We start from the raw sequence: 55163 nt of genomic DNA on the forward strand, positions 1-55163 counted from the left end.
TCTGGTCGATGACCCCCTGGTCGGCCAGTGCCACCTTCAACGCCTCGGACAGCTTCTGCACGATCACCTGAGCCGAACCGGCGACGGGGACAATGATCACGTGTCGCGCCGTAGTCTCGTCCTCGCCGCATTGGTACTCGTCGTCGTCGGCGGGATCGGCTACGCCGGTCTGCGGATCGAGTACCACCACGCCAAGGACCAGCGGGACCTCGCCGACCTGACGCGGTCGTCACCGTGGTCTCGAGATCAGCTGCTGATCCCCGACGACGTGACCCGCTCCGGCGCCGTCGGCTGGCTGGAGCGTGGCGGTCTCGATATCGCCTACCCGCTGCGCACCACCGACGGCCGGGCTGTGCCCGTGCTCTGGCGGTTGCGCGTGCCGCAGGCCGCGAGCGGGCTACCCGACGGCGTCGACTGCGGCTCGCCGCGGCTGCGCACCTGCACCGACCTGGGCGGCGGGAGCACACTGATCGTGACTCACGAGACCGACAACAGCGACCCGTCCATCGCCCTCTACCGCACCGACGGCGCCACGGTACGGGCGATCGAGGTGCAGGGGCCGGACCCGGTCGGCGTCGAGGAGTTGACCGCCGCGCTCACCCACGCCCACCGACCCAGCGACGCCGAACTGCTGGACCTGTTGCGCCACGACGGCTACCAGACCGACTGGAGCTGACCGCACCCGTCCCACCCTCTCGCGATCTTGCACATGCTGTCCCGACATAAGGAACGTTCCACGCGTATCCACGACCGAAACCGCACGATCGGCGCGGTGGGGGTGGCACCCGGTGCCACGGGCCTGATTTTCGCCGGCAGGCCATCCGCGCTCCACCAACCGAGGGCATACTGCGTCGCGTGTTGACCCGATTCGGCTACCTCGACGCGCCCGCGCCGCTGGCGTTCGCCCACCGTGGCGGCGCCGCCGAGGGCGACGAGAACACCACCGAGGCGTTCGCCCGGGCCGTCGGGCTGGGCTACCGGTACGTGGAGACCGACGTGCACGCCACAGCGGACGGCGTAGCGGTGATCTTCCACGACCCGACGCTGCGCAGGGTCACCGGCGAGGCGGGACGCATCGCCGACATGAGCTGGGCCGACCTCGCCTCGGTACGCGTGGGCGGCGCTGCCGTCGTACCCCGGCTCGACGAGGTGTTGGGGGCGTGGCCGCAGGTCCGCTTCAACATCGACGTGAAGGCCGACGGCGGCGTCGAGCCGACGGTCGCGACAGTGACCCGGGCCGGCGCCGGCGACCGGGTGCTGCTCGCCTCGTTCAGCGACGCCCGGCTGACCCGGCTGCGCGCGCTCACCGAAGGCCGGGTCGCCACCAGCCTGGGCATGCGCGGTGTCGCCCGGCTGCGACTGGCCTCCCTGCACGGGCGGCCGCTGCGGCTGCCGCCGTCGGTGGTCGCCGCGCAGGTGCCGCCGCGCTACGGGCGGGTGCCGGTGGTCGACCGCCGGTTCCTCGACTACTGCCACCGCATCGGCCTTCAGGTGCACGTCTGGACGATCGACCAACCCGACCAGATGCACGACTTACTGGATCTCGGTGTGGATGGCATCATGACCGATCACGTCGGCGTGCTGCGCGACGTCTACCGCAGCCGCGGCCACTGGGCCGCCTGAACCGTCGAAGGACCCCCGGATGGCCGAGACCGTGACCCCCACGGTGGACGACACCCCGCCCCCGGCGAGCACCCGCCGCGAGCGCAGGGGCTGGTACATCTACGACTGGGCCAACTCCGCTTTCCAGACCACTGTGATCACCGTGTTCCTCGGTCCGTTCCTGACCACCGTCGCCGAGCTGGCCGCCGGCTGCGAGTTGGGCGCGGACACCTGCGACGGGTACGTGCACCCGCTGGGTATCCGTGTCGCGGCCGGGTCCTACTACCCGTACCTGATCTCGCTGTCGGTGTTCCTCACCGTGTTCGTGCTGCCGGTCATCGGGGCGATCGCCGACCGGTCGGCGCACAAGAAGCGGCTACTCGGTGGGGCCGCGTTCACCGGTGCCGGCGCGACGATCCTGATGGCCTTCGTCACCGGCGACCGCTACCTGCTCGGTGGGGCGTTGTTCCTGGTCGCGAACATCTCCTTCGGCGCGGCGGTCGTGGTGTACCACTCGTTCCTGCCGCAGCTCGGCGGCCCCGACGAACGCGACGGCATCTCCAGCCGCGGCTGGGCGATCGGCTATCTCGGCGGCGGTCTGCTGCTGGCGCTCAACCTCGTCGCGATCACCCTGCTCGACGAGGGGGACAACCCGCAACGCACCCTGGACCTGGCCCGCTGGTCGATCGTGTCGGCCGGGGTGTGGTGGGCGGTGTTCACGCTGGTGCCGCTGCGCTGGATGCGTGAGCACCCCAGCGCGGCGGCCCTGGCCGGCGGCAATGGCAACGTGGTCACCGACGGGTTCCGGCAGCTCGGCCGCACCATGCGCGAGATCAAGGCGTACCCGTTGACGTTGTTCTTCCTGCTCGCGTTCCTGGTCTACAACGACGGCATCCAGACGGTCATCACCCTGGCCAGCCAGTACGGCACCGAGGAGTTGCGCCTGGAGCAGAGCACCCTGATCATCACGATCCTGCTGGTGCAGTTCCTGGCCTTCGGCGGCGCGCTGAGCCTGGGCGCGCTGGCCCGGCGCATCGGCGCGTGGAAGACCGTGCTGCTCAGCCTGGTGCTCTGGACCGGTGTGATCATCGCCGCGTTCCGGCTGCCCGCCGAGGCGCCGGTGCCGTTCATGATCCTCGGCGCGGGCATCGGCCTGGTCCTCGGCGGCAGCCAGGCGTTGAGCCGGTCGCTGTTCAGCCAGCTCATCCCGGTCGGCAAGGAAGGCGAGTACTACGGCTTCTACGAGATCAGCGACAAGGGCACCAGCTGGCTCGGCCCGCTCGCCTTCGGTCTGGTGTTCCAACTCACCTCCTCCTACCGGGTGGGCCTGGTCTCACTGCTGATCTTCTTCGTGGTCGGCTTCCTACTCCTGGCCGCCGTGCCGATCCGCCGTGCCATCGTCGCCGCCGGCAACACCCCACCCCGGGTGCTCTGAGCACGCGTCCCGCGCGCGACAGATCAGCCTCGGCCGATCGGCTAGGCTGCCCGACCGTGACCGACGACGCCGCCACCGCTCCGACCTGCCTGGCTCACCCGTTCCCCGGCCAGCCGCACGCACCGGCCGGGTGCGCGGCCGCGCGCGGGCTCGACGGGCGTCCGGTGCACGCGGCGGCGTTGAAGTTCTTCTGGGGGCCGATGGACTGCGGCAAGTCGACGATGGCGTTGCAGATGAACTACAACCACGCCCGGCAGGGCCGTCGCGGGCTGGTCACCACCCGCATCGACAGGTCGCTCGGACCGCAGGTCACCACCCGCATCGGCCTGGCCCACGAGGCCATCGAGGTCACCGACGACCTGGACCTGCGGGCCCTGGTGCGCGGCCGGTGGGCCGACGGGGTACGCGTCGACTACCTGATCTGCGACGAGGCGTGCTTCTACACAGTCGAGCACGTCGAGCAGATGGCCGAGCTGGTCGACAGCTACGACGTCGACGTGTTCGCGTTCGGCCTGGCCACCGACTTCCGCTCACGGATGTTCCCCGCCGCGCAGCGCCTGTTCGAGCTGGCCGACGAGGTGGCCCGCATCCAGGTCGAGGTGCTCTGCTGGTGCGGCCGCGAAGGGCTGCTCAACGCCCGAGTCGTCGACGGGCGGGTCGTCCGTGAGGGCGCCCAGGTCGTCATCGGCGACACCGTCGACACCGCCGAGGTGCGCTACCAGGTGCTCTGCCGCCGGCACTACCGCAGCGGCGACCTCGGCCCCCGCGACTGAGCAGCCCGCCGCGCCGACATACGGTCGGCCACGATCACCCCGACAGTGATCAGCAGCGCAGCCCCGGCGGCCACCGCGATCGGCGCCCGCAACGCCACCGCCGCCGGGGACAGCGTGAGCAGCAGCAGCGTCGCCGCGACCCGGGCGACCACCCCGGCCTCGCCGAGTGCCATCTCGTACGCGGCGTGCCCGGCCAGAAACAACGCGGGACCGCCAAGGACGACCAGCGCGCTCGCCCAGCCGACAGGTTCCCCGGGATCGTGCAGCAGCCGCTCGTCACCGACTGCCGTGACGACGATGCCGCCCACCATCACCGGGTGCAGATAGTTGAACACCAGCCGGGAGAGCCGCCCGGCCCGTTCACCCGCGGCCGCCAACGCCGCCATGCTGGCCTGCGCCCGGTCGAAGTACACCCACCACAGGGCCACCGAACCCGCGAACGCGAGGAGGAACGCGGCGATGGTCACCCGGTCCAACCGCTGCGTCAGCGTCCCACCGGTGATCAGGAGCGACTCCCCCAGCGCGATGAGGATGAACGCCTGACAGCGTTCGGCCAGGTGCCCGCCCTCCACCCGCCAGTGCTCCGGCCTGCTGCGCCCCATCCCGGGCACCGGAAACCCGGTCGCCAGCCCGATCGAGTCGACGACGATCACCGCGATCCAGATCAGCTCCCGGGCCGGGGCGTCCACCAGCCCGCCGACGACCGCCAGCGCCCCGGTACCGGCGATCCAGACGAAACACTGCCGGAAGCTGTCGCCGAGCCAGGGCTCGCCCCGGATCGCCCACAGGGAGAAGGCCGTGCGACCCACCTGCACCGCCGCGTACGCCAAAGCGAAGAGCAGGCCGTTGTCGCCGAAGGCGGTGGGCAGCGCGGCGGCGAGCAGAAGGCTGCCCAGCGTCACCACCAGCAGCGTGGCCCGCACGGGTGTCCGGTCCGGGTGCAGCCAGTTACCCGCCCACACCGTGTAGATCCAGACCAGCCAGACCAGGCTCAGCAGCACCGCTGTCCGTCCGACGCCCTGCCAGCTGAGGTTCTCGGCCAGGTAGTGCGACAGCTGGATGATCGTGAAGACGTAGACCAGGTCGAAGAAGAGCTCGGTGGAGGTGGTCCGCTCCACGCCACGGCGCGGGCGCAGTAACTGCGGATGACGTGGACCGCGTCCTGGCGACGCGCCGGTCACCGCGCGGCCGCCAGTGACCGGAACCGGTCGGTCAGGATCACGGCGACAGTCACCGCCAACGCCACAGCGGCGCACACCGCGACGGGTGCCTCCAGCAGCACACCGATCGGCATCAGCGCCAGCAGGACCACCACCGCAGTGACCCGGCTGATCGGCAGGGTCCGCCACAACAGCGCCTTGTAGGCGGCGTGCCCGGCCAGGAACAGCGCGGGACCGCCCAGGGTGAGCAGCACGTCGACAGTGGTGGCCGGGGCGCCGGGCTCCCGCAGCAACCGCTCGTCGGCCGCCGACGTGACGACGACACCGGCGACGATCACCGGGTGCAGGAAGTTGAACGCGACCCGGCTCAACGCCCCGGTGCGCGCCCCGGCGTGGGCGATGAACTCCGTGGCGGCCGGGGCCGATCGGGCGAAGTACACCCACCACAGCGCCACCGAACCACCGAACGCCAGCAGGAACGCCCCGGACGTCACCAGGTCCACGTGCGACGTGAGGGTGCTGCCGGTGACCAGGATCGACTCCCCCAGTGCGATCAGGACGAACGCCGCGCACCGTTCGGCCAGGTGCCCACCCTCCACCATCCACCGCTCGGGTCGGCTGCGTCCCCGTCGTGGCAGCGGATAGCCGATCGAGAGGCCGACCACCTCGATCACGATCACCGCCGTCCACACCGCGTCCCGGGCGGCACCGCCGACCAGGCCACCGATGACCACGAGCACCGACGTGCCGGTGATCCACGGCAGCGACTGCTGAAATCCGGCCACCAACCACGGGCTGCCCTGCACCGCCCACAACGCGAACACTGTGCGGCCCACCTGCACGGTGACGTAGACCAGCGCGAAGAGCAGGCCGGTGGAGCCGAACGCCTCCGGGATCGTCGCCGACAGCAGCAGGCTGCCCAGCCCCACCCCGATCAGCATCGTGCGCACCGGCCCCTGGTCCGGTTGCAGCCAGTTGGTCAGCCAGGTGGTGTAGACCCAGACGAGCCACACCAGCGCCAGCAACAGGCCGGTACGCCCCGCGCCCCGCCAGTCCAGGTGCGCGAGCAGGTAGTGCGACAACTGGGTGATGCTGAAGATGAAGACGAGATCGAAGAAGAGTTCCGTCGAGGTGGTCGGCTGCACTCCCTCGCGTGGTCGCAGCAGCTGTGGGCGGACCGGCGGGGCGACCGGGGGCCTAGAAGGGGTCACCGCACACCCGCCAGTTCCCGTCCTCACGGACCACTGGCAGGCGACGTTCCTCGCTGAGCCCGCCGTCGCGGGTCACCTTCACCGTCACCGTGCCGTGCGGTCGTCCGCTGCGGGTGGCGACCGACACGTCGGTGATCTCGTAGTCGGTGACCATCGGTGGTGTCCGCACCCAACTGGTGAAGCCGATCGCGCTCCACCGGCTGCGCGCGTCCTCGCACAGCCGCTCGTACGCCCGGTCGCTGTCGCCGAGGGCCACCTCGCTGAGGAAACCGTCGGCGGTCTCCCGGATCGGGCCGGCGGCCTGCCGGACGGTCTGGAGGTTCCAGGCGCCCAACCCGGCCACCCCCACGCAGCACAGCGCCACACCGAACCCGGCGAACGCCAACCCGGTGCGCATCGGGCGGTGACGCCGGGCCGGTCGGCTCCACGACTGGCCCGCACCCACGACTACCGACCGTAGAGAAGACGGTCACGCTGACGGGCGACAAGCCGGAAACTGGGTGCGCCCGATGGGCGGGTGTGCCCTGTTCGCGGCGGCCCCGCATCGTCTACCGTCGGCGCACACCCCCGAGCAGTGCCAGGAGCCGATCGATGAGCCGCTTCGTGCAGCCGGTACCACCCCCCGTCGACCCGTACGCCGGCGATGGCCTGCTGCGGTCCTGGCTGGAGCGTCACCTCGGCTCGGGCGGGCATGCCGCGGCGAAGGGCCGTCTCGCGGACCTGGCCGCCGACGTCACCGGGCCGCTGCGTGCGGCGCACGCCGACGCGGAGGCGCACCCGCCGACGCTGGTCCGCTACGACCCGTGGGGTGCCCGGATCGACCGGATCGACACCTCCGCCGGTTGGCAGGCGCAACGCGCCGCAGCCGCCCGACACGCCGTGGTGGCGCTGCCCTACCTGCCGGACGCCCGGGGCACCTGGGGTGCCGCCGCGCGGGTCGTGCAGCACGCCCTGCTGCACCTGTACGGGCCGGAGTCGGCGACGTTCTCCTGCCCGGTGGCGATGGCCGACGGGGCGGCGGCGCTGCTCAGCATGCCCGACGTCGACGCCACGGTCCGCGACGCGTGGCTGCCCCGGCTGATCTCCACGGACCCGGCCACGGCGATCACCAGCGGGCAGTGGATGACCGAGTCGCAGGGCGGCTCCGATCTGGGCCGCTCCAGCACACTCGGACGACCCGCAGCGGACGGTTCGTGGCGGCTGACCGGGGAAAAGTGGTTCTGCTCCGCCGCCGACGCGGCGATGGCGGTGGCGCTGGCCCGGCCGGAGGGCGCCGGGCGGGGCAGCCGGGTTCTCGCCCCGTTCCTCGTTCCCCGGTACGCGGTCGACTCACCGCTGGCCGACGGCGCGGCGCCGGGCGCACCCGCACCGGGTGTCACTGTGCACCGGCTCAAGGACAAGCTCGGCACCCGGGCGCTTCCCACCGCCGAGATCGGCCTGCGCGACGCGTACGCCCTCCCGTTGGGTGATCCGGCGGTGCCCGGTCTGGTCCGGGCGATGACACTGGTCGTGGTGACCCGGGTGCACAACGCCGCGGCGGCGGCCGGCGGGATGCGACGGGGCCTCGCCTACGCCCGCGCGTACGCCGAGGTGCGGCACGTCGCCGGCGGCCCGCTGGTGTCCTCGCCCCTGCACCGGGCCACCCTGGGCACCCTCGCTGTCGACGCGGCGGGCGCGTTCGCCCTCGCCGGGCACGCCTTCGCCCTGCTCGGCCGGGTCGAGGTCGGCGCCGACCCGGAGGCCGCCGCCGAGCTGCGCATCGTGGCGCCGTTGGCGAAGCTGGCCACCGGCCGGCTCGCCGTCAGCTCCGCCAGTGAGTACGTGGAGAGCTTCGGCGGTGCCGGCTACGTGGAGGACACCGGCGTGCCCCGGCTGCTGCGCGACGCCCAGGTGCTGCCGATCTGGGAGGGCACCACCAATGTGCTGGCAGTGGACGTGCTGCGCGCGCTGGCCCGGGAGGACGCCGGTGCGCCGCTGCTGAGCCGGCTGACCGCCGCCGTCGACCTGGCTCGGCCGCTGTCGCCGGTGCTCGCCGACACCCTGGCCGCCGCCGCTGCGCAGTTGCAGGAGACCATCACAGCGGTGACTTTCGACCCGAACGCGTCGGCGGTGCTCGCGGGCGCCCGTGGTCTGGCGTTGCGCCTGGCGTACGCGCTGACCACCGCGTTGCTCGTCGAGCACGCCGCGTGGGGCGACGAGCAGGCGGAGTTGGCCGCCCGGCTGTGGGCGCGCCGCTGGCTGCGGCACGAGGAGATCGCCGAGGACGCCCACCGCCACCTCGACCTGCTCTGCTGACCGGCCGGCGCGAGCGGACGGGTGGGCGCTCATGTCGGTGCTGATCGAGCTGGGTGACGACCGGGGCGCGCCACTGGAGGAGCCTCGGCCACCGCCGCAGGTGTCCCGCCGGTGGCGGGTGGCGGTGCTGGTGGCGGTCTGTGTCCTACTCGGTGGTGCCGCCCCGGCCGCGCGCCTGACGACTCAGGTCGGGCCGGCGGTGCCCGCTCGGGCGACAGTGTTCGGCGCGGGGTCGCTGCTGCTGGTCGTCGACCCCGAGCCGAACCCGCCGACGCTGAGCGCCTACGACTCGGCCGCCCCGGACGGCCCGCCGCGGTGGCGGGTCACAGTGCCGCCCGCCGCCGGGTGGTCCGCCGAGGTCGCCGGTGACCTGTTGCTGCTTGTCGAGCGCGACCAGGCGCTCGGGGCGCGGGTGACCACCGCGCGGTCGTTGCGTACCGGCCAGCCGGTGTGGCGGCGGCCCGAGCGGGTGTACGCGGCCGGAAACGAGGCGGTCGCGGTGCGCGAGGTGCGCAGCGCCGCCGAACCGGGTCGGCGGGTCGAGGGCACTGTGCACGGCGTCGACCCGGTCACCGGCGCGAACCGGTGGTCGGTCCCGCTGCCCTCCACTGCGGTGCTGCGGGCGCTGCCCGGCCTACCCGGGCGGGTGCTGCTGGTGCAGGACGACGGGTTGGTCCGGCTGCTCGACGCCCGTGACGGCACCGAACGCGGGCGGGGACAGCTTCCGCCGGCCGACTACGGCCCGGACAATCCCCAGGTCGTCGGCGCGCACCTGGTGCTGCGCCACCCCAGCGGCGGCGCGGTGGTGTTGACCGGCTACGACCTACCCGGGCTGGTACGACGCTGGCAGGTGCCGGTGCAGCCGGGTGAGCTGATCCTGCGGCCCTGCCAGGGTCTGCTCTGTGGGCAGGACGAGCAGGGACGCTGGGCGATCGACGCGGGCAGCGGGGCGCGGGTGTGGACGTGGCCGGCCGGGGCGCGCTGGCGCACCGTGGGGGGCCCACGGGGCACCACGGAATCCCTGGTGGTGTTGGGAATGGCGGCGGACGGCAGGCGCTCCCTGGTCGCGACGGTGGGGCGCGACGGTCATCGGGTGTCAGCGGTGCTCCCGGCGGGTGTGACCGACTGCCGCCGGGTCGGCGCCGGGCTGATCTGCCGCGACGGCACGGCCCGCGTGACGTTCTGGCCCCTCGACGCCCCCTGACCTTTACTCGCGGGCCGGTGTCGCGGGCCGGAGTTGTCGGGCCCGGGCGGCATACTGCCGGCGTGACAGCTTCTGCCGACCTCGCGATGGTCAACCTCGACAGTTCCGATCCCCCCGGCCACGCCGCGTTCTACCGCGAGGCGCTGGGCTGGGAGGTCACCCACAGCCAACCGGAGTACGCGATGATCAGCTCCGGTGGTGTCTCCATCGGCTTCGGGCTGGTCGAGGGTTACCGACCGCCCTCCTGGCCCGACCAGACCGGCGACAAGCGCTACCACCTGGATCTTTACGTCGACGACCTGGCGGCGGCGGAGGAGAAGTTCGTCGCCGCGGGCGCGTCGAAGCCGGCATTCCAGCCCGGCGGCGAGCGGTGGGTGGTGCTTCTCGACCCGATCGGGCAGCCGTTCTGCATCTGCCCCCGCCCGCAGAGCTGAGACGGCCCGGCGCAACGACAGAAGGAGTCAGCATGGCGATCACTCTCGTCAATCCGGACGGGTTACCGAAGCCTGACGTCTACCGCCAGTTGTCGATCGCAACCGGGTCCAAGCTGGTCTTCCTCGCCGGTCAGGTGGCTCGCGACGCCGAAGGGCGCAAAGTCGGCGAGGGGGACCTCGCCGCGCAGGTCGAGCAGTGCTATCTCAACATCGGCACCGCCCTGGCCGAGATCGGTGGGTCGTTCGGTGACGTGGCGAAACTGACCATCTACGTCGTCGACTGGTCGCCCGACAAGATGCCCCTGTTGGGCGAAGGCGTCGCTCGGGCGGGTGCGAAGCTGGGAGTTGACCTGGTCAAGCCCATCACGCTGCTGGGTGTCAGCGCGTTGGGCGAGCCTGATCTCCTCGTCGAGGTCGAAGCCACTGCGGTTCTCGACTGACCGACGACCCGACGTCGGGCGTGTAGCACTCAGCCGCGACGACGTGACCGCGCCGCCCACACCGCGTAGGCCGGGTCGCGGTCGAGGTTGTGCCGGTCCCGGTCGTAGCGGCGGGTGGTGCGCGGGTCGGCGTGCCCCATGGCGTCCTGGACGTCCTCCAACGGCACGCCTTCGGAGCGGGCAGTGGTGGCGAAGGCGTGCCGCAGCGAGTGTGGGGACAGTTTCGCCCAGGCCGGGATGCCGGCGGCGCGGGCGAGCCGACGGACCATCCGGAACACCGAGTGCCGGTCCAGTCGGGCGCCGCTGGCGGTGACCAGCAGCGGGCCGGTGAGCTGCGGCACCGGCACGCCGGTGGCGGCGGCCCGCTGGGCCAGGTAGGCGTCCAGGGCGTGCCCGGTGCCGGGGGTGAGGGCGCGGCGACGTTGTTTGCCGCCCTTGCCGATGAAACGCACGCTGCGGTGGCCGCGTTCGGTGCCGAGGTCGGTCAGGTCCAGCGAGATCAGCTCCCCGACCCGCAGACCCAGGTCGGCGAGGAGCGCGAGCGCCGCCCGGTTGCGTACGGCGGTCGCGCCGGTGTCCGCGTCGGCGGCGCTGAGCAGGGCGTCCACCTCTTCGGGGGTGAGCCCGACGGTGGCGGAGTGGTCCCGGTCGACGCGGGGGCGGTCGGCGCCGGAGACCGGGTTGGCCGGCACGGCGCTCAGTTTGACCAGGAAGTCGTACCAACTGGACAGTGCCGAGAGTCGACGCGCGACGGTCGCCGGGGTCAGTGGGCGGCCGCTGCGGGCGCCGACGCTGCTCTCCAGCGCGCGGGCGTACTCGTTGACGTGCAGGAACGTGGCCCGCAGCGGGTCGAGGTCGTGATCGGCGCACCAGCGGAGCCAGCCGGTGACGTCGCGTCGGTAGGCGTCGCGGGTGTGCTCGGACAGCCGCCGGTTGCGCAGCCACGCCTCGGTGACCTCGACCGGCCCGCTCGGCAGCGCCGGTGGCGCGGATGGGCGGGCGAGCACCGGAGCGTCGGAGAACACCATGTGAAAAAGGCTCTCAGCCTTGGGTGGGATCGGCGTGCAGGCGCGCCGGTCCCACCCGTCAGCGTGTCGGATCAGGCGTTGATCTCTCGGCGGGCGCTGCCGTTGGCTTGGATGGTGACCCGGCGGGGCTTGGCACGCTCGGCGACCGGGATGCGCAGCGTCAGCACCCCGTGCTCGTAGCCGGCCTCCAGCTTGTCGGTGTCGAGCGTGTCGCCGAGGAGCAGCTGCCGGGTGAAGGTGCCCATCGGGCGTTCGGCGGCGACCAGCTCGACGCCATCGCCGGCGGGCCGGCGACGCTCGGCGCGGACGGTGAGCACGTTGCGCTCGACTGTGCAGTCGATGCTGTCCGGATCGACGCCGGGCAGGTCGAACGCCGCGTAGAAGTGGTCGCCGTCGCGGTAGGCGTCCAGCTGCATCGTCGCGGGACGTGCCGCCGTACCGAAGAACTGCTCGGCGAGCCGGTCGATCTCGCGGAACGGGTCGGTACGCATCAACATGGTCATGCCTCCTCGGTTCTCCTGGCCGAAGGTGATGAGTTGAGCCGGGTCGACTCAACTTCCTCTTCTTATTTAGCGCGTCCGCGCGCCGACGTCAACTGCTCAGCGCAGCCGCTTCTCAAACCAGTGTTCGGCGTAGGGGCCCCGCGAGTACGCCGGGATCTCGGTGTAGCCGTGCCGGGCGTACAGGGCGCGGGCCTCGACCAGGTCGTGCCGGGTGTCGAGCCGGATCCGGTCCGCCCCTGCCGTGCTGGCCTGCTCCTCGACGGCGGCCAGCAGCGCCGCGCCACCACCGGCGCCGCGGTGCTCGGAGCGGATGAACACCCGGGTCAGCTCGGCCCAGCCGGGATGCCAGCGCAGCCCTGCGCAGCCGGCCAGGTCGGGGCCGTGGTGGGCGAGCAGGAGCAGCCCGCTCGGGGCGGTCAGGTCGTCGCTGGGCAGCTCGGCCAGCGCCGCGTCGACCTCGCCGGGCAGGGCCGGGCGGCGGTGATAGCGAACCACCATCTCGGTCATGTACGCGCGCAGCAGCAGCACTGCGTCGGGGTGGTCGGGCCGGCTGGTGCTGGTCGTCCAGGCAGACCGGGCGGTGATGGTCACCTGTTGATCATCACCGCCCGGTCAACGGCTTTATCCGGTCGCCCGGATCGGCGGCTCACCGACCCGTAGCAGCGGCCAGTCGGCCAGGTCCCGCAGCAACTGCCGGTCGTGGGTGGCGACGACGACGGCGGCGCTCGTCGCGCGGATCGCGGCGGTCAGCTCGTCGGCAAGCGTCGACGACAGGTGGTTGGTCGGTTCGTCGAGCAGGATCAGCGTGGGCCGCCCGGCCAGCACCAGTGCCAGGTCGAGGCGGCGCTGCTGCCCCTGCGACATCCGCCCGACGGGCGTACGCGTCGCGGCGGAGTCCAGCAGCCCGAGCGATCCGAGCGACACGGCCTCGGCGGCGGGCAGCACCCCACGCGACACCAGCCGTCCCACCTGGCCGGCGTACACCTCGTCGGCGGTGAGGTCGGGGGCCTGCCCGGCGGTCTCCTGGGTGAGCCGGGCGACCCGGGCCTCCCTCGCCGTCCAGGCGTACCCGTCGGTGGGTGCGAGCGCTCCGGCGAGCACCGCGAGCAGTGTGGACTTCCCGGCGCCGTTGGGCCCGGTGACGAGCAGCCGGTCGCCGCCGTCGATGGTGAGGTCGACCGGGCCGGCGAGCCGCCCGTCGACGGCGACGCCCTGCGCGCGTACCTGCGGCGTGCCCTGCCGTACACCGAGGTCCGGCACCCGCAGCGTCGGCGGTGGTTTCGGTACGTCGATCCGGTGTGCCTGGAGCGCGTCCTGCTGTCGGTTCAGAGCCTGCACGACGCCCGGCGCGCGGGACTGGCGCTGGTGCTTGCCGGTCCCTTTGTCCGGCCGCCAGCCGGTGGAGAGCCGGTCGCGGGCCTTCGACACCGCGTCCTGGAGTCGTCGACGCTCGGCCTGCTGCTGCTCGTACTCCTGCTCCCAGTGCTCCCGCTCGCGCCGTCGCGCGTCCTGCCAGGCGTCGTAACCGCCGGCGTAGATGCGTGCCTTCGCGTCGTGGGTCGGATCGAGGTCGAGGAACCGGTCCGCGACGTCGCGCAGCAGCGCCCGGTCGTGGCTGACGATCGCGAGACCGCCGTCGTGCTCGCGGAGCCGGCGGGTCAGGAAGTCCAGGCCGTCGGCGTCGAGGTGGTTGGTCGGCTCGTCGAGCAGCAGCACGTCGTGGCGCGCGCCGAGCAGGCACGCCAGCCGCACCCGGTAGCGCTGCCCCACCGACAACGTCGCCAGGGGACGGTCGCGGTCGGTGCAGGCGTCGAGGGCCTCCAGTGCCACGTCGACGCGACGTTCGGCGTCCCACGCGTCGAGGCGGGTGGCCGCGTCGAGCGCGGCGGCGTAGCGGTCCTCGGCGCTCGGATCGCCAGCGGTCAGGGCGAGGGTCGCCTCGTCCAGCGCGGCGAGGGCGGTGAGCGACGTGGCAAGCGCCTCGGACGTGAGGGTGCCGACCGTCTCGCCGTCGCGGGCGGGCAGCTCCTGGCGGGCCAGGCCGATCGTGCCGGCCCGCTGCACGGTGCCGTCGTCCGGCGTGATCAGCCCGGCGAGGACGTGCAGCAGTGTCGTCTTGCCGCGACCGTTCTCGCCGACGACCGCCACCCTCGACCGGGCGGAGACGGTGACCGAGACGTCGGTGAGGACGCGCCGGGACCCGCGGGTCACCGTGACGTCGGTGGCGCGCACGTGCGCGCTGCCGGCCTCGACGGGCCGGGACATGGTTTCGGGGTTCGGGGTGAGGTTCAACGGTGCTCCGCAGCTCGCGATGGAGCCGGGCAGCAGCTAACGGCCGCCCGGCGGGAACCGGGACGGCGAGCGCGAACTCAGCAGAACAAAGGGCGCCGCCGTCAGCGGGCGGAGCGGACCTTCTGCGACCAGATACCTCGTGCCATGACGGCGATGCTAGCAACCTTGGCGCGTCAACTCCCGAGGATTTCGCCCACCCCGTGGTCAGCGCGACACGAGGTGGGCGGGGGGAATAGCAGCGGGCCGCCTACCGGCGCGGGCGGGGCAGCAGGGCGATCAGCGCGACAGCCACTGCCACGTGCGTCGCGCCGAGGGCGAGCTTGGCGCCGCAGGTGGCCTCGACGGCGAGCACCGGGGCGAAGGACAGCGCCGTCACGACGATGGCCAGCGAGATCCAGACCGGTCGGGCGACCCGGGTGGCGAACCGCTCCAGCAGCGCCAGCACCGCCCAGCCGAGCAGTGCGGCTCCCAGGGAGATCATGACGACCGCGCCGGCCCCGATGACAGTGGCGGGCTGGCCCGGGCTCTCGACTGTGTAGTCGACTCCGGCCAGCGCGCCGATCACCCAGACGGCCAGGGGTGCCACGACGGCGGCGGCGACGCCGAGGACGCGGCGGCGCAGTGGTGAGGGGGCGGGGGTCGTGACGGTGACAGCACTCATGACGGCTCCTCGTTCAGGGGACACGAACGAGTACGACCGTAACAGATAGTCTTGTTCGGAACTATCTTTCTCGGAACTAACAGCCGGAGCGGGCTCCCGGCGCGTACGGGGAGGTGTTGGCCAGTGGTCCGCTCACCAGCCCCAGGAGAGCCCGCAGGAACACCTCCCGGTCCTGCTCGGGCAGGGTTGCCAGCAGGTCGTCCTGGATGCGCCGGACCACCTGTTGCGCCTGCAGCAGCACCTGCTCCCCCGCCGGTGTCACAGCCACCATCCGGGCCCGTCGGTCCGTTGGCACCGGACGGCGCTCGGCCAGCCCGGCCCGCTCCAACTGGTCGAGCGTCACGACCATCGTGGTCTTGTCCACACCGCACCGCTCGCCGATCTCCCGCTGGGTCAGCTCACCGGTGTGGGCCTGCGCCAGCACGTAGTGCGCCCGCGGCGAGATGCCAAGCTCGGCCAGCCCGGCGGCGTGCTCGGTCTGCAACGCGTGACTCGCCCAGGAGAGCAGGAACAACAGGTCCGGCGGGCCATCGGAGGGCGTGCAGGAGGTCATGCGCCGAGGCTAGCAAGATCCTCCGCAACCAGACCGTTCGCGCGGCGGACGGTCAGAGCCGCTGGTAGATGCCGTGCTCGCGGATGAGCAACTGCTCGTCGATCAGATACCGGCGCAGCGTCGCGTGATCCGACCCTCCTGCGGCGCACCACGGCTTGAGCGCGTCGTCGACGGCCCGCTCGGGATAGCGGGTGCCCGGCTCGAACGACTGCTCGGCGATGTGCGCGAGCACTACCCGCCGTCGACCCCGCTGCGCCGGCAGACCCACCAGGACGCCCGCCCGCAGGAAGGTCCGCAGCACCGGGGCGACGCCGGGTTCGGCGTCGTCGGCCGGACGACTGTCACGCGCGCTGGCCCGCAGCGACGCCTCGTCGGGCGCGAGCGCTCCGTCCGCGCCGGTGACGAGGCCCGCGTCGCTGAGCCGGCGGACCCCGGTGAGCACCACCCGCGCCGGGAGGCCGGTCCGCTCGGCGACCTCGGTCGCGCTTGTCGCACCCAGCACGATCGCCGCGAAGATTCGTCGCCGTCCGTCGTCGGCCAGGGCCCCGGCCAGCACATGCGCAGTCACGCCGGTCACCCTCGCATCAGCGGTACGCGGACCGCCAGGCGATTTTCGGCCCCGCTCAGTCGATAGGCGGTCCGTTCAGTCGGTCTGCGGCGTGCTCGGTGGCTGTTCGGCGACGAGCAGCACCCGGCGCAGCAGGTCGGAGAGGTGTCGCCGCTCGGTCGCGGTGAGCGCGCCGAGCAGGCGATGCTCCTCGGCACCCTGGACCTCCATCGCCCCGCGCCACGCGGCCTTACCCGCCTCGGTGAGCTCCACGTCGACGCGGCGACGGTCGACTGTCGACGGAATCCGTTGCACGAAGCCCCGCCGCAGCAGCGCGTCCACCCGCGCGGTGATCGAGGCGGGGGCCATCGTGAGGTCCGCAGCGAGGTCCGAGGGTGCGGCCCGGCCACCGCGGCCGGCCAGGGCGTGCAGGGTGTCGTACTCGTGGGCCGGCAGGTCGAGGTCGACCAGGACCCGCTCCTTGACGGCCCGCAGATGCCGGGTCAGTCGGATCATCCTGGTCACCGCCCCCTCGACGTCCGCGTCGAGGTCGGGCACCACTGGCAGCCAGCGTTCGATGTGCCGGTCGACGGCGTCCGGAGTCGTGGTCACCGCGTCAGCTTACCTCAGCACCGAAGTATTCGTTGCCGAAATATTCGACGTCGAAGTATGTTGTGGGCATGGCTCACCCACTGCGCAACCACTCCTTCCGGCTGCTGTTCCTGGGTCGCACCATCTCCGCCCTCGGCGACGCGGTGGTGCCCGCCGCGCTGGCGCTGGCCGTGCTGCGGGCCACCGGCTCCACCGGCGCGCTGGCCGTCGTCCTCGCCGCGGCGGTCGTCCCCCGGCTGGTCCTGCTGCCGTTAGGCGGCGTGGTGGCCGACCGGTTCGACGCCCGCCGGGTCGCCCTCCTGGCCGACCTGGTCCGCTGCGCCACGCAGCTCGCAGTCGGCGTGGAGCTGCTCGGCGGCGAGCCGTCGCTGACCACAGTGGTGGTGGCGTCCGCGCTCGGCGGCACCGCCTCGGCGTTCGCCATTCCGACAGCGTCCCCGCTGGTCGCCGGCACCGTCGAACCGGCCGACCGGCAGCGTGCCAACGCCCTCATGGGGATCACCGCCAACACCAGCCGCCTCGCCGGACCGGCCCTGGCCGGTGCGCTGGTCTGGGCAGCCGGACCCGGCTGGGCGTTCATCCTGGACGGCGCGTCGTTCGCGCTCAGCGCCGCGCTACTCGCGCTGGTGCGGGTCCGCCACGTGCCGGTGCCCCGCCGTTCCGTCCTCGCCGACCTGCGCCACGGCTTCGGCGAGGTACGCGCCCGCGACTGGTTCTGGACCAGCCTGCTCGGGCACGGCGTGTGGAACGGCGCTGCCGCCGTGCTGATGACCCTCGGACCGGCAGTCGCCATCGACCGCCTGGGCGGCGAGACGACCTGGGTGCTGCTGTTGCAGGCCGGCGCGATCGGGATGCTCAGCGGATCGCTGCTGGCCGGGCGGGTCCGGCTGCACCGGCCGGTGCTGCTGGCCAACCTCGGGCTGGCCTGCTACGCCGCGCCGCTGTTCCTACTCGCCGTCACCGCGCCGGCCCCCGCGGTGATCGTCGCCTACGCGGTGGCGCTGACCGCCCTCGGCTACCTCAACCCGGTGTGGGAGACCGTCGTGCAGCACCACTTCCCGCCGGAGGTCCTGGCCCGCGTCACCTCGTACGACTGGCTGGTGTCGCTGGGCGCCATGCCGCTGGGCTACGCCCTGGCGCCGTTGGCCGCCGACGCGTTCGGCGCACCCGTCCCGCTGGCCGTCGCGGGCCTGCTGGTCCTCGCCTCCTGCGCGGGCACCGCCCTCGTGCCCGGCGTACGCCGACTCACCTGGCCGGCGACCCCGCAACCGCAACCGGCCGACCCCGCCGCCGTGCGATGATCAGATCGATCGTCGATGCGCGGTGAGCGACGGCCGGGCCCACCCACGACGAAGGCTCCCGGCCAGCGCCGGGAGCCAACGTCCGATGTGGTTTGTCAGCCGGCGTCGCGGGCCATCGCGACGAAGTCACGCCACCTGGCGAAGGTCCAGGAGGAAGCCACTGCCGACTTCACCAAGCTCAACCCGGACGTCGCGCTGCCCGATCTGACCCCGCGCTTTGTCGGCTGGGCGGAGACCCGCTGAGGCGGTCGTCAACCACCTCCCGGGGTCTGTACGAGTCAGCGCGATGCGGGAGACTGACGGCGTGACGACCCGCACCGGGATGAGGTCGGCAAGATGAGCCGACCATTCAGGATTTTCGTCGCCGTGTTCTCGACGGCGGGCCCCATCTCCCTGTATGTGGTGGTCGCCGCCAAGGCCCGCGCCATGACGGGCCCGTTCACCGTCGCCCGGACCGCTGTCGACCTTCCGACGTTCCTCGGGAAGGGAATGGCCTTCTTCGCCCCTCTCGACGCCACGGCCGCTCCCATGATGGACGCGGTGACGCCACTGATCCGCTGGGTCGTGATCCTGCTGATAGCAGTGTCGACGTACCTGGCCTGCGGCCTCGTCACCCAGCGGACGCACCCGTTCGTCGCGGCGATGACCGGCGCGGCCGCCGCCCTCACCGCTACGGCGATCGGGGACCTGCTCTGGTGGGCCACCCTCGTGGTCCGTGTCCACACCGCCCCCGCCGGCTGGTACGCCAACGAGGCACTGGACCATTCCACGCTCCTCGCCAGCGCGCACCTGACGCTGACCGGCTGGACGTCCGACGCCCTCTTTCTCGGCTGCCTGCTGGCGTTCACGAACGCATCCCTGGTCGGTGGCACCAGCCTGGCGATACTGCTGCTGGACCGGCTCAGCAGAGACAAAGGCGCTGACGAGGGCGACGACGAGACCCAGGTCGCGGTTGTCGATGCCGCGCCCCGCGTTCCGCTGATCGGCGACGTACGGGGGCGCAGCGCGAACCTTGCCCTGGCCGGCGTCCTTCCGGTGCTGGTCCTCATGCTGGTCAACGGCACCCAGGCGGTGTGGGACAGCTATTCGGGGAGGGGTTTCCTGGCGCTGCTCAGGGTGTTTTTGTCCCGCCCCGCCCTGTCCCCGCCGCCACGCGCACCCGATGACGTGGAATACCGGCTGACCCACGAGGTCGATCCGAATCCCCTGTCGATGGACGTGTGGGTGTACAGGTCGGTGCTCGCCCTCGCCCTGTTGTTGGTGCTGTGGCTCCTGCTCTGGGCGCTGCTCCCCGGCCTGCCAAACTCCGGGCACCGCCTCGGGCTCGTCGTCGTCTGTTGGGGTGCCACGATCGCGGCGTCCGCGCTGACCGCGACGTCCGATGTCCTCGTCGGCTGCGCCATCTCGGACTCCCCCACCGGTTGCGCCCCGTGGGAGTCCCTGGGCGCGCAATTGACCTCCTCGCTGCGGTTCGGCGCGGCCTGGGGTTGGCTCGTCGCGCTGCCCGTGCTGCTGGCCCGTCGGCTCTTCGACACCGACACGTCCACGGACACGTCCACTGACACGCAGGAGACTCCGGTCCATGAGTCCACGTAACAAGCGTCCGCGTCGCCGCAAGGCCCCGGTGCCGGCACCTGTCGCCTGGTGGAAACGTCCCGTCACCTGGCTGCTGACGATCGTGGTCGGTGCCGTCGCCGCCTGGCTCGGCGCCGTCGTTCTCGGCGCGATCAACCAGTGGAAGCCCGCGAACGAGCTGGCCGAGCAGTTGGCCGGGCGGGGGCCTGTCGTCGTCCTGGACCTGAAGCACGTTCCGTACCCGCAGGAGGGTGCGCTCGACTACGTCTACCCCGCCAGCTCCGACCTGACTCGCCTGGACGCCAAACGGCCGGACGACCCGACCATCGAGGCCGGCGCTGTCGACATCGAACGGAGCACCTGGGAGATCACCCTCGTCGGCACCCGGGACGAGGCCGCCGAGGCCGTCGACCTCCGGCCCGTCCTCGTCGAGCCCTGCCGCCCCCCACTCACCGGGATTCAGGAACCCAACGAATCCCAGGGCGACTCCCAGAAGATCGTCCTCGTGACGCACGTGGATCGACCGAATCCCCGCATGCTCGTCGACGACCCGGACGGCGAGGATGCCGGCGCCCCGTTCTTCTCCACCCACAAGATCACCCTGCCCAAGGGTGAGAAGAACGTCATCCAGGTACGAGCGCTCAGCGCGAAGCAGCACTGCCGATGGCGACTGGAGTTGGACTACCTCGCCGACGGACGACGCCAGACAATGGTGATCTCGGCACCCGGCGACAAGCCGTTCGAGGTGACCGGACGCGCTGACGACTCGGCCTACGCCTGGATCTACCTCAGTCCGTTCGACGGTTGTCGGGCCAAGGACGGCACCAAGACCGATCGGCTGCGCATCACCGGCGCCGAGTACGCGCAGATGGTGCGCGACGGGCGGTCCTGCCCCTACTGACCGCTGGCCGTCCACCACCCGCGCCACCCGGATCACCGGGTCCGACCCGCGCGAAGTTGCCGGACCGGTAAACCCCGCGACCCCACCTGGTGTCTTGCTGGTTGACGAGGCCGGGAGGTCAGATGAGAAATTTGCGTGGGGCGGAGTTCGACGACTTCGTCCGCTCACGGTCGGGGGTGCTGTTGCGGGTTGCCTTCCTGCTGACCGGGGACCGGCACGCGGCGGAGGACCTGCTTCAGGAGGTGCTGGAGCAGATGTACGTGCGCTGGCGTCGGGTGCAGAGCAGCCCGGAGGCGTACGCGCGACGTGCCCTGGTCAATCGGTCGATCAACCGGTGGCGGCGGCGTGCCCGCCGTCCGGAACAGTCGCTGGGCGACCACGACGGGGTTGCCCGGGACCACGCCGAAGTGGTGGCGGTTCGCGAGCTGGTCGTCGGGGCGCTGCGGGCGTTGCCACCTCGGCAGCGGGCCGCTGTCGTGCTCCGTTACCTCGAAGACCTGCCGGTCGTCGACGTCGCGGCGGCGATGGGCTGCTCCGAGGGCGCGGTGAAGAGTCACGCCTCCCGTGGGGTCGCTCGGCTGCGAGAGGCGCTGGCCGGATCGAACCTCGTCATGCCCATCACTGGAACCGGGAGCTCGCGATGACCATGAACGACAGTGACGTACGCGGCATCCTGCATCGCGCGACGAATGACCTGGTCAGCCCGCCGGACCTGCTCGCTGAGGTGCGTCGGGGCGGGCGGCGGCGGGTGGTGCGCCGGCGAGCCGTGTTGGCGGCGGTCTGCGCGGCCGTGGTGGCCGTTCCCGTGGCCGGCGTCCTCGACCTGCCCGGCAACGCCGGCGATCCACAAGTCGCTTCGCCGCTGTTGGACGAGCCCACTCGCGGCGATCTGGCCGCCGACGAAGGGTACCTGCGGCAGGTCCGCGAGGCGTGGCAGCGCGGCACCGAGCAGGCCGATGATCGGCCGCGCGGCGAACCGAACGTCGTGTGGGCAGGACGAACGCCCGCTGGTTCGGCCGCCTACGTCGCCCAACGTAGCGCGCACGGCATGACGATGGGGTTCGTCAAACCCACCGCCGACGGGCCGCGCGTCGGCACCCTGACGCAGGCCACCGACACCGGAACGGACGGCCTCGAGCAGGCGATACTGCTCGGACCGCAGCGCGACGTGCTGCTCGTGCTCGACTTCGGGCAACCGGTGGAGTTCTCTGCGCAACTGCGGTATGCGCCCGATGGCAAGATCGAGCGGACCTTCGAGCCGGTGGCGTTCCAAGACGGTGCGGCGGTGTTGTCGGTGCCGCCACAGCGCACGAAGCTCACCGTCGCGCTCTCCCGGACTCCTGTTGAACGGCGCAACGCGATGCCTATCGAGGGCACGAGCGAGGTCTTGTTCCCCGGCAACAAGGATCGGCCGGCGCCGCCGTTGATTCGCCACACGTTGCCCGGCGCGGAACAGGTCTGGGGGATGGACCCGGCTGTCAAAGAGGTGAACGCGCCGACCGAAGCCCTCGCCGAATACCTCGACACTGCCGGAGCGCACACGCACAACGGCTCTCCCCTCCTGTGGGTCTACGGGGCAACCCCCGACGGCCGGCGGCTCCTCGTGGAAACCGTCCAGTACGACGACGGCCCGTCCCACGTCATCGCGCTGCTCGCCGGAAAATATCTTCCATTCGAAGCGGTGGCCAGCACGACAGCGGACTGGTCGGCGCCCCTACCTGTGCGGCTACGACTGCCCGACGACCAGGGCGTTCTCGTCGCCGCCGAAGGGGCGGCGCTGAGCTACCGAGCCGGCGACGGCCAGTGGCAGGACGCCGGCCGCACCGCGGCACTCCTGCCCGCGAATGCGACCGAGGTCAGGGTCACCGACGCCAACGGGACCACCACCGACGTCCCGGTCGGTTCCTGAATCAGCTCCCCGGCAACGGTAAATACCGCGCTCACCGGCGCTGTGATGGCTACCTTCACCCACAGGCTGGTTCACCAGTCCCGGGTATCGGCAGCACCACGCCTCACCGCAACCCTCGGCGACAGGGGAAGTTCGAGATGTCCGGCGCAGCGTCCGCCACGGCAGACGCTGCGCCGTTGCGTCCCACCCAGCTGCTTCGCCGCAACAGGCCATTCCGAACGCTCTTCTCGGCACGGCTCGTCTCGTACGCGGGCGATTCACTCAGCCTTGTCGCGCTGATCTTCCACGTCGCCGAGACGACGGGTAAGGGGCTGGCAGTCGCGCTTCTGCTCCTTGTCGGAGACTTCGCGCCATCCCTGCTGGGCCCCTTCACCGGCGCCCTCGCCGATCGGCTCAATCTCCGACGATTGATGGTCGTCTGCGAACTCATCCAAGCTGTGGTCCTGCTGGTCATCGTGCTGACAATGCCCTCGCTGCCGATGCTGCTGGCTCTCGTCGCGATTCGCGCCACCGCCTCGCAGCTCTTCCAACCAGCGTCTCGGGCGGCGGTGCCCGCACTGGTCGGTGACAGTGACCTGGAGACCGCCAACTCCACCCTCGGGTTCGGCTCCAACGCGGCGGAGGCGGTCGGCCCCCTACTCGCAGCGGCCCTGTTCCCGCTGGTCGGACTGCGTGGTGTGCTGCTCGTCGACGCCGTGTCGTTCCTGGTCTCGGCCGTACTGCTCGCGACGCTCCCCTCACTTCCGCCGGCGACCGGCGACGGGCACCAGCCGTCCCTGCTGCGACAGGCCAGAGCGGGCATCGGCTATCTGTTGAGTGTTCCGACGGTACGGGTGATCTTCCTTGGCTTCACCGCTGTGGTCGCCTTCAACGGGGTCGACGACGTGGCCCTGGTGCTGCTGGCCCAGAAGACCTTCCACGTCGGTGAATCAGCTGTCGGGCTGCTGCTGGGCGCGGTCGGTGTCGGACTGGTGGCCGGATACGCCATGTTGTCCAGATGGGGCACCCGGGCGTCGATGCCGTTGCTGCTGATCGCGGGCTTCGCCGTCAGTAGTGTCGGCAACCTGCTGACCGGGCTGGCCTGGGCCGTCGCCGCCGCGATCGCCCTGCAGGCCGTCCGTGGGTTCGGGTTGGCGGCCATGGACGTCGCCTCCAGCACGCTGCTGCAACGTACGGTGCCAGCGGGCATGCTCGGCAGGGTCTTCGGCAATCTGTACGGTGCGATCGGGGTCGCCGCCGCGACGTCCTACCTCGCGGGTGGTGTCCTGCTGGACGCCACGTCCGCCCCGGTGACCCTGATAGTCGCGGGCGTCGGCGGGCTGGTGGCCACCGGAGTCGTCGCGCTGCGACTGCCGCGGGCGATGCGACGGGCCGACGAGGACGGCGCGACGCCGACGCCACCCGCGCCGACCATCTGATCAGATCGGGCCGTCGGTGCGCAGCCGTGCGTGCAGATGCATGTCGTGCCAGCCGTCGGCGTGGCGAACCGACCCCCGGGCCATACCCTCCTCGGTGAAGCCGGCCCGCGTGGCCACCCGGCACGACGCCGCGTTGACCGTCGAGTGCTCCAGGGCCAGCCGGTGCAGACCGGCCCGCGTGAAACTCCACCGGGTCAGGGCGAGCAGCGCCTCGGTGGCGACGCCCCGACCACGCACGGCGGGCAACAACCAGTACGACAGCTGCGCCGACGCCTCAACCAGCAGCACGCCCCGCAACCCCACCTGACCCAGAGGTCGGTCGTCGGCGTCGACGATCGCCCAACTGGCGGCCGTCTCGTCACGCCAACGACCGGCCCACTGGGCCGTCCACGACCGCGCCTCGTCGTCGCCGTCGATGCGCCGGACGTGCCACCGCTGGATCTGCGGACAGTCGAAGGCCACCCGGACGGCCGGGGCGTCGTCGTCGCGCCACGGCCGCAGGGCCAGCCCGGGACGTACCGGAAGGTGGGGTTGCTCCTGGGCGGCGAGGCTCCCGGCGGGCAGGGCTGGTGCGACGAGCAGCGGCATCAGCCCATTATCGAGCCGACGGCCTCACTTCCCGGCCGGGCCGCCCGCGAGTTCGGCGACCACGTCGAGATGGCCCAGGTGGCGGGCGTACTCCTGCACCAGGTGGAACAGCACCCGCTCCAGCGACGCCGGGTCCGCGCCTCTCCAGCGCGGGCCCGGCGCGCCGACCTCGGCCAGGTCGTGCGCCGTCACCACGGCCGTGGTGTGCTCGCCCTGCGCCCGCAGCGCCGCCACCAGATCCGCGCGGGTCTCGTCGGGAGCCACGTACCAGCGGTCGTCGCGGCGGTCGCCCCACGGCTCGGCGACGTCCCGGCCCTGGAAACCCCACTCGATCCAGCGCAGCTCGACGTGGCGCAGGTGGGTGAGCAGCTCCAGTGGGGTCCATCCGGACGGCAGCCGGCTGTGCCGAAGCTCCGGCTCGGCCAGCGCCGATACCTTGGCCACCACGGACTCACGGAAGTAGTCCAGGTAGCGCAGGAAGACCTCGGTGCGGCTGCCGGCAGGGTCGGTGGGCTCGGGAAACGACGTCATGATCCGGCCGGCAGGTCACGTGCACGCTGGCGCACGCCGGCCGCGCCGTACGGGTAGTCGCCCACCAGCGGGGCGCTCGCCTCGTCCAGCAGCCGCATCTGCTCGGCGTCGAGGACCAGGTCGGCGGCGGTCAGGTTGTCGTCGAGCTGCTCGGTGGTCCGCGCGCCGAGGATCACCGAGGTGACCGCCGGTCGGGCCGCCAGCCAGGCCAGGGACACCGCCGACATGGACACGTCGCGGTCGGCGGCGATCTGGCGGACCGCGTCGAGCACCCGCCAGGTGCGCTCCTCAGCGTTGCGGCCCGCGTACGCCTCGACACCACGCTGCGGGTTCTCGCCGAGCCGCGTCGCCCCGGTGGGCGTGCTGTCACGCTGGTACTTGCCGGTCAGCCACCCGCCGCCCAACGGTGACCACGGCAGGATGCCGATGCCCTCGTTCTCGCAGACCGGCACCAACTCGAACTCGATCTCCCGGGCCAGCAGGTTGTACTGCGGTTGCAGGGTCACGATCGGGGTGAGGTTGAGGTGCTGGGTGAGCAGGGCGGCCTTCTGCAACTGCCAGCCGGTGAAGTTGCTGACCCCCGCGTAGCGGATCTTGCCGGCGCTGATCGCGTCGTCGAAGAACCGCAGCGTCTCCGGCAGCGGGGTCAGCGGATCCCAGGCGTGCGCCTGGTACAGGTCGACGGCCTCGACGCCGAGTCGGCGCAGGCTGGCGTCCAGGGCGCGGGTGAGATGCACCCGGGACAGGCCGGCGTCGTTGGTTCCCGGGCCCATCGGGAACCGCCCCTTGGTGGCGATCACCAGGCTGTCGCGTAGGTCGGGTCGGCTGCGCAGCCAGCGTCCGATGATGTCCTCGGAGACGCCGGTGGAGTAGACGTCAGCGGTGTCGATGAAGGTGCCGCCGGCCTCGACGAAGCGGTCCAGTTGGGCGAAGCTGCCGGCCTCGTCGGTCTCCGCGCCGAAGGTCATCGTGCCCAGACACAGGGTCGACACCACGGTGCCGGTGCTGCCCAGAGTGCGATAGCGCATATCGTCCTTTCGGTCCAAGTGACAAAGCTGATCTTCGCACCCGCCTCGGCCACCCGCATTCGGGACAGTGCCGAACGCCGGTAGGGGCACCCACGCGGCGACGTCGCCGGTCATCATGAGCGGGTGAGCGAGCCCGCGATCGAGATCGACCGACCTCAGCGGCCGACCCAGTCGCCGCCGTCGGGGCGGCCGCCGGAGCCCGGCATTCGTACCCGTGGCCCGTGGTTGGTGGCCGCTGCGACCACAGTGACGCTCCTGCTTCTCGCAGGCCGCTACGGCTATCACCGCGACGAGCTGTACTTCCTGCTCGCCGGTCGGCACCTCGACTGGGGCTACGTCGATCAGGGGCCCCTGGTCCCGGTGCTGGCCCGGCTGCTCGACACGATCGCCCCGGGCAACCTGGTGGTGCTGCGTACCCCGTCGGCGGTGCTGGCCGGCGGTGCGGTGCTGCTGGTCGCCGCCATCGCTCGGGAACTGGGCGCCGGCCGGGGCGGGCAGCTCTTCGCGGCGGTGCTCGCCGCGCTCTCCGGCATCGTGCTCGCCAGTGGTCACCTGCTCAGCACCACCACCGTCGACCTGCTGGTCTGGTTGGTCGCGGCGTGGTGTGCGGTGCGGTTGCTGCGCACCGGTGACAGCCACTGGGCGCTGGGCATCGGGCTGGCGCTCGGTGTGGGAATGCTCAGCAAGCTGCTGCCCGCGCTGCTGGCCGTCGGCCTGGTCGCCGGGGTGCTCATCGCCGGGCCGCGTCGGCTGCTGCGCGACCGGTGGGTGCTCGCCGCCGCCGGGATCACCGTGCTGCTGGCCGCGCCGAATCTGATCTGGCAGGCGGCCAACGGCTTCCCGCAGCTCGGCGTGGCGGCCTCCATCTCCGACGGTGACAGCTCCTACAGTGGCCGCCTGGAGGCATTCACCCTCCACTTCGTCATCATCAGCCCGTACGCCGTACCGATCTGGATCGCCGGCCTCGTCGCGCTGCTACGCCGACCGGCGTGGCGGGCCTACCGGGCGGTGGGCTGGGCCTGGGTGGTCGTCGTCGGCGTCGTGCTGATCGCCGGCGGCAAGGGTTACTACGACGCGCCACTGTTGCTGGTCCTCACCGCCGCCGGGGCGCTGGTCACCGTGGCATGGGCCTCGCGCGGGTCGCTCTGGTGGCGTCGGGGGCTGCTCACGCTGGGCGTGGTGCCGTTCCTGCTGCCCAACGTCGTGCTGCTGCTGCCGGTGCTGCCGGCCGACCGGTTGCCCGGTTTCGTGGTCGACGTCAACTACGACGCAGGCGAGACGATCGGTTGGCCGGAGTTCGCCGACTCTCTCGCGGCCGTCCACCGTGGGCTGCCGCCGCAGGAGCGTTCGCGGGCGGTCGTCCTCACCGGCAACTACGGCGAGGCCGGTGCCGTGGCCCGCTACGGGCCGGCCCGTGGTCTGCCCCGGGCGTACTCGGGGCACAACAGCATGGTCGACTTCGGTCGGCCGCCCGCGGACGCGGACGTGGTCATCGCCGTCGGCTGGGAGCGCCCCGACCAGCTCACCACCTGGTTCGAGCAGTGCACCCTCGCCGGGCGGGTGGACCAGCGCGTCGAGGTGGACAACGAGGAGAACGGCGGCCCGATCCACGTGTGCCGGGGGCTGCGGCGTCCGTGGGCGCAGATCTGGGACATCGAGGTACGCCACACCGGCTGACAGTGTTCACCCGGCGCTGGCGGGTTGGGTCAGGCTCCGCCGGTCAGCCAGGCCTGGATGCCGACCAGGGCCTCCGGGCCCGAGGTGGCGTCGACGTCGCGGGCGAGATCGGCGATGGTGACCGCGGCGAGCGCCTGGTGCCACGCGTCCTCGGCCGCCCACATGGCGCGCGACACCGGACACGGCGTGGTGCAGGCGTCGGCCGGGGTCGCGAACGGGCCGCGCTGGCGGATCTCGGTGCAGACGAAGGTCGGGCCGGGCCCGTCGACGGCCCGGACCACGTCGAGCAGGGTGATGCTCTCGGGTGCGCGGGTCAGCACGTAGCCGCCCGACTTGCCCTGCACGGAGTGGATCAGGCCGGCGCGGGCGAGCGCCTGGAGCTGTTTGGCGAGGTAGCTGCTGGAGACGTCGTGCAGCTCCGCCAGCTTGGCCGCCGGAACGGGCGTGTGGCTGACGGTGAGCACCACGCAGCAGTGCAGCGCCCACTCGACCCCGCCGGACATCTTCATGACATCACCCTAGCCACCCCGTTACTCGGACTCATTGTGTCCGAGTATAGTTACTCGGACAAGGAAGGTCCGAGTAACGGCTGAACCTCAGCCAGTCGGGCCACACAGTCACGGGAAGGTGCATGGCATGAAGATCGCCGTACTGGGCGGGACCGGCCTCATCGGGTCGCAGGTCGTCAAGATCCTGCAGGCCGCGGGGCACGAGGCGGTGCCGCTGTCGCCGTCGACCGGGGTGGACCTGCTCACCGGGCAGGGCCTGTCCGACGGGCTCGCCGGTGCCGAGGTCGTCGTCAACCTGACGAACTCGCCGACCTTCGACGAGGCCTCGCCCGCCTTCTTCCAGACGACCATGGACAACCTGCTGGCCGCAGCCGCTCGCGCGGGCGTCCGCCACGCGGTGATCCTCTCCATCGTCGGCGTCGACAAGGTGCCCGACCTGGACTACTACCGCGCCAAGACCCTCCAGGAGGAGATCCTCACGGCCGGTCCCATTCCGTACTCGATCGTCCGGGCCACCCAGTTCTTCGAGTTCGTCGAGTCGATCCTGTCCTGGACGGCCGACGACACCACGGTCCGCCTGCCCAGCACGCCGGTGCAGCCGATGGCCGCCGCCGACGTGGCGCAGGCCGTCGCCGAGGTCAGCATGGGCGCGCCGTTGCAGGGCATCCGCAACGTCGCCGGGCCCGACGTCTTCGCCCTCGACGAGCTGGGGCGGATCACGCTCGCCGCCCGCGGTGACCAGCGCACCGTCACCACCGACAACGGCGCCGGCATGTTCGCCGCCATGTCCGGCGATGTCCTCATCGCAGGCGACGACGCCGTCATCGCGCCCACCGCCTATCGGGAGTGGCTCGGCCGCCAGGCCTGAGGTGTCCACCTGATCCGCACGTCGCCGTGGCGGACGATCACGACGGCGGCGTGCGGGTCCCGGCCCGCCACTCGCGCTCCAGGATCGCGAAGACGAGCTGGTCGGCCCACTCCCCCCGGAACAGGTAACTCTCGACATGCCGTGCCTCCTGCCGCATGCCGAGCCGCGCCATGAGCCGGGCAGACGCGGTGTTGCGAGCGTGGCACCGCCCGTAGACCCGGTGCAACCCGAACTCGGCAAACCCCCAGGCCAGCATCGCCGTGGCGGCCTCCGTGGCCAACCCGCGACCGCCGTGGTCGGGGTGGAAGACAAAGCCGAGTTCGGCGGTACGCTCCAGCCGGCTGCGCCACACCAACTCCACGATCCCGATCACCCCGGCGTCGGTGACCACAGCCACCGTCAGGCAGTCACCCTCCGCGCGCCACGCGTCCTCGCCCGCCATGGCGAGCACCGAAACCCGCGACTGCTCACGGGTACGCGGCTCCGCGCCGAGCATCCACCGGACGACGTCGGGTCGGCGCTGAAACGCGTACACGTCGTCGAGGTCGTCGATCGTGAGCGGACGCAGGGTGAGCCGTGCGGTGCGGATCGGGTAGGTCGGCTGGAACATCACGCGATCGTAGAGACACATGCGGAGCGCTCCGGTGCCGCCCGATCGGCGTCCGGGCGCCGGGGCAGCAGCAGCGGGCTCGCGAAGATCACCAGCCCGGCGACCGTGATCGCCGTACGCGGGCTGGTGGCCTGCGCGAGCAGCCCACCGAGCGCGCTGAGGATGGCGATCGTCGCGCTGCTGCCGATCGACCAGGCAGAGAGGGTACGGACGATGCGATCCTTCGGAGTCTGCTGAAGGCGGTAGGTGGCGAGCACCGGGTTGTACAGGCTCATGCTGATGATGATCGCGAACTCGACGACGATCACCGTGGCAAGACCGACCACGCCGGGTTGGACGAACGCGAGGCCGATCAGCCAGATCGCGCGCAGCGTGCCCACGGTGCGGATGATCCGGTGTTGGCCGTGGCGGGCCACCACCCGACGGGCCAGGCGTGACCCGATGAGTCCGCCGACGCAGGGCACGGCGAAGGCGAGGCCGTATTGCCAGGGCGGAAAGCCCAGCTCGCCGAGCAGGAGCACGGCCAGCAGCGGCTCGGTGGCCATGATCAGCCCAGCGATGAGCAACTGGTTGAGGTAGAGCGCCCGCAGACCGGGGTGGGTCAGCAGGTGCCGCCAGCCGTCGAGCAGCTCACCGGCCCGGACCAGGCCCGCGCCGGTGCGACGGGGGCGTTCTTCGGTGCCGCGAATGGCGGTGAGGCCCAGCGCCGAGAGTAGGTAGCTCAGCGCGTCGGCCACGACGGTGACGACCGGCCCGAACAGTCCCACCGCGGCACCGCCCAGCGGCGGCCCGAGCGCGATTGAGCTCCAGGTCGTCGACTCGAACCGCGCGTTCGCCACCAGCAGGTCGTCCGGCCGCACGAGGGCCTTGAGGAAGGCGCCGCTGGCCGCGTTGAAGGCGATCTTGGCGGTGGCGAGCACTGCCGAGACGACCAGCAGTTGCCCGAAACTGAGCCGGCCCAGCGCGTACGCGACGGGGATCGTCAGCAGGACCGCGAACCGGGCCAGATCCATCGCGATCATCACCCGCCGCTTGCGGTGGAACTCCACCCACGGCCCGAGTGGCAACGCGATCAGCGCGCCCACGGCCGGCCCCAGCGCGGCCAACACGGACACCTGGGCGGGGCTGGCCTGCAACACCAGCACGGCGATCAGCGGCAACGCCCCGAAACCCAGCCCCGAGCCGTAGGCGCTGACCGCGTACGACGCCCACAACCAGCCGAACCGCCGCCCCATGGCCCTCCTCGTGGACAAGCCCGCACCTCCCGCTCCCGACAACCCGTCGTTGACCGCCGCGATCAAAGCAAGCCCAGTGACGAGGGATCAAACAACCGCATGAGCGGCGCGCCACAACCCGAGGTTGTGTCAGTAGGGTTTGCCGGGTGAATCTCGACGCCGTCCGCACCTTCGTCGCCGCCGTCGACGCCGGCCAGTTCCAGGACGCCGCCGCGGCGCTGTCGATCACCCAGCAGGCCGTCTCCAAGCGCATCGCCGCACTGGAAAAGGACCTCGGGGTACGACTGTTCACCCGCACGGCGCGCGGCACCCACCTCACCGTCGACGGTCAGACCTTCCTGCCGCACGCCCGTGAACTGCTCCGGGCCGAGGCGCGCGCCGACGCCTCCGTACGCCCCGGCCGACGGGCGCTGCGCGTCGACGTGCACAGCCGACGGATCGCACCAGCGGTGCTGTTGCAGGACTTCCACCGCGCGCATCCCCACATCGAGTTGGACGTCGTCACCCTCGACGCCGACGTACACGCCGCGATGGCGGCCGTCGAGGTGGGGACGATCGACGCCACCTTCCACGCCGTCACCGTCGCCGCGCGTCACCTGCCCGCCGCGATCAGGACCACCCGCGTGATCGACGAGCACCACGAACTGCTCGTCGGCCCCCGCCACGCGCTCGCCAACGCCCGCACCGTCACGCCCGCGCAGCTCGCCGAGCACCGCATCTGGATGCCTGGCATGGCCCCCGGCACCGAATGGGCCGACTACTACGACGAGCTCGCCGCCGCGTTCGGCCTCACCATCGACCTGGTCGGGCCGGTCTTTGGCAACGAGGCGCTGCTGGCCGAGATCGCCGACTCAGCGGAGCTGGCCACACTCGCCGGCGTTCGCACCCGGTACCTGTGGCCGGACAGCTACGACCTGCGGCGCGTACCGGTGCGCGACCCGGCGCCCGTCTACCCCATGTCACTCATCTGGCGCGACGACAACCCCCATCCCGCGCTGCGGGCGCTGCGCGACTACCTCGCCTCCCGGCGAGTGCAGTCGCCCGACATCGAGGTCTGGCTACCGCCCTGGGGTCAGTGATCGACGCGCGCTACGGCGGTCCGTTGACCGCAGCGATGCCTCGGCGTGTTGACACGCGTTCATCCCGCACTACATTTAACGTGTTGGTTAAGTGACTGGGAGGCTCTGGTGTCTGGCAGCGATCAACTCAGCGCGGTGTTCTCGGCGCTCGCCGACCCGACTCGACGGGCGATCCTCGCCGAGCTGGCCGACCGCGACGCCACGGTCACCGAGCTCACCGCTCCGCTACCGATCTCGATGCCGGCGGTGTCGCGGCACCTCAAGGCGCTTGAGCGCGCCGGGCTCATCTCACGCACCCGGTCGGGGAAATTGCGGATGAGTCGCATCGAGGCCGCCCCGCTGCGCGAAGCGGCCGAGTGGATCGACCGCTACCGGCGGATCTGGGACACCTCCCTCACCCGCCTCGACGCCCACCTCACGGCAGTGCAGGCCGCCGGCCGCCCCGCGGACCGAACGGCCCACGGCTCGGCTTTTCCCGACCGGGAACCCCCGAGCAAGGCTCACGACAAGGAGAACTGATGGACAGCGACAAGCCGCCAATCGTCATCTCGCGAGTGGTGGACGCGCCACGGGAGCTGGTCTACCGAGCGTTCACCGACCCGGACCACCTGGCGGCATGGTGGGGACCGATCGGCAACTCACTGCCCCGCGACGAGATGGAGTTCGACGTTCGGCCTGGCGGCTACCAGCGGTGGACCGAGGTCTTTCCAAGCCAACCCGGCCTTCGAGTCGAGGTCCACATCGACCTCACCCACGTCGTGGACGGCGAACTGCTCGACGGCGTCGCGCACGTCACCGGGCACCTGCCGGAGGGCGTTGAGCCGCACGAGACAAGGATGCGGGTCGAGTTCCACGACGAGGCCGATGGACGGACGCGCCTCGAGATCCGTCAGTGGCTCCCGGGGCGGGTGCTTGGTCCCGCCCATCAGGGTTGGAACGAGGCCTTCACCAAGCTGGACGCGGCACTGAGGAATGTCCACCCCGTCGCAGTCGACGTCGAGGTGTAGCGCCATGGCCAAGCTGATCTACGTGACGAACGTGTCCCTCGACGGTTACATCGAGGACGAACAGGGCCGCTTCGACTGGACCCCACCCGACGACGACTACTTCGCGTTCGTCACCGACCTGGTCCGGCCCATGGGCACCTACCTCTACGGCCGGCGCCTGTACGAGTCGATGGCCCTCTGGGAGACCGAGCCCTCCCTCGCGTCGCGATCGAAGCTCACTGCCGACTTCGCCGACGTCTGGCAGACAGCGGACAAGATCGTCTACTCCACAACGCTGGACGCGACCTCGACCGCCAACACCCGGCTCGAACGGAGCTTCGACCCCGCCTCGGTACGCGCCGTGAAAGCCTCGGCCACCAGTGACCTCACCATCGGTGGCGCACACCTCGCGGCGCAGGCATTCCAGGCCGGGCTGATCGACGAGTGCCACCTGCTGATCCATCCCATCCTCACCGGCGGAGGCAAGCCCGGGCTGCCCAGCGGCACCCGCCTTGAGCTGGAGCTACTGAGCAATCGCCGATTCAGCAACGGTGTGGCCTCCCTGCACTACCGCATCCGCACCTGAGCCGGTCGTCGGCGTCACCGAACTCGAAGAATGTCGGTGACGCCGACTGGCCGTCGAGCAGGCAGGCAAGCGTCGTTCGACGATGCTGGGTGCCGTGGGTACGGTGACAATGTGCTCTCAGCCGTGAAGGGTCTGTCCCGGTACCACACCGAGGAGTCGCTGCGCGCCTACCTGCTGGAGCGTTCACACCGCACCGAGAACGGCTGCCTGGTCATCGAAGGTTACGGGCGGCGACGCGGGGTGCACCAGAAGGTCGCTGGCCGCGCGTGGGCGCACATTGCCGCGTACGTCGTCCTCGTCGGCGGGTACGACCCCGCCCTCGACGTCGACCAGACCTGTGCCGCCGCCGACTGTATCGAGCCGACACATCTGCGCCAGCTCAGCCGGGCCGAGGCCTGCCGCAGCCGCAACCAGCCGGCACAGTGCCGCAACGGACACGACCGTGAGCTCGACCCGGCCACCGGCCGGTACCGTCGGGTCTGTCGCAGTTGCAACCGGGAGGCTCAGCGCCGGTGGCGTGAACGTGAGGCCGCCGAGGTAGCCCAGGCCCGCGCCGCGTACGGCCGCTCGTAGCGATAATCCTGAGATGACCAGTTTCCCCGCGACCGCCCGCCGGGTGCGGGACGAGAGCCTCAGCCCTCGACGGCGCCGGTCGCATCTACGGGACTGCCTCTACCACTTCGCGCCGTACGGCTTCCACGCCACCTGGCACCACCTGGCAACCCGGCACCGCATCCCCCGCGACGTTGAAGGCGATCCCCCGTCGTTGGTCCGGGCCCTCGGTGAACTCGAGACAGCCCGCGCTCTGGTGCTGGCAAGGGCAGTCGCCTTCGCGGCCCAGCGGCGACTGCAGAAGCAGGCGGGCCGACGAACCCCCACCACTCCGCATCCGTGGGACTCGTGGGGTTGCCACGACATCGCCTACTGCCCCGATCCGCGGAAGCATCCCACCGGGGAGCTCTCGATCGTGGTGGAGCGGGTGCTCGATGCGTACGCCGCAGGGGTCGACCTGGCCGGACGATGCCTGGTCTGCGGCGACGACGATTCCCGCCCCGGAAGGGCCTGCCGAAACTGTGGCGTCGTACCCGACGGGTATCGCAACTCGATCTGAAGCATCAGGAGCAGTGCGGTTGCCGCGGTAGCAGGCGCCCCGCAACCCGGTGACCAGCAAGCGCTCGCGTCGGTGTCTGGAGGGACGTCCCGGTCAGGGGTTGATCAGTCTCCAGTCTCCTTCGGAGATGACCTCGACGGTGCCACCGACCACCTTGATGGCGGTGTTGTCGTCGATGGCGTACGTCGGGACCGGGATCTTGGACGCCCACCTCTGGATGTCGGACAGGTCGGTGTCCTCCATGTCCGGATGATTGAGGTGGGGGTAGAGCGTGAAATCCACCAGCCCCAGCGCCCGGTCGGCACCCTGGGCCATGTCGCTGCCGTCAGGGACGAATTGACTGTCGAACTCGGCGTCGCAGTTGTACGGGGTGACAGCGATGCTCCCGGCGCTGACCCCCACATAAACCGTGTCACTCAGCGACGGCAGGACGTCGGCCAGGCCCGACTGGCGCATCCAGTAGGTCAGGTACAGCACATCGCCGCCCCAGACCAGAAGGGCATCGGCCCCCCGGACCGCCGGGACCCAGTTCTCTTCTCGAATGGTCGGCAGCGCGGTGAGCTCCAACACCCCCAGGGACTTCCAACCGAGCTGGGACAGCGGGATCGAAGGCCGGCCGTGGATCGCCTTCCACGCCCTCTCGCCTCCGCCGGGGAAGGGGTAGACACCGGTGGGGACGAACAGGGCCGTGGCCTCGACGATCGGTTTGCCCAGCAGGTCGACGAGCGCGTCGGAGATGCTCGGATTGCAGATGCCCGACGACGTGAGAAGAAACTTCATCGATCCGCCCTCCTAAGTCACCGAATGACGCCGATCAAGTTGCCCATGAGAACCAGCGGTCCGGCTCGGCTCGTTCTCACTCATCCCGATCATCGTCGACCGATGTCGGCCTTGGCGAGGACCGGTCGGGTCACATCCTGGTTGTCGATGACGACGTCCGCGCGTTCGTGCGGCGCAGGCGGCGAAGTACAGCCGCTGGCCGCCGACGTAGCGGCCGAGGCTGGGATGTTCGGGATCCGGATGCGAGCCGTCGCGTCGAGCCATCCGTGCCACGGTGACCGCGAACGGCGCGTCAAGGAAGACGGAGAAGTCCCAGAACTGCACCAGCTCGTCACGGTGCAGGAACAACCCGTCGACGATGAGTACCGTGCCCGGCGCGGCGGTCCGCCACGCAAGGTCCAGGATCGTCGGAACCATGTCAGCGACGTGGTCAAGCAACTGCCCCCGCACGAGGCCCACGTCGTTCCTCCGTTCATGACCGCAAAAGCGCAGCACGCCCCACCGATCGAGGAAGTCATCCTGGCAGACGCCTCACCGGCAGCGGTCCGCATCAAGCCCGTCGGGACAGGACAGTTGGCTTGTCTGGGGCTTACACCATCCCCAGTCGTTAGGCAGCATAACTGTCATTATGATGCATGTACGTTTCGCACCTTTCGTCCCAGGTAATTACTGGATTGTTGTTAATAACAATCCAGTAATTGGCTCCGCCGGGCTTCGGCCTCGCCTCGGGAACGCGGTGGCTCTGCGGCCCACACGCGCTGAGGATGTCGGCATGAATGACCACAGCGCGAACGCAGTCGGCGAGCAGGAGGAAGCGCTACCCGGCGGCAACATGGGGGGTGCAACACGTGTCGGTGCCACTGTCCGGCGGACCGCCGGGGCGTGGAGCCCGACGATTCAACGCCTCCTACGGCACCTGCGTGAGCGCGGCGGCACCTGGGCTCCGCAACCGCTCGGGACCGATGAGCACGGACGCGACAGCGTCTCGTACCTGCCGGGCCTCGTGCCGCAGTACCCGTTGCCGGACTGGATCTGGAGCGATGGCGTCCTCACCGACGCAGGTGTCTACCTCGCACGCCTTCACCACGCCAGCGCCAGCTTCGACACCGTCGGCGGAGTATGGCAGTTCCCGGTACGACAGCCAGCTGAGGTCATCTGTCACAACGACTTCGCGCCGTACAACATGGTCTTCAGCGACCGGCGACTGACCGGCGTCATCGATTGGGACACGGCCTCGCCCGGTCCCCGATCGTGGGATCTGGCCTACCTTGCCTACCGACTGGTGCCGCTGGCCCATCCCGACAACGGCGACGCAATCGACAGTGACCTGGGCGAGCGGGCACGTCGGCTGCGCCTGCTCTGCGGTGCCTACGGCTCCGAGCAAGATCCTGCTCGCATCCTCCAGGTCGCAGTCCATCGGCTACACGACCTCGCCGCCTTCACCGAGGCGCGGGCTGTTCAGGGACAGGAGGACATTCGCCGTCACGTCGAGCTCTACCAACGCGACGCTACGTGGATCACCACGCACGCCGATTGCCTGGGCCGGGATGTCGCCTGAATCAGCTACGACGGCCGGCACTGCCAGCCTATTTGCTCACGAGACGTGCGTGGCCCGTCCGCGGTCGAGGTCCGCCGACGGGTCAGGGCGGCGAGTTGTCGTCAGCGACGACCGGTCGGGAAGCAACAACATCTGATCCACGCGCCCCCGATCAGGGTCAGAGCCAGCGATCGAACCAGGCGCGGGTCCGGTGCAGGACGTCGATCTGGTGGTGGCGTTCCCGGATCGAGTGGCCCTCTCTCGGGTAGATCACGAACTCGTGCTCGACGTCGAAGTGGCGCAGCGCCCGGTGGAGGTACACGGCCTGTCCGAGGGGAACGTTCGTGTCCTCGGCGCCGTGCAGGATGAGCACCGGAGTGCGGATGTTGCTGGCGAAGGAGATCGGGCTGACCGCGTCGTGTGGGTGTGGTCCGATGCCGGACCAGCCGGTGCTGCCACCGAGCGCGGCTTCGAACTGGCCGTTCTCCCCGGTCGCGGCGAGCATCCCCCAGTCGACGACGCCGGCGCCGACCAGCGCGGCGCGGAAGCGGTCGGTCTGGCCGACGGCCCAGGCGGACATGAAGCCGCCGTGGCTCCAGCCGGCGATGCCCAGCCTGTCAGGGTCGGCGATGCCCTCGGCGATGAGGAGGTCGATGCCGGTCAGGATGTCGGTCCACTCCTGCTGGCCGACCCGACCGGCGACGCTGGCGGCGAACTGGTGGCCATGGCCCTGGCCGCCGCGCGGGTTGGGCAGCAACACCGCGTAGCCGGCGGCGGCCAGCCACTGCGCACTGGGGAACCAGAACAGCTGGCAACGATCGGCGTAGCGATCGTACGGGCCTCCATGCACGATCGTTACCAGCGGGAACGGGCCCTCCGACGCGGTTCTTCCGACCGGCAGTACGAGCAAGCCGTCCAGGTCGAGCCCGTCGGCGGCGCGGTAGGCCAGCGGCTGTTGAGTGCCGAGTGCGATGCCGTCCAGCTCCGGCCGGGTGTTGGTGATCCTTCGCAGCGGCCCGGTTGGCGCTCCGATGTGAACGTTCGGGGGCTGATAGCGGGTGCCGGTGAGCAGCGCGATTGCGTCGCCGGTAGCAGTAATGGTGAGGTTGTCGAGGCGTCCAGGGTGATGCGACAGTGTCGTGAGGTCGGTGGGGTCGAGCCGAGACAGGGTCGTGTTCAGGCCGTCGGCGAGCACCACCAGCGGGGCGGCGTCGGTCTGGCGAAGTTCGGTGGGGCACATCGAGAGACCAGCGGTGCGGTTGCGCAGGACGCGGCTCTCCATGGCCAGGTCGAACACGGCGGTGCCGGCCTGCAGTCCCGGTGGGGTGAGCGCGATGTATCCGAGGTGCCAACCGTCTGCGCCGTGCCACCAGGTCAGAGATCGCGCGTCGACGTCGACCGGTCCGAGGTTCTCCACGGTCCCGGTCGTGGGGTCGAACAGGTGCAGTTGGCCGGTGCGCGGACCGTAGTCGTTGTCAGCGCTGGCCCAGGTCAGCACGGCCAGTGGGCCGCCGTCGGGACGTTGCCGCAGTTCCACGACGTGCCGATCACCGAACACACTCGGGGTGGTGACCCGGCCGGTGCGCAGGTCCAGCAGGCGCAACCGAGCACGTGGTTCGCCCTTGCCGACGACAATGGCGTCATGACGGTCCCGGGCACGGAGGGTGTCCTGCTCGGTGGGTTCGTCCTCGGCGAGCAGAGCGACCAGGTTGGGGTTGCTGAGCGGCAGGTGGTCGAGGACGCCGCCGCACCAACTGGTCAACGTGGTCATCGTGCCGTCGGTGAGGGTGAGCCCGTGCAGTTGCGGGGTACCGCGGTCGGCGCGGTCGGACAGGAAGAACAGCATTTCCGAGTCGGCCGACCAGCACGGCTGGGACTCGGTCGCGGTGTCGCCGGTCGCCCGGCGTGACGCGACGGCGCCATCGGTGTGTACGAGCCAGAGTTCGGTGTCGAGGTGGTCACCGGTCCGGCCGATGGGAGCCAGGACGTAGCAGAGCAGGCGCCCGTTCGGGGCGAGCGCCGGGGTCTGCGGGCCACGACCATCGACCACGAGTTCGGCTGTCAGACCTGTCATGCGCGCAGTCTGTCAGGATCAACAGGGCAGCACGGCATGAAGGACGACACGCTCATGGAGCAGCTGAACCCATGTTCTCCGTAGAGGAACGCGACCTGATCCGGCAGCGGCTGCTGCACCTGGCCGAACACGATCCCGCTGTCGTCGCCGCCGCGATCACCGGCTCACACGCCACCGGCGATGAGGATCGCTGGTCGGACATCGATCTGGCCTTCGCGGTCAGCGACCCGCTCGACGCCGTCATGCATCGCTGGACACAACAGCTGTATCGGGACTTCGCCGCAGTCCACCACTGGGATCTGACGTCCGGGTCTGCGATCTACCGGGTGTTCCTCCTGCCTCGCTGCCTGGAAGTCGACCTCGCGTTCAGCCCGGAAGCCGAATTCGGGCCGCGAGGCCCGAGTTGGCGACTCGTGTTCGGGCAATCGACAACACCCCCGGCCGCCACGACGAACCGCCACGACGAGATCGCCGGCCTGGCATGGCACCACGCACTACACGCGCGGATCAGCATCGAACGAGGGAGATACTGGCAAGCGGAGCACTGGATCGGCGCCATGCGCACCCAGACAATCGCGCTCGCCTGCCAGCGTCTGGGCCACCCCACCAGCTACGCCAAAGGTGTCCACCTACTACCCGCCGACATCACCGGACCGCTCGAAACGACCCTGGTTCGCTCCACGGACGAGACTGAGTTACGTCGCGCACTCTCGGCCGCCGCAACGGCCCTGACTGCAGAGCTCACTCGCTCGGACCCGGCCCTGGCCGATCGACTACACCCGATTCTCACCGAACTCGGATCACCCGTAGCTGTCCGCCCACCGGTTTGGCCTGGCCGATGCGGCACGAGAAGGCGATGAGTTCGATGTGGTGCAGCCAGCGAATGTGGTGCTGTTCGTAGTAAGCGGCGAGTTCCTCGGGGATGTTCGACAGAAGCGCCACACGCACGCCTGAGGCCACAGCCGCACAACAATGACGTCGGCCGGGGGCATGGCCGGGCAAGGATTCCCCGTGCTCGGCTATGCCCCCGCGAATTCCCCAACCTTGACGTTGAGGCCGCCGGCCCGAGATCAGTGGGCGGGCTTGCCGAACCAGCGGGAGAGGCGTTCGTCCAGGTCCTGCTGGTCGTCGCCGATCCAGGCGACGTGGCCGTCGGGGCGCAGCAGGACGGCCGGAACGTCCAGTGCCGCAGTGAAATCCGCGAGGTGATCGACCCGGTCTGACCAGCCGCCGACGGTCAGGCGTTCGGTGCGGTCCAGCAGCAGGCCGCGGCCGCGGTGCAGCAGACCGTAGAGGTGCCCCTGTGTGATGTCCATGTCGGGCAGGCGGCGACCGAGCAGGTCGGGGCCGGCGCCGAAGTCGTAGCGGACGCCGACGGCGGTGATCTTCTCCAGCAGATGGAGGTTCACCTCGTCGAACTCCATCAGCTCGATGAGCAGCCTCCGCACCGCCTGTGCGCCCGGTTCGGTGGACAGCAGCTCCGTCTGGGCTCGGGTGTTGTCCAGCACCGCCTCGGCGACCGGACGGCGTTCGGCCTGGTAGGTGTCCAGCAGTGCCTCCGGCGCCCAGCCGCGGATCTGCGCGGCCAGTTTCCAGCCGAGGTTGAATGCGTCCTGGACACCCAGGTTGAGGCCCTGTCCGCCGATGGGCGGATGGATGTGCGCCGCGTCACCGGCCAGCAGCACCCGCCCGACCCGATAACTGTCGGCCAGCCGGGTGGCATCGCCGAAGCGGGACAACCAGCGCGGGGAGTGCACGCCGAAATCTGTCCCGGCGATGGCGCGCAACTGGCGTGCGAAGTCGTCGAGGGTGGGCGGTTCGGCGCGGTCGCTGACCCCGGCGGCGGGGACCAGGACGCTGTAGACCCCGACGCCTGCCGGCCGGAGCCAGAATCGCTGATGGGTCTCGCGGATCTCGGCCACCCTGGCGGCGATCTCCTCCTGCGGGACGCCCACTTCCATCTCGCCCATCAGGCTCTCGGTCCTTGCGGGCTCGCCGGGAAAGCCGACGCCGAGCAGTTTGCGCACGGTACTGCGCCCGCCGTCGCAGCCGACCAGGTAGTGCGATCGCAGCTGTTCCCCGTTGGCCAGCTCGACTGTCACACCCTCGTCGTCCTGCTCGAGACCGACGACCGCGTAACCGCGCCGGACCTGCGCGCCCAGTTCGATGGCGTGCTCTTCGAGTAGACGTTCGATGACCGGCTGCGGGATGCCCAGCAGGTAGGCGTACCGGGAATCCAGGCCCTTGGGCGCGGACTTGGGGATGGCGGCGAAGAAGGCGCTGGCCGGACGCTGCCGCCCGTGCGGGAGGATGCGGTCCAGCAGCCCGCGCATCGCCATCAGCTCGAGACTGCGGATGTGCAGGCCGACGATGCGGACGGCCGATGCCGGCTCGGTCTCCTTCTCCAGTACGAGGACCCGTACGTCGTGCAGTCGTAGTTCGGCGGCGAGCATCGCACCGGTCGGCCCGCAGCCGGCAATGATCACGTCGTACGTTCGGGGCGTGCGATCGGTCGACGGCGGCTCGGCGGTGAATCGCGGAGGGTACATAGGTGTTGCCTTTCGGGAGTGCCGTGTTGGCAAGGCGCTCCCGGCGACACCTACGTCAATCGCCCGACCGGGACGGCGAGGGGGAGCACCCACATCGCTACAACGTTCATGGGTCTCACCTCCTCGGGCGGTGTCGCGGTCGACTGCAAGCTATCTCCCCCGGCGCGGTCGCGTCGAGTTGTTTCCTCGCCAGGTGATCACGGCGTCTGGTGGGTCAGCGACCGGTGGAGCCACTCGGCCATCAGCGCGCGTTCGGCGTCGGTGAGCCCCGCGAGGTCGGGCAGCACCGTCGCGAAGGTCACCGCGACCGCGTTCGCGGTGGTGTCGGGTGTGACCGGAGTTGTCGCCAGGATGCTGGCGAGCACGGCGTCGAGCATGGCCTCACCCAGACCGAGGTCGCGCTGGTCGGCGGGCATTCCCAGCAGTGTGAGGATGGTGCCGTTGCCCGCCGAGTGGATCATCATTAGCGCGCGTTCCTCGTCGACCCGGAGGAGGCCGGCTGTGGCGAGTCGTCGGACGCGACGACGTAGCACCTTGAGGCCGGCGATTGTTGCCGGCGAGGGTGCACCGCTCCCCCGGGTGGCGATCAGCGCGTACAACTCGGGGTTTGTCAGGCCGAACTTCACGTGTGCGCGCCATCCGGCGCGCAGGTCAGCGACCGGGTCGCCCGTCGCGGCGTCCGCTGCGACCGATTTGCCGCTGACGTAGGTGGCCATGACGTGCTCGGCGACGGCGTCGATGAGGCCGTCCTTGTCGCCGAACAGGCGATAGATGGTCGGCGCCTGCACGCCCGCGGCCTGGGCGACGGCGCGCGTCGTCACCGCGTTCGCGCCCTTCTCCCGCAGCAGTTGGGTCGCCGCCGCGACGATGCCCGCACGGACGTCGTCGCGGGTGTCCTGCGTCGTCACCATGTACCGATGCTAACAGTCTCTTGTTATCCACGATTTACCGATGCTAACGTTCGCTGCGTATCAACGATAACAAGGAGTGCCATCATGATCGTCGTCACCGGTGCCACTGGAAACCTCGGGTCCCAGATCGTCGACCGCCTGCTCGACCGGCTACCGCCCGACGCCGTGGGCGTGAGCGTGCGTGACGTCGATAGGGCCGCCGGCCTCGCCGAGCGGGGTGTGCGGGTGCGCGTCGGAGACTTCACCGACCCGGCCACGCTGGGGCACGCCTTCGAGGGTGCCGACAAGGTCCTCATCGTCTCCGCCGCCATCCGCGGCCCCGGCGCGCTCGTCGCGAACCGGGCCGCCATCGACGCCGCCCACGACGCGGGAGCCAACCGGATCCTCTACACCAGCCACCAGGCCGCCTCCCGGGACTCGCTCTTCGCCGCCCAGCCCACGCACGCCGCGACCGAGGAACACCTGGCCGGACTGGGAGTTCCCTTCACCGCCCTGCGCAACGGGTTCTACGCGAGCACGCTCAGCTTCTCCATCGGCACGGCCCTGGAGACCGGGCAACTCGTGGCGCCGGCGGACGGCCCGGTGTCCTGGACCGCGCACGCCGACCTGGCCGAGGCCGCAGCCGTCGCCCTCAGCGAGGACGGCGTCCTCGACGGGGTGACGGCACCGCTGACCGCCTCGGAGGCGCTCGACCTCGAAGCGGTGGCCGCCATCCTCAGCGACATCACGGGCCGCACCGTCGAACGGGTCGTCGCGCAGGACGACGAGTGGAGGGCATCCGTCATCGCGCGTGGCATGCCCCCGGCGGCGGCCGACTTCACTCTCGGCATGTACCGCGCGGCACGAGAGAAGGAGTTCGCCGTGACCGATCCGACGCTGGAGGCAGTCATCGGCCACCACCCGACATCCGTCCGCTCGGTGCTCGAGGCCATCGTCGCCCAGCGATGACGCGATCTCGAGCCGGTCAGCGCAGCATTGCCCGGGTCATTCGACGGGTGGCGACGTACATCGCGATCGAGCCGAACGCGACGAGGTAGGCCACCGGAATCAGCAGCTCCCAGCCGAGGTGGCCCAACGCGGGTTCCCGGACCAGCTCGATGCTGTGGTAGAGCGGCAGCACCTGGATCAGGGGCCGCACCGCCTCCGGGTAGACCGACAGGGGGTAGAACGTCGTCGCGAACAGATACATCGGCAGCATGAAGAGTTGGATGTACTGGAAGTCGGGGAAGTCTCGCAGGTACGTGGTGACGGCCAGCCCGCCGGCCGCGAACGCGTACGAGATCAGTAGCGACGCAGGCAGGGCCAACAGCACCCAGGCTGACGTGAGCAGCCCACCGACGGCCATGAGGATGAGGAATCCGATCGACGTCAGCAGCCCGTTGATCATCGCGCTGGTCACCTCGCCGACGGCGATGTCGGTGACGGAGAGCGGTGTCGGCAGGATCGCCTCGTAGGTCTTCTCGACCCTCATCCGGATGAACACACCGAAGCTCGTCTGGTTGAACGCCGTGTTCATCGCCGTGGTGGCCAGGATCGCCGGGGCCACATAGGCGGCGTACGGGACGTCGACGCCGGGGACCGTGCCGACGAGCATCCCGACGCCGACGCCGATCGACAGCAGGTACAGGATCGGTTCGACGAGCGCGTTGAGCAGCGGCGTGACCGACCGGCGGTAGATCATGAAGTTGCGTTCGATGAGCGCCAGGGCCCGGCGTCTCGTCCAGGTGGGTACGACGACGGTGGTCATGGTGCCTCCACGATGCTCTGGGCGTGGGCCGTCACGGGTGCAACCGTCGGCGGTAGGTGACCCGCGCTACCAGGAAGCCGCCGATCGCGAGTGCCAGCAGGTAGCCGATGTGGACGGAGCTGCCGGTGATCGTCGCCGTGCCGAGGCTGAGCGTGCGGCACAGCTCCACCCCGTGCCACAGCGGCAGCAGGTAGGACACCGGTCGGATCCACTCGGGCAGCTGCGAGACCGCGAAGAACGTGCCGGAGAACATGTAGAGCGGCATGATGACGAAGCGGAACACCGTGTCGATGTGGCGCAGCTTGCGGACGCCGACCGCCCACGCGGCGGCGGGTGCCGCGAACGCGACCCCGGTCAGCGTCGCGCCGAGCAGGGCTCCGAGGGCCCACCATCCCCCGATCAACCCGAACGCGGCCATCACCACGATGAAGGCACCGCTGGCGATGAGCACCCGGAAGGTGATGAAGAGCAGGTGCCCGGCGGCGAGCTGCTCCGGTCTCAGCGGCGTTGGCGTGGCGCTGCGGTACGCCCCGAAGCCGGCAGCGCGGGCGACCCCCGGGGCACCTTCCAGGAACGCGTTCTGCATCGCGGCGGCGGCCAGCATGCCCGGGGCGAAGAACGCCGCGTAGGAGACGCCGGCGATCTGGGCGGGCGCGTTGTCGTCGACCAGGGCGCCCAGCCCGGCGCCGATGCCGATGAGGAACAGCAACGGGTTCAGCACGTTGATCACGATCGAGCCCCGCCAGGTACGCCGGTAGCGCGTCAACCAGTACCTGAATACACGAAACACCAGTGACCTCTCCTGCTACTCGATGAGCGATCGGCCGGTGAGCTTGAGGAACACGTCCTCCAACGTCGCGCGGCGGACCAGCGCGGTGAGCGGCGTGAGCGACATGGCGTGCACCGTGGCGAGGGCCGCCTCGCCGTCGGCGGTGTAGACGAGCACCCGGTCGGGGAGCAGCTCGACGCGGCCCTCGTCGTCGTTGCCGCCGGTGGCCAGCACCGATGTCAGCAGTTTCTCCGCCGCGGTGTCGCGCTCGTCGAGGCGGAAGCGGAGTTCGAGAACTTCCCGGGTGGCGTACCTGGTGATGAGTTCCTGGGGTGAGCCCTGCGCGACGATGCGGCCGTGGTCGACCACGATGAGCCGGTCGCAGAGCTGCTCGGCCTCGTCCATGTAGTGCGTGGTGAGGATGAGCGTCACGCCCTGCTGTTTGAGCTGGAAGAGCCGGTCCCACAGGACGTGTCGGGCCTGCGGGTCGAGGCCGGTGGTCGGCTCGTCGAGCAGCAGGATGTCCGGTTCGTTGATCAGGGAGCGGGCAATGGTGAGCCGCCGCCGCATGCCGCCGGAGAGCGTCTCGACCTGGTCGCCGGCTTTCTCCTGAAGCTGGGCGAAGTCGAGCAGTCGGGTCGCGCGGTCCCGGATGACGGCCCGCGACAGGCCGAAGTATCGCCCGTAGATGTGCAGGTTCTCCCGCACGGTGAGCTCGTTGTCCAGGTAGTCGTCCTGGGTGACGACGCCCAGCCGGGCGCGGATCTCCGGCCCCTGCCTCATCGGGTCCATGCCCAGCACGCGCAGGCTGCCGCCGCTGATCGGCGACGTGGCGGCGATCATCCGCATGGTGGTGGACTTGCCGGCGCCGTTGGGGCCGAGGAGCCCGAACGACTCCCCCCGCTCAAGTGCGAAGTCGATGCCGTCGACCGCCCGGAACTCCGCAGTGGACCCACGTGCTGGATAGACCTTCGTCAGATCTCTCGCCTCGACCAGCGAATGTTCGCTCACCCCGGCAGCCTAGGGAAACTTGACACTGGAGTGCAAGATCTGGGCAGTGCTTTGTAATTTTCTGACACGCGGCGGATTTGACCCTCGACCGGGTCGAGGCCCGACCATCGGCGACATGGACGACCAACCAACTCCCGACCCGACAATGACCCGTATCGGCGAGGCGGTGCAGCTCGGCCGATCGGGGCAGCACGGCCCCGCCCGCGACGCCCTGACCGCGTTGTGGGACGAACTCGGCCCCACCGGTGACGCCCTGCACCGCTGCACCCTGGCGCACTATCTCGCCGACCTGCAGGACACCACCGAGGCGGAGCTGGCCTGGGACGAACGTGCCCTGGCCGCCGTGTCCGACCTGACCGACGAACGCGCCCAGCGGTATCTGTCCTCGCTCCAGGTCCAGGCGTTCCTGCCGTCGCTGTACCTCAACCTGGCCGACTGCCACCGGCGCCTGGGCAACGTCGGTCCGGCCCGGGAACACCTCGCCCGAGCCCGCGAACACCTGGTGCGACTGCCGGACGACCCGTACGGCGAGAGCGTCCGCGCCGCGATCCGTGACTTCGTCGAGGACGACCCGACCGACCGCCGGCGGTAGCGGTCGGGAGGGCGGTCACCGATCCTGGCGAGCGACGCCCCTGCGGTATTCCTGCGGCGAACGTCCGTAGTGGGCACGGAAGAGGCGGCTGAAGTGGGCCTTGTCCGGGAAACCCCAGCGGGCGGCGATGGCATGGATCGGCTGCCGCAGCAGCGGGTTGCCGAGATCACGCCGGCACTGCTCCAGGCGCTTGGCGCGGATGAGTTCGGCGACCGTCGTCGCCTCCGCCTCGAACAGGCGGTGCAGCGACCGCGGTGAGATGTGGTGGGCGGCGGCGACGCTGCGAGGGCTGAGCTCGTCATTGTCGAGGTGGCGGTCGATGAATTCGACGACCCGGGCCCGCAGTGCGGTCTGCCGCGCTTCCGGTGAGAGGGTGTCCTCGATGTCGAGGTACTGAGCGAGCGCGGCAGTGAGCAGGTCCACCGCCACCCCGCCCAGGATCTCGGCCTGGGCCGGCTCGAACTGCTCCGGGTGCGCCGCGATGCCGCGCAGGTGGTGGGCCAACAGGCCGCCGACGCCGACGTGCGAGGGCATCGGCGTGGCCAGCAGGCGGCGGAGCCGGTCCGGTGCCAGGGGCAGCGCCGCGTGCGGTATCTGCACGGTGATCGTGGTGGCGGGATCGGGACCGTCAGCGTGATGCCGGGCGACGTGCGGCCGCGCGGTGTCCAGGAGCGTGAAGTGGTTCGCGGCTTCCAGCGTGGACTCGGTGCGGTCCTGGATCAGGGAGCTGCGACCCGTCAGTGGTAGCGCGAGTTGATACATGTCCCCCTCGGCTCGGCGGACCAGTTTCGTGGGCCGGATCGAGTCCAGCGACGGGTAGCGCAGCGAGGTCATCCGAATGCGACCGAGATCGATGGCCTGCGCGTAGGCCACGAAGTTGTCCAGGTGGCCGCTGCTGATGTGCGCCGGCGCTGTCTCCTGAGCGACCAGGGCGTACCAGAACGCGAACCGGTCCGCCGGGGGCAGCACCGTCGTGTCCACCACGAGGTTGGGCAACACTCCGCTCGCCTCCACCCATATGCAAGGATGGATTCTTGCATGCCTCGACTTTCTTTACCCATAACGGGATTCCCACGTCCGGTGCTGCCCGGCGGGTTGGCGAATGTCGGCGGTGACCGGTGCCGACCTGCGGGAGGCAGCCGACGAGATGACCCGGGTGCTGCTGCCGCACCGGGAACGCGACTGGTCGGTGCCGGCCGGCTCGCTGAGCTGGAGCTGCTGGACCACCGCGGCGCACGTCGCGCACGACCTCCTGGCGTACGCGGGCCAGGTCACCGGCCGCCCGGATGACGGCTATCTGCCGTACGACCTGCGGGTCTCCCCCGACGCGAGCCCGACGCAGGTGCTCACAGTGGTGCGGGCCTGCGCCGGTCTGCTCGCCGCCGCCGTCGACGCCGCCGCGTCGGACGTGCGGGCCTGGCACTTCGGTCCGTGTGATCCGGCCGGTTTCGCCGCCATGGGCGTGGCCGAGACCGTGCTGCACACCCACGACGTCGCCCTCGGTCTCGGTGTGCCGTGGCAGCCGCCGCAGCGGCTGAGCGCGCTGGTGCTGCGGCGACTCTTCCCGGACGCCCCGGCCGGGGCGGTACCCGAGGTGCTGCTCTGGATGACCGGCCGCGGTGAGCTGCCCGGCCGGGCCCGACGTACCTCCTGGAGCTGGCGGGCCGCAGTCGACTGACTCGCACCAACGTTGAGGGGCGGGTGGTCGCCTTCCGGGCGACCACCCGGTTGGAGCGTCAGGGTCAGGTCCAGCTGATGCCACGGTTGCGAACGCTGCGCATGCCCTTCTCCTCTCTGCTCGGTGACGGGCCCCGTGCCCGCCAGGTGACCTCAGCGTCGGCCACGACCTGCCTCGGCGGTACTGATGTCGGCGTTCGGAGTCGTTCGGGCTTGTTCGACCGGAGACTCGGACCTCGCAGGTCTGGAGTCGGGTCGCCGCTGCCACAGCGGCACGACAGCGAGAACCGCCACCGCGCCCGCCAGGCCGCTGAACCCGATCACAGTGGTGGCCGGCCACCGGTCGGCGCCCAGACCCGCGAGGACCATCGCCGTCCCCTGTAGCCCACTGAGACCGGTGATGGCCACCCCGAAGGCGCGTCCCCGGTACTGCGTCGGCACCGCCCGGCCGAACAACGCGTTCAGAGGGATGGCGAAGGCGCTCGCGGCTCCGGCCAGCACCAACAGCAGGAGCATCATCCACAGCGGAGGGACGAGCCAGGCCACCGTCAGCACGCCGGCCGACGTCGCGGCCAACGGCAGGATGAGCCGTTGGCGGGCCGCCGGTGGACAGAACCGGGTGAACGCGACCCCGCCGAGGGACATCCCCAACGGCGCCGCCGCCAGCAACAGCCCGACGGTGGCGGCGCCGCCACCGTACTGTCGGGCCAGCGGCGCCATCAATCCCTCGGCCGCGTAGGTGAAGGCGCTGGCCGTCCACAGGAGGAGAACGTAGGACCGCAGCCGGGAATCGGCGAAAATCACCCGCAGACCGACCGCCCGGCCCTCACCGGTCGGGCTCGACCGTGCTCGAGGCGCGGGGCGGGAACGCACACCGATCCCGATCAGAAGAGCCGACACCAGAAACGTGCCGGCGTCCACCAGCAGGGCACCGCGCAACGACAGCACCGCCACCAGGCTCCCCCCGACGGCGAAGCCGACCACCTGAACAACCTGGGCGCAGATATTGTCCACGCCGTTGGCCACCGCGTAACGGTCGTCGTCGAGCACCTCCGGCATCAACGCCGCCCGCGCCGCCACGAACGGTGGCCGCATCAGGTTGACCACGAAGAGGAGCACCACCAGGGCTGGCGCGGGGAGGTCCGGCAGCGCCGCCAGCGGGATGAGCGCCGCGCGGCCAAGGTCGCACGCGATCATCACGCTTCGCCGGGGGAACCGGTCGGCCAGGCCGGAGAACAGCGGTCCACCGGTGAGCCAGGCCAGGTAGGAACTGGCGTAGGCGGCCGCCGCCAGCGCGGCCGAGCCGGTTTCGCTGAAGACGAGATACGCCACGGTCACGGCCGTGAGCTGGTCACCGGCCAGGGACAGCAGGTACGCACCGAACAGGTGGCGGTACTCGCGTACCGCGAACACCTCGGCGTACGTCGCGGCGCGCTCGGTCACGTCACCCCGTCCTTCCCGCGCCGGCCCTCGTCTGGGCGCTCGGCCCAGACCGTATCCGCGTTCGCGTCGTCGAGGCCGAGAGCCAGCGTTCGGACCTGTTCGGATCCGTTCGCCACAGGTCGGACGGTCGGCGCGGGGAGGGTGTCGAGAGTGCCGTCCGGCTAGCCGGCGTGCAGCGAGTGCCGGTGGCCGTCGAGTGGGAAGGGCGGCCGGGCCGGCAACACCTCCTGGAACACGAAGCCGCACTTCTGCGCCACCCGGCAGGAGGCGACGTTGTCCACCTGGTGCAGCAGGTCGAGACGCGCCACCTCGGGGAACCTGTCGAACGCCCAGCGGCTCAGCGCGGTGACCGCGCGCGGGGCGACGCCGCGGCCGCGCGCCCACGACGCCGTCCAGTAGCCCACCTCCGGGGCCGGGCGCTCCGGCGTGACCCCCTTGAGCACCACGTTGCCCACCAGCCGGGCACCGTCGGCCTGCTCGTCGAGGACGGCGAAGGTGTACCGCCGGCCGTCGGCCCAGTCGCGCTGCGCGCCTTCCAGCCACCGTCGTGCCTCGGCGGCGGTGGTCACCGGAGCTCTGGTCCAGCGGCGCAGGACCGGATCCCGGTACGCCTGCACCAGCTCATCCAGGTCGTCGGCGCACCACTGACGCAGGGCGACACCCGGCGTCGAGGGCATGTCGGGTGACAGCGATTCGATCAACATCGGCACAGTCTGCCGTGGCCGTGGCCCGGGGGTCAGCCCCGACGGCGCCACCGCCGCCACCAGCTACGGCGGGGCCGGCGTGCCGGCGGCAGAACGGCCGCCGCTTCGGTGGCGGTCGTCGTCACCTTGGGGCGGGCACGCTCGGCGCGCCAACGGCGGACCACGTCCTCGGTGTTCACCGGGCGCACCGCGACCCGGGGGCCATCGTCGGGGAAGCGCAGCCACGCCACGATCTGGGCGTTCAACTGCCCCACGAAATCGCGGACGGACTGTTCGGTGGGCAGGTCACGGACCTCGCCGGGGACCTGCTCGATGCGTCGGCGCAGTTGCAGGGACGTGGGCAGGAGCAGGTCACTGGGGAGCGCCTCGCGCTCCAGGAAACTCTTGATCCACCACGCCTCGTCGTACGGCGCTCCCCGACCGGGGATCGGCTTGCCCATGCCGGGCAGGTCGTCGAACTCGCCGCGCTGAACGGCATCCTGGATCTTCGCCTCCACTGACGCTTCCCACGCCTCGGTCACCGTGCGGCACCTCCCTGGCCACCGTAACGCGCCGCCTCCGGCCGGCGACACGCACTTGCCAGGGGTCAGCACGTCCGCGACGGCGCGCATTCCCGCCGACTGTGGCGCCGTTGCGCCGAACGTGAGTGGATCACCACGGATCGCAGGCCACGGCCTGTCAGGTGGCCCTGGGGTGGGACGTTCATCCCGATTACGGTCGCTGTGGGGATTACCGAACGGGGGAAGCGTCGTGGTGAGTACTGGTGCACTGCTGGGCATCGCGCTGGTGGGGTTGGGGGTGGTGCTCACGCCCGGCCCGAACATGGTCTACCTGGTGTCCCGCTCGGTGGCGCAGGGCCGCCGTGCCGGGCTGGTCTCGCTGCTCGGGGTGGCCGCCGGCTTCGGCGTCTACCTGGCGGCGGCCGTCGCCGGCCTGGCCACCGTCTTCGTCCTGGTGCCGACGCTGTACGCGGTGGTGAAGCTGGCCGGCGCCGGCTACCTGCTCTGGCTGGCCTGGCGGACGCTGCGTCCCGGTGGGCACTCGCCGTTCACGCCCACGCCGATGCCGCCGGACCCGCCCCGGCGCCTGTTCACCATGGGCCTGGTCACCAACCTGCTGAACCCGAAGATCGCGATCCTCTACGTGTCGCTGCTACCGCAGTTCATCGACCCGACGCGGGGCCACGTGGCGATGCAGAGCCTCCTGCTCGGTCTGACCCAGATCGCCGTGGCGCTGATCGTGAACGCGCTGATCGTGCTCACCGCCGGCGCGCTGGCCGGGTTCTTCGCCCGCCGGCCGGTGTGGTTGCGGGTGCAGCGGTGGGTGACCGGCACCGCGCTCGCGGCGCTGGCCGTACGCATCGCCGCCGACCGCTCCCGCGCGGCCGTCGCCACGCCCTGACCCGGTGCTCAGTGCCCCCGATGGCGGTCGAGCATCCCGGCGGCCAGCGGCGCGGCGTCCAGGTCACCGGCGGCGAGCCGGGCGGCGAGGGTACGGCGCACCAGCCGGTCGGCCAGCGCGGGCGCGTGCCGGCCGACGGCCATCTCCAACCTGCCGCGTGCGGTGGTGGCCACGTCCCGGGGCGCCCGTCGGGCGGTGGCGGTCCGCAGGATCGCCGCGACCACCCCTTCGACGGGCTCGGGGCGCGACACCCCTCGCAGGGACAGCCCGGCCTCGGCGGTGCTGTCGTGGATCGGTGAGGCGACCATGCTCGGGTAGACGACACTGACACCGACGTGGGTGCCCACCTCGTGGCGCAGCGCGTCGGCGTAGGCGACCAGGGCCCGCTTGCTCACCCCGTACGCGGCGGCGAGCGGCAGCGGCAGCACCGCCATCCGACTGGATACGAAGATCACCCGTCCGCGTGCGGTGACCAGCGGGGGCAGCGCGGCGGCGGTGGTGCGCCAGGCGGCGAGCAGGTTGACCTCCAGTTGCCGGCGGACCACCTCGTCGGGCGGCAACTCGGCCGGAGCGGGACCACCGACCCCGGCGTTGTTGATCAGCAGGTCGAGCCCGCCGAGTCGGTCGACGGCGGCCCGCACCGCCGCCGGCACGGCGTCCGGGTCGGTCAGGTCGCAGCCCAGCACCGGAACGTCGTCGTCGGGACGGGCGTGCAGGTCGAGCCCCACCACCCGGGCGCCGGCCGCGCTCAGGGCGGCGCCGAGGTGGCGGCCGAAGGTCCCGCTCGCCCCGGTGACCAGCACCCGCCGACCGGCAAGTGTTCGGTCCCTCACCGGGGTGCCCCCACCGGGGGCGTCGCGCCGGAGCGGGCGCGGCGGGTCCCGGCGGTCAACTCCCTGGCCAGCTCGGCCAGGTAGACGTCGAAGTCCACCCGCATCGCCGGGCGGCGCTGACCCCAGCGGGCGGTAGCGGCCCGCAGTTCGGCCCGGCACGCGGCGCGCTGTCGCTCCGGGGCCGGCAGCGCGTACCGGCCGGCGACGTGCGCCGCGATCAGCTTGGCCTGCGCCTCGACCAGGGGGAACGCGGAACCGGTGGACTGCATCAACCCGACGAAGCTCAGCCCGGGGGCGTCGGGGTGGAACACGTGCCGGTACAACGGCAGGGTGTCGGCGCCTCCGGCGAGCAGCGCCGGGTCGAGGAACGGGACGTCCACCCGGTAACCGGTGCACCAGATGATCAGGTCGACGCTGTCGCTGCGGCCGTCGGTGAACTCCACCCGGTCGCCGTCGAGGGCGGCGACGCCGGGTCGGGCCTCGACGTCACCGTGGGTCAGCCGCGACAGCAACCCGTCGGAGAGCGTCGGGTGGTCCTGGAGGAAGCCGTGCGTCGGTGCGGGCAGCCCGTAGCGGGCGGGGTTGCCGACGGTGGTGCTCAGCATCGTCTGGCTGATGCGTTGGCGCAGACGCCACGGCAGCCGGCGGGCCAACGCTCCGTTGAGGGTGTCCGAGGGGCGCCCCAGCAGGTACTTCGGCACCACCCAGACACCCCGGCGCAGCGACAGCAGGGTGCGGGTGGCGGCGTACGACGCGTCGACGGCGATGTCCATCGCGGAGTTGCCGCCGCCGACGACCAGGACCCGCCTGCCGGCCAACTGCTCCGGGCCCCGGTAGTCGTGACTGTGGATCTGCTCGGCGGTGCAGGTGCCGGGGTAGCCGGGGTCGGGCCGCCGGGGCACCCGGTTGTGCCCGTTGGCGACGACCACGGCGTCGACGGTGACCTCGACCGGGCCGGTCGGGCCGCTGGCGGTCACCGTCCAGGTGCCGTCGGGGTGCTGGGTGACCCGCTGGACGGTGTGGCGCAGCCGGATGGTGTCGGCCAGCCCGAAGCGTGTGGCGTAGTCGGCGAGGTAACCGGCGACACGACGGTGGTCGGGGTAGTCGGGCCAGTCGGTCGGCATCGGGTGGTCGGCGAACTGGGTGCGACCACGGCTGGTGTTGAGGTGCAGCGTGCGGTACGCGGGCGAGTCGGGTGCCCCGTACACCCAGAGGCCACCGACCTGCTCGGCGGCCTCGAAGCCCACAGTTGGCACGTCGGCGTCGCGTAGTGCCTTGACCGCGGCGAGGCCGGCGGCGCCGGCCCCGATCACCGCCACCCGCTGTGGTACGCCCATTGCCGCCCCCATTAATCCAACGTCCGATGGATAATCGTCGCGTGGCGGCGGCCCGTCAAGGGGTCGGCGATCCGTACAGGCCGTCGAGCAGGCGATGCACGAACGCCCGGAACTCGCGCCGTTCCCGAGCGCCGGGCGCGCCCGCGGCCAGCGCCACCACGTGCCCGTGCGTCGCCCACACCAGACTCCGCACGGTGATGTGCGGGGTCGGCTCGGCCAGCGCGCCGGTCGCCGCGGCGGCGGTGAGCAGCTCCGCGACCAGCCGGTACAACGGATCGGCGTAGCGCTGGTCGAGCTCGGCGTGCCGCTGCGGTTCCAACCAGCGGCGCAGCCACAGCGCTGTGGTCTCGGGGCGGTCCTCAAGGAAGTCGACGAAGACGTCGACCAGCTCGTGCAGGGCCCGTCGTGCCGCGTCCGGACCGGCGTCGAGAGCGGCACGGGCCTGCTCGGCGGCGTCGGTCAGCACGTCCCGCTCGGCGGCGAACACCCGGGCGAAGCACGCGTCGTAGAGCGCCGCCTTCGTACCCGTGTGGTGCGCGACGGTGGCGACGTCGACGCCAGCGGCGGCGGCGACCTCGCGCAGCCCGACGGCGTCGAAGCCCCGCTCGGCGAAGAGCGCGGTCGCCGCGGTGAGCACCACCTCGCGGGTCGGCCGGCTCTCGTCGCGGCGGGGCCGACCCGGGCGGCGGCGGGGCATGGTCATGGCCGCCATTCTGCCCCTAGAATCCAGCAACCGTTGGATTGCGGAGAGGATGCGGCGATGACCGGGCTGGACCGGCGGCCCGCGGCCGCCACCGACGCGACGCTGCCGCGCGGGCCCCTGGCGGGCTTCGCGGCCGGCTCGCTCGGCATGGGTGTCTGGGTGACAGTGCCCGGCCTGCTGCTGCTCTACTTCCTCACCGACGTGCTGGCCGTCGGGCCGTGGCTGGCCGGCCTGGCGCTGCTGCTGCCGAAGATCGCCGACGTGCTGCTGCACCCCTGGGTGGGGCACCGGGCCGACGTCGAGCAGACCCGACGCGGCGACCGTCGTCGCCTGCTGCTGCTCGGCTGCGCCCTGCCTGTCGCGTTCGCCGCGCTCTTCGCGGTGCCCGGCGGCCTGACCGGCGCGCCGGCGGCGGCGTGGGTGGCGGTGTTCT

Annotated in this window: 62 protein-coding genes (1 of these 62 running past the window's edge); 31 read left to right on the forward strand and 31 right to left on the reverse strand. The window is 71.0% G+C overall.

Annotation, left to right across the window (positions count from 1 at the left end; all coding sequences use genetic code 11):
• The first annotated feature begins 100 nt into the window (after nt 1-100).
• The 4 genes from AB0C20_RS09450 to AB0C20_RS09465 all read left to right on the forward strand — a co-directional run bounded on the left by AB0C20_RS09450 (nt 101) and on the right by AB0C20_RS09465 (nt 3810).
• Nucleotides 101-676, forward strand: a complete 576-nt coding sequence (locus AB0C20_RS09450; protein ID WP_357187667.1) for a hypothetical protein — start codon at nt 101-103, stop codon at nt 674-676.
• Between the two features lie 179 nt (nt 677-855).
• Nucleotides 856-1623 (forward strand): glycerophosphodiester phosphodiesterase, encoded by a 768-nt coding sequence (locus AB0C20_RS09455; protein ID WP_357187669.1) that lies wholly within the window; start codon nt 856-858, stop codon nt 1621-1623.
• A gap of 19 nt (nt 1624-1642) precedes the next feature.
• Nucleotides 1643-3037, forward strand: coding sequence for an MFS transporter (locus tag AB0C20_RS09460; RefSeq protein ID WP_357567700.1), 1395 nt, complete (start codon nt 1643-1645; stop codon nt 3035-3037).
• A gap of 164 nt (nt 3038-3201) precedes the next feature.
• A complete protein-coding gene (locus AB0C20_RS09465) occupies nt 3202-3810 on the forward strand; it encodes a thymidine kinase (RefSeq protein ID WP_238688998.1) in 609 nt (202 codons plus the stop codon).
• Here AB0C20_RS09465 and AB0C20_RS09470 read toward each other — a convergent pair.
• From AB0C20_RS09470 to AB0C20_RS09480, 3 genes are read right to left on the reverse strand one after another with little or no spacing between them, the layout of a single operon-like run.
• Complete coding sequence (locus AB0C20_RS09470; RefSeq protein WP_357567701.1) at nt 3777-4928, reverse strand: low temperature requirement protein A; 1152 nt, start codon at nt 4926-4928, stop codon at nt 3777-3779. The genes AB0C20_RS09465 and AB0C20_RS09470 overlap by 34 nt on opposite strands.
• A 59-nt stretch (nt 4929-4987) precedes the next feature.
• A complete protein-coding gene (locus tag AB0C20_RS09475; protein WP_357187674.1) occupies nt 4988-6181 on the reverse strand; it encodes a low temperature requirement protein A in 1194 nt (397 codons plus the stop codon).
• Nucleotides 6168-6578: a hypothetical protein gene (locus AB0C20_RS09480; RefSeq protein WP_328655304.1), complete on the reverse strand. Its 411-nt coding sequence runs from the start codon at nt 6576-6578 to the stop codon at nt 6168-6170. Before AB0C20_RS09480 ends, AB0C20_RS09475 begins: the two co-directional genes overlap by 14 nt.
• 194 nt (nt 6579-6772) lie before the next feature.
• Between AB0C20_RS09480 and AB0C20_RS09485 the strand changes: the two genes are divergently transcribed.
• The 4 genes from AB0C20_RS09485 to AB0C20_RS09500 all read left to right on the forward strand — a co-directional run bounded on the left by AB0C20_RS09485 (nt 6773) and on the right by AB0C20_RS09500 (nt 10554).
• On the forward strand, nt 6773-8476 hold the full coding sequence (locus AB0C20_RS09485) for an acyl-CoA dehydrogenase family protein (protein WP_357187676.1): 1704 nt from the start codon (nt 6773-6775) through the stop codon (nt 8474-8476).
• Nucleotides 8477-8507: 31 nt separating this feature from the next.
• A complete protein-coding gene (locus AB0C20_RS09490) occupies nt 8508-9680 on the forward strand; it encodes a PQQ-binding-like beta-propeller repeat protein (protein ID WP_357187678.1) in 1173 nt (390 codons plus the stop codon).
• Between the two features lie 62 nt (nt 9681-9742).
• Complete coding sequence (locus tag AB0C20_RS09495; protein ID WP_357187680.1) at nt 9743-10114, forward strand: VOC family protein; 372 nt, start codon at nt 9743-9745, stop codon at nt 10112-10114.
• A 32-nt stretch (nt 10115-10146) separates the two neighbouring features.
• Complete coding sequence (locus AB0C20_RS09500; RefSeq protein WP_203120462.1) at nt 10147-10554, forward strand: RidA family protein; 408 nt, start codon at nt 10147-10149, stop codon at nt 10552-10554.
• Nucleotides 10555-10583: 29 nt separating this feature from the next.
• Here AB0C20_RS09500 and AB0C20_RS09505 read toward each other — a convergent pair whose 3' ends face one another.
• From AB0C20_RS09505 to AB0C20_RS09540, 8 genes are all read right to left on the reverse strand, one after another.
• On the reverse strand, nt 10584-11582 hold the full coding sequence (locus AB0C20_RS09505; protein WP_238685628.1) for a tyrosine-type recombinase/integrase: 999 nt from the start codon (nt 11580-11582) through the stop codon (nt 10584-10586).
• Nucleotides 11583-11653: 71 nt separating this feature from the next.
• A complete protein-coding gene (locus AB0C20_RS09510) occupies nt 11654-12079 on the reverse strand; it encodes an Hsp20/alpha crystallin family protein (RefSeq protein WP_357567720.1) in 426 nt (141 codons plus the stop codon).
• Between the two features lie 102 nt (nt 12080-12181).
• A complete protein-coding gene (locus tag AB0C20_RS09515; protein ID WP_357187682.1) occupies nt 12182-12676 on the reverse strand; it encodes a GNAT family N-acetyltransferase in 495 nt (164 codons plus the stop codon).
• A gap of 30 nt (nt 12677-12706) precedes the next feature.
• On the reverse strand, nt 12707-14377 hold the full coding sequence (locus AB0C20_RS09520; protein ID WP_357567702.1) for an ATP-binding cassette domain-containing protein: 1671 nt from the start codon (nt 14375-14377) through the stop codon (nt 12707-12709).
• A 247-nt stretch (nt 14378-14624) separates the two neighbouring features.
• Entirely contained in the window at nt 14625-15038 is a 414-nt protein-coding gene (locus AB0C20_RS09525; protein ID WP_357567703.1) for a DUF6069 family protein, read from the reverse strand.
• 76 nt (nt 15039-15114) lie between these two features.
• Complete coding sequence (locus AB0C20_RS09530; protein WP_357187688.1) at nt 15115-15591, reverse strand: MarR family winged helix-turn-helix transcriptional regulator; 477 nt, start codon at nt 15589-15591, stop codon at nt 15115-15117.
• Nucleotides 15592-15643: 52 nt separating this feature from the next.
• A complete protein-coding gene (locus tag AB0C20_RS09535; RefSeq protein WP_357567704.1) occupies nt 15644-16159 on the reverse strand; it encodes a DUF2087 domain-containing protein in 516 nt (171 codons plus the stop codon).
• Between the two features lie 75 nt (nt 16160-16234).
• A complete protein-coding gene (locus tag AB0C20_RS09540; RefSeq protein WP_357187692.1) occupies nt 16235-16750 on the reverse strand; it encodes a MarR family transcriptional regulator in 516 nt (171 codons plus the stop codon).
• A gap of 68 nt (nt 16751-16818) precedes the next feature.
• Here AB0C20_RS09540 and AB0C20_RS09545 point away from each other — a divergent pair, with 68 nt between their 5' ends.
• From AB0C20_RS09545 to AB0C20_RS09575, 7 genes are all read left to right on the forward strand, one after another.
• Complete coding sequence (locus tag AB0C20_RS09545; protein ID WP_357567705.1) at nt 16819-18051, forward strand: MFS transporter; 1233 nt, start codon at nt 16819-16821, stop codon at nt 18049-18051.
• 87 nt (nt 18052-18138) lie between these two features.
• Nucleotides 18139-18294: a hypothetical protein gene (locus tag AB0C20_RS09550; protein ID WP_357187696.1), complete on the forward strand. Its 156-nt coding sequence runs from the start codon at nt 18139-18141 to the stop codon at nt 18292-18294.
• Between the two features lie 93 nt (nt 18295-18387).
• Entirely contained in the window at nt 18388-19647 is a 1260-nt protein-coding gene (locus tag AB0C20_RS09555; RefSeq protein WP_357187698.1) for a hypothetical protein, read from the forward strand.
• A complete protein-coding gene (locus tag AB0C20_RS09560) occupies nt 19634-20527 on the forward strand; it encodes a hypothetical protein (RefSeq protein WP_357567706.1) in 894 nt (297 codons plus the stop codon). The genes AB0C20_RS09555 and AB0C20_RS09560 overlap by 14 nt, the downstream gene beginning before the upstream one ends.
• Before the next feature lie 122 nt (nt 20528-20649).
• Complete coding sequence (locus AB0C20_RS09565) at nt 20650-21171, forward strand: SigE family RNA polymerase sigma factor (protein WP_357187702.1); 522 nt, start codon at nt 20650-20652, stop codon at nt 21169-21171.
• Nucleotides 21172-21332: 161 nt separating this feature from the next.
• Nucleotides 21333-22436, forward strand: coding sequence for a hypothetical protein (locus tag AB0C20_RS09570; protein WP_357187704.1), 1104 nt, complete (start codon nt 21333-21335; stop codon nt 22434-22436).
• 176 nt (nt 22437-22612) lie between these two features.
• Nucleotides 22613-23854 carry an MFS transporter gene (locus AB0C20_RS09575; RefSeq protein ID WP_357187706.1) on the forward strand — a complete coding sequence of 414 codons (1242 nt, stop codon included), beginning with the start codon at nt 22613-22615 and terminating at the stop codon, nt 23852-23854.
• Here the strand turns inward: AB0C20_RS09575 and AB0C20_RS09580 are convergent, their stop codons facing one another.
• The 3 genes from AB0C20_RS09580 to AB0C20_RS09590 are packed head-to-tail and all read right to left on the reverse strand — an operon-like array spanning nt 23855 to nt 26001.
• Complete coding sequence (locus AB0C20_RS09580) at nt 23855-24442, reverse strand: GNAT family N-acetyltransferase (RefSeq protein ID WP_357187708.1); 588 nt, start codon at nt 24440-24442, stop codon at nt 23855-23857.
• A 24-nt stretch (nt 24443-24466) separates the two neighbouring features.
• Nucleotides 24467-24973 (reverse strand): DUF664 domain-containing protein, encoded by a 507-nt coding sequence (locus AB0C20_RS09585; protein ID WP_357187710.1) that lies wholly within the window; start codon nt 24971-24973, stop codon nt 24467-24469.
• Nucleotides 24970-26001, reverse strand: coding sequence for an aldo/keto reductase (locus tag AB0C20_RS09590; RefSeq protein WP_357187712.1), 1032 nt, complete (start codon nt 25999-26001; stop codon nt 24970-24972). Before AB0C20_RS09590 ends, AB0C20_RS09585 begins: the two co-directional genes overlap by 4 nt.
• A gap of 123 nt (nt 26002-26124) precedes the next feature.
• Here AB0C20_RS09590 and AB0C20_RS09595 point away from each other — a divergent pair, with 123 nt between their 5' ends.
• Nucleotides 26125-27678, forward strand: a complete 1554-nt coding sequence (locus AB0C20_RS09595; RefSeq protein WP_357187714.1) for a glycosyltransferase family 39 protein — start codon at nt 26125-26127, stop codon at nt 27676-27678.
• Nucleotides 27679-27707: 29 nt separating this feature from the next.
• Here the strand turns inward: AB0C20_RS09595 and AB0C20_RS09600 are convergent, their stop codons facing one another.
• Nucleotides 27708-28187, reverse strand: a complete 480-nt coding sequence (locus AB0C20_RS09600; RefSeq protein ID WP_357567707.1) for an Rrf2 family transcriptional regulator — start codon at nt 28185-28187, stop codon at nt 27708-27710.
• Nucleotides 28188-28314: 127 nt separating this feature from the next.
• Between AB0C20_RS09600 and AB0C20_RS09605 the strand changes: the two genes are divergently transcribed.
• On the forward strand, nt 28315-29055 hold the full coding sequence (locus AB0C20_RS09605) for an NAD(P)H-binding protein (protein ID WP_357187718.1): 741 nt from the start codon (nt 28315-28317) through the stop codon (nt 29053-29055).
• Nucleotides 29056-29092: 37 nt separating this feature from the next.
• On the opposite strand, the gene AB0C20_RS09610 is transcribed toward AB0C20_RS09605, so the two are convergent.
• On the reverse strand, nt 29093-29665 hold the full coding sequence (locus AB0C20_RS09610; RefSeq protein ID WP_357567708.1) for a GNAT family N-acetyltransferase: 573 nt from the start codon (nt 29663-29665) through the stop codon (nt 29093-29095).
• The gene (locus tag AB0C20_RS09615; protein WP_357567709.1) at nt 29665-30918 is read right to left on the reverse strand and encodes an MFS transporter; all 1254 of its coding nucleotides are present in this window, start codon (nt 30916-30918) and stop codon (nt 29665-29667) included. The genes AB0C20_RS09610 and AB0C20_RS09615 overlap by 1 nt, the downstream gene beginning before the upstream one ends.
• A gap of 128 nt (nt 30919-31046) precedes the next feature.
• Between AB0C20_RS09615 and AB0C20_RS09620 the strand changes: the two genes are divergently transcribed.
• The 6 genes from AB0C20_RS09620 to AB0C20_RS09645 all read left to right on the forward strand — a co-directional run bounded on the left by AB0C20_RS09620 (nt 31047) and on the right by AB0C20_RS09645 (nt 34662).
• Nucleotides 31047-31979 carry a LysR family transcriptional regulator gene (locus AB0C20_RS09620; protein WP_357187723.1) on the forward strand — a complete coding sequence of 311 codons (933 nt, stop codon included), beginning with the start codon at nt 31047-31049 and terminating at the stop codon, nt 31977-31979.
• Between the two features lie 108 nt (nt 31980-32087).
• The gene (locus AB0C20_RS09625) at nt 32088-32498 is read left to right on the forward strand and encodes a metalloregulator ArsR/SmtB family transcription factor (protein WP_357187725.1); all 411 of its coding nucleotides are present in this window, start codon (nt 32088-32090) and stop codon (nt 32496-32498) included.
• Entirely contained in the window at nt 32498-32986 is a 489-nt protein-coding gene (locus tag AB0C20_RS09630) for an SRPBCC domain-containing protein (protein ID WP_357187727.1), read from the forward strand. The genes AB0C20_RS09625 and AB0C20_RS09630 overlap by 1 nt, the downstream gene beginning before the upstream one ends.
• Before the next feature lie 4 nt (nt 32987-32990).
• Complete coding sequence (locus AB0C20_RS09635) at nt 32991-33551, forward strand: dihydrofolate reductase family protein (RefSeq protein ID WP_357187729.1); 561 nt, start codon at nt 32991-32993, stop codon at nt 33549-33551.
• Between the two features lie 111 nt (nt 33552-33662).
• Nucleotides 33663-34124: an HNH endonuclease gene (locus AB0C20_RS09640; RefSeq protein ID WP_357187731.1), complete on the forward strand. Its 462-nt coding sequence runs from the start codon at nt 33663-33665 to the stop codon at nt 34122-34124.
• A gap of 13 nt (nt 34125-34137) precedes the next feature.
• On the forward strand, nt 34138-34662 hold the full coding sequence (locus AB0C20_RS09645) for a hypothetical protein (protein ID WP_357187733.1): 525 nt from the start codon (nt 34138-34140) through the stop codon (nt 34660-34662).
• A gap of 93 nt (nt 34663-34755) precedes the next feature.
• Here AB0C20_RS09645 and AB0C20_RS09650 read toward each other — a convergent pair whose 3' ends face one another.
• Nucleotides 34756-35442, reverse strand: coding sequence for a Type 1 glutamine amidotransferase-like domain-containing protein (locus AB0C20_RS09650; RefSeq protein WP_357187735.1), 687 nt, complete (start codon nt 35440-35442; stop codon nt 34756-34758).
• 147 nt (nt 35443-35589) lie between these two features.
• Between AB0C20_RS09650 and AB0C20_RS09655 the strand changes: the two genes are divergently transcribed.
• Nucleotides 35590-36108 (forward strand): hypothetical protein, encoded by a 519-nt coding sequence (locus AB0C20_RS09655; protein ID WP_357567710.1) that lies wholly within the window; start codon nt 35590-35592, stop codon nt 36106-36108.
• A gap of 106 nt (nt 36109-36214) precedes the next feature.
• Nucleotides 36215-37000, forward strand: coding sequence for an aminoglycoside phosphotransferase family protein (locus tag AB0C20_RS09660; RefSeq protein WP_357187739.1), 786 nt, complete (start codon nt 36215-36217; stop codon nt 36998-37000).
• A 157-nt stretch (nt 37001-37157) separates the two neighbouring features.
• On the opposite strand, the gene AB0C20_RS09665 is transcribed toward AB0C20_RS09660, so the two are convergent.
• Nucleotides 37158-39053 carry a prolyl oligopeptidase family serine peptidase gene (locus AB0C20_RS09665; protein ID WP_357567711.1) on the reverse strand — a complete coding sequence of 632 codons (1896 nt, stop codon included), beginning with the start codon at nt 39051-39053 and terminating at the stop codon, nt 37158-37160.
• Between the two features lie 71 nt (nt 39054-39124).
• On the opposite strand from AB0C20_RS09665, the gene AB0C20_RS09670 reads away from it, so the two are divergent.
• The gene (locus AB0C20_RS09670; protein ID WP_357187742.1) at nt 39125-39913 is read left to right on the forward strand and encodes a nucleotidyltransferase domain-containing protein; all 789 of its coding nucleotides are present in this window, start codon (nt 39125-39127) and stop codon (nt 39911-39913) included.
• A gap of 210 nt (nt 39914-40123) precedes the next feature.
• Here AB0C20_RS09670 and rox read toward each other — a convergent pair whose 3' ends face one another.
• The gene (gene rox / locus AB0C20_RS09675; RefSeq protein WP_357567712.1) at nt 40124-41602 is read right to left on the reverse strand and encodes a rifampin monooxygenase; all 1479 of its coding nucleotides are present in this window, start codon (nt 41600-41602) and stop codon (nt 40124-40126) included.
• Between the two features lie 197 nt (nt 41603-41799).
• Nucleotides 41800-42513 (reverse strand): TetR/AcrR family transcriptional regulator, encoded by a 714-nt coding sequence (locus tag AB0C20_RS09680; RefSeq protein ID WP_357187746.1) that lies wholly within the window; start codon nt 42511-42513, stop codon nt 41800-41802.
• 84 nt (nt 42514-42597) lie between these two features.
• Between AB0C20_RS09680 and AB0C20_RS09685 the strand changes: the two genes are divergently transcribed.
• On the forward strand, nt 42598-43461 hold the full coding sequence (locus tag AB0C20_RS09685; protein ID WP_357187748.1) for an NAD(P)H-binding protein: 864 nt from the start codon (nt 42598-42600) through the stop codon (nt 43459-43461).
• 16 nt (nt 43462-43477) lie between these two features.
• Here AB0C20_RS09685 and AB0C20_RS09690 read toward each other — a convergent pair whose 3' ends face one another.
• From AB0C20_RS09690 to AB0C20_RS09700, 3 genes are read right to left on the reverse strand one after another with little or no spacing between them, the layout of a single operon-like run.
• Nucleotides 43478-44260, reverse strand: a complete 783-nt coding sequence (locus tag AB0C20_RS09690) for an ABC transporter permease (RefSeq protein WP_357187750.1) — start codon at nt 44258-44260, stop codon at nt 43478-43480.
• Nucleotides 44261-44291: 31 nt separating this feature from the next.
• Nucleotides 44292-45050: an ABC transporter permease gene (locus AB0C20_RS09695; protein WP_357187752.1), complete on the reverse strand. Its 759-nt coding sequence runs from the start codon at nt 45048-45050 to the stop codon at nt 44292-44294.
• Between the two features lie 15 nt (nt 45051-45065).
• A complete protein-coding gene (locus AB0C20_RS09700; protein ID WP_357187858.1) occupies nt 45066-46025 on the reverse strand; it encodes an ABC transporter ATP-binding protein in 960 nt (319 codons plus the stop codon).
• A gap of 130 nt (nt 46026-46155) precedes the next feature.
• Here AB0C20_RS09700 and AB0C20_RS09705 point away from each other — a divergent pair, with 130 nt between their 5' ends.
• Nucleotides 46156-46632 carry a hypothetical protein gene (locus AB0C20_RS09705; RefSeq protein ID WP_357187753.1) on the forward strand — a complete coding sequence of 159 codons (477 nt, stop codon included), beginning with the start codon at nt 46156-46158 and terminating at the stop codon, nt 46630-46632.
• Between the two features lie 15 nt (nt 46633-46647).
• On the opposite strand, the gene AB0C20_RS09710 is transcribed toward AB0C20_RS09705, so the two are convergent.
• Nucleotides 46648-47646: a helix-turn-helix domain-containing protein gene (locus AB0C20_RS09710; RefSeq protein WP_357187755.1), complete on the reverse strand. Its 999-nt coding sequence runs from the start codon at nt 47644-47646 to the stop codon at nt 46648-46650.
• 88 nt (nt 47647-47734) lie between these two features.
• Between AB0C20_RS09710 and AB0C20_RS09715 the strand changes: the two genes are divergently transcribed.
• Entirely contained in the window at nt 47735-48310 is a 576-nt protein-coding gene (locus tag AB0C20_RS09715) for a maleylpyruvate isomerase N-terminal domain-containing protein (protein ID WP_357567713.1), read from the forward strand.
• 152 nt (nt 48311-48462) lie between these two features.
• Here AB0C20_RS09715 and AB0C20_RS09720 read toward each other — a convergent pair whose 3' ends face one another.
• From AB0C20_RS09720 to AB0C20_RS09730, 3 genes are all read right to left on the reverse strand, one after another.
• Nucleotides 48463-49752 carry an MFS transporter gene (locus AB0C20_RS09720; RefSeq protein WP_357567714.1) on the reverse strand — a complete coding sequence of 430 codons (1290 nt, stop codon included), beginning with the start codon at nt 49750-49752 and terminating at the stop codon, nt 48463-48465.
• 161 nt (nt 49753-49913) lie between these two features.
• Nucleotides 49914-50456 carry a GNAT family N-acetyltransferase gene (locus tag AB0C20_RS09725; protein WP_357187761.1) on the reverse strand — a complete coding sequence of 181 codons (543 nt, stop codon included), beginning with the start codon at nt 50454-50456 and terminating at the stop codon, nt 49914-49916.
• A gap of 32 nt (nt 50457-50488) precedes the next feature.
• Nucleotides 50489-50977 (reverse strand): DUF1992 domain-containing protein, encoded by a 489-nt coding sequence (locus AB0C20_RS09730; RefSeq protein ID WP_357567715.1) that lies wholly within the window; start codon nt 50975-50977, stop codon nt 50489-50491.
• Nucleotides 50978-51206: 229 nt separating this feature from the next.
• On the opposite strand from AB0C20_RS09730, the gene AB0C20_RS09735 reads away from it, so the two are divergent.
• Nucleotides 51207-51857 carry a LysE family translocator gene (locus AB0C20_RS09735; RefSeq protein ID WP_357567716.1) on the forward strand — a complete coding sequence of 217 codons (651 nt, stop codon included), beginning with the start codon at nt 51207-51209 and terminating at the stop codon, nt 51855-51857.
• An 8-nt stretch (nt 51858-51865) separates the two neighbouring features.
• Here the strand turns inward: AB0C20_RS09735 and AB0C20_RS09740 are convergent, their stop codons facing one another.
• The 3 genes from AB0C20_RS09740 to AB0C20_RS09750 are packed head-to-tail and all read right to left on the reverse strand — an operon-like array spanning nt 51866 to nt 54730.
• The gene (locus AB0C20_RS09740; protein WP_357567717.1) at nt 51866-52690 is read right to left on the reverse strand and encodes an SDR family NAD(P)-dependent oxidoreductase; all 825 of its coding nucleotides are present in this window, start codon (nt 52688-52690) and stop codon (nt 51866-51868) included.
• Entirely contained in the window at nt 52687-54027 is a 1341-nt protein-coding gene (locus AB0C20_RS09745; RefSeq protein WP_357567718.1) for an NAD(P)-binding domain-containing protein, read from the reverse strand. The genes AB0C20_RS09740 and AB0C20_RS09745 overlap by 4 nt, the downstream gene beginning before the upstream one ends.
• A gap of 55 nt (nt 54028-54082) precedes the next feature.
• Complete coding sequence (locus tag AB0C20_RS09750; protein ID WP_357567719.1) at nt 54083-54730, reverse strand: TetR/AcrR family transcriptional regulator; 648 nt, start codon at nt 54728-54730, stop codon at nt 54083-54085.
• A gap of 57 nt (nt 54731-54787) precedes the next feature.
• Between AB0C20_RS09750 and AB0C20_RS09755 the strand changes: the two genes are divergently transcribed.
• On the forward strand, nt 54788-55163 hold the beginning of the coding sequence (locus AB0C20_RS09755; RefSeq protein ID WP_357187772.1) for an MFS transporter. Its footprint extends 983 nt past the window's final position; the window shows 376 of its 1359 coding nt (coding positions 1-376); the start codon lies at nt 54788-54790; its stop codon lies off the right edge, out of view.

The sequence above is a fragment of the Micromonospora sp. NPDC048843 genome, assembly GCF_040649965.1.
Lineage (GTDB): Bacteria > Actinomycetota > Actinomycetes > Mycobacteriales > Micromonosporaceae > Micromonospora > Micromonospora hortensis.

Coding starts and splice junctions, on each gene's coding strand:
- AB0C20_RS09460 (WP_357567700.1), top strand. CDS start 1,643: ATGGCCGAGACCGTGACCCCCACGGTGGACGACACCCCGCCCCCGGCG.
- AB0C20_RS09480 (WP_328655304.1), bottom strand. CDS start 6,578: ATGCGCACCGGGTTGGCGTTCGCCGGGTTCGGTGTGGCGCTGTGCTGC.
- AB0C20_RS09485 (WP_357187676.1), top strand. CDS start 6,773: ATGAGCCGCTTCGTGCAGCCGGTACCACCCCCCGTCGACCCGTACGCC.
- AB0C20_RS09490 (WP_357187678.1), top strand. CDS start 8,508: ATGTCGGTGCTGATCGAGCTGGGTGACGACCGGGGCGCGCCACTGGAG.
- AB0C20_RS09500 (WP_203120462.1), top strand. CDS start 10,147: ATGGCGATCACTCTCGTCAATCCGGACGGGTTACCGAAGCCTGACGTC.
- AB0C20_RS09505 (WP_238685628.1), bottom strand. CDS start 11,582: ATGGTGTTCTCCGACGCTCCGGTGCTCGCCCGCCCATCCGCGCCACCG.
- AB0C20_RS09510 (WP_357567720.1), bottom strand. CDS start 12,079: ATGTTGATGCGTACCGACCCGTTCCGCGAGATCGACCGGCTCGCCGAG.
- AB0C20_RS09525 (WP_357567703.1), bottom strand. CDS start 15,038: ATGAGTGCTGTCACCGTCACGACCCCCGCCCCCTCACCACTGCGCCGC.
- AB0C20_RS09530 (WP_357187688.1), bottom strand. CDS start 15,591: ATGACCTCCTGCACGCCCTCCGATGGCCCGCCGGACCTGTTGTTCCTG.
- AB0C20_RS09545 (WP_357567705.1), top strand. CDS start 16,819: ATGGCTCACCCACTGCGCAACCACTCCTTCCGGCTGCTGTTCCTGGGT.
- AB0C20_RS09555 (WP_357187698.1), top strand. CDS start 18,388: ATGAGCCGACCATTCAGGATTTTCGTCGCCGTGTTCTCGACGGCGGGC.
- AB0C20_RS09560 (WP_357567706.1), top strand. CDS start 19,634: ATGAGTCCACGTAACAAGCGTCCGCGTCGCCGCAAGGCCCCGGTGCCG.
- AB0C20_RS09565 (WP_357187702.1), top strand. CDS start 20,650: ATGAGAAATTTGCGTGGGGCGGAGTTCGACGACTTCGTCCGCTCACGG.
- AB0C20_RS09580 (WP_357187708.1), bottom strand. CDS start 24,442: ATGCCGCTGCTCGTCGCACCAGCCCTGCCCGCCGGGAGCCTCGCCGCC.
- AB0C20_RS09585 (WP_357187710.1), bottom strand. CDS start 24,973: ATGACGTCGTTTCCCGAGCCCACCGACCCTGCCGGCAGCCGCACCGAG.
- AB0C20_RS09590 (WP_357187712.1), bottom strand. CDS start 26,001: ATGCGCTATCGCACTCTGGGCAGCACCGGCACCGTGGTGTCGACCCTG.
- AB0C20_RS09600 (WP_357567707.1), bottom strand. CDS start 28,187: ATGAAGATGTCCGGCGGGGTCGAGTGGGCGCTGCACTGCTGCGTGGTG.
- AB0C20_RS09605 (WP_357187718.1), top strand. CDS start 28,315: ATGAAGATCGCCGTACTGGGCGGGACCGGCCTCATCGGGTCGCAGGTC.
- AB0C20_RS09610 (WP_357567708.1), bottom strand. CDS start 29,665: ATGTTCCAGCCGACCTACCCGATCCGCACCGCACGGCTCACCCTGCGT.
- AB0C20_RS09630 (WP_357187727.1), top strand. CDS start 32,498: ATGGACAGCGACAAGCCGCCAATCGTCATCTCGCGAGTGGTGGACGCG.
- AB0C20_RS09635 (WP_357187729.1), top strand. CDS start 32,991: ATGGCCAAGCTGATCTACGTGACGAACGTGTCCCTCGACGGTTACATC.
- AB0C20_RS09645 (WP_357187733.1), top strand. CDS start 34,138: ATGACCAGTTTCCCCGCGACCGCCCGCCGGGTGCGGGACGAGAGCCTC.
- AB0C20_RS09650 (WP_357187735.1), bottom strand. CDS start 35,442: ATGAAGTTTCTTCTCACGTCGTCGGGCATCTGCAATCCGAGCATCTCC.
- AB0C20_RS09655 (WP_357567710.1), top strand. CDS start 35,590: ATGACGACGTCCGCGCGTTCGTGCGGCGCAGGCGGCGAAGTACAGCCG.
- AB0C20_RS09660 (WP_357187739.1), top strand. CDS start 36,215: ATGAATGACCACAGCGCGAACGCAGTCGGCGAGCAGGAGGAAGCGCTA.
- AB0C20_RS09665 (WP_357567711.1), bottom strand. CDS start 39,053: ATGACAGGTCTGACAGCCGAACTCGTGGTCGATGGTCGTGGCCCGCAG.
- AB0C20_RS09670 (WP_357187742.1), top strand. CDS start 39,125: ATGTTCTCCGTAGAGGAACGCGACCTGATCCGGCAGCGGCTGCTGCAC.
- rox (WP_357567712.1), bottom strand. CDS start 41,602: ATGTACCCTCCGCGATTCACCGCCGAGCCGCCGTCGACCGATCGCACG.
- AB0C20_RS09680 (WP_357187746.1), bottom strand. CDS start 42,513: ATGGTGACGACGCAGGACACCCGCGACGACGTCCGTGCGGGCATCGTC.
- AB0C20_RS09685 (WP_357187748.1), top strand. CDS start 42,598: ATGATCGTCGTCACCGGTGCCACTGGAAACCTCGGGTCCCAGATCGTC.
- AB0C20_RS09690 (WP_357187750.1), bottom strand. CDS start 44,260: ATGACCACCGTCGTCGTACCCACCTGGACGAGACGCCGGGCCCTGGCG.
- AB0C20_RS09705 (WP_357187753.1), top strand. CDS start 46,156: ATGGACGACCAACCAACTCCCGACCCGACAATGACCCGTATCGGCGAG.
- AB0C20_RS09715 (WP_357567713.1), top strand. CDS start 47,735: ATGTCGGCGGTGACCGGTGCCGACCTGCGGGAGGCAGCCGACGAGATG.
- AB0C20_RS09725 (WP_357187761.1), bottom strand. CDS start 50,456: ATGTTGATCGAATCGCTGTCACCCGACATGCCCTCGACGCCGGGTGTC.
- AB0C20_RS09745 (WP_357567718.1), bottom strand. CDS start 54,027: ATGGGCGTACCACAGCGGGTGGCGGTGATCGGGGCCGGCGCCGCCGGC.
- AB0C20_RS09750 (WP_357567719.1), bottom strand. CDS start 54,730: ATGACCATGCCCCGCCGCCGCCCGGGTCGGCCCCGCCGCGACGAGAGC.